Origin of the sequence: Bacillus sp. AFS023182 (assembly GCF_002560575.1) — a bacterium.
Lineage (GTDB): Bacteria > Bacillota > Bacilli > Bacillales > Bacillaceae_G > Bacillus_A > Bacillus_A arachidis.
This window is the reverse complement of record NZ_NTRO01000015.1, coordinates 1-57,671: the sequence shown is the minus strand read 5'-3', so window position 1 is coordinate 57,671 and position 57,671 is coordinate 1. Positions and strand designations below refer to the sequence as shown.

General features: G+C 35.2%; 51 protein-coding genes and 3 pseudogenes (1 of these 54 running past the window's edge). 14 read left to right on the top strand and 40 right to left on the bottom strand.

Going from position 1 to position 57,671, the window contains the following annotated elements:
• From CN288_RS07815 to nagE, 7 genes are all read right to left on the bottom strand, one after another.
• Nucleotides 1-889 carry the 5' portion of a diglucosyl diacylglycerol synthase gene (locus CN288_RS07815; protein WP_098302071.1) on the bottom strand. The gene continues 278 nt to the left of window position 1, outside the view, so 889 of the gene's 1,167 nt are visible here — the first part of the coding sequence; its start codon is at nucleotides 887-889; its stop codon lies off the left edge, out of view.
• 411 nt (nucleotides 890-1,300) lie between these two features.
• The gene (gene pflA, locus CN288_RS07810; RefSeq protein WP_098302070.1) at nucleotides 1,301-2,032 is read right to left on the bottom strand and encodes a pyruvate formate-lyase-activating protein; all 732 of its coding nucleotides are present in this window, start codon (nucleotides 2,030-2,032) and stop codon (nucleotides 1,301-1,303) included.
• Nucleotides 2,033-2,098: 66 nt separating this feature from the next.
• Entirely contained in the window at nucleotides 2,099-4,348 is a 2,250-nt protein-coding gene (pflB, locus tag CN288_RS07805) for a formate C-acetyltransferase (protein ID WP_098302069.1), read from the bottom strand.
• Between the two features lie 447 nt (nucleotides 4,349-4,795).
• Complete coding sequence (locus CN288_RS07795; protein WP_026592515.1) at nucleotides 4,796-6,340, bottom strand: glycosyltransferase family 2 protein; 1,545 nt, start codon at nucleotides 6,338-6,340, stop codon at nucleotides 4,796-4,798.
• Nucleotides 6,333-7,298 (bottom strand): NAD-dependent epimerase/dehydratase family protein, encoded by a 966-nt coding sequence (locus CN288_RS07790; RefSeq protein WP_026592514.1) that lies wholly within the window; start codon nucleotides 7,296-7,298, stop codon nucleotides 6,333-6,335. The genes CN288_RS07795 and CN288_RS07790 overlap by 8 nt, the downstream gene beginning before the upstream one ends.
• 57 nt (nucleotides 7,299-7,355) lie before the next feature.
• Nucleotides 7,356-8,585, bottom strand: a complete 1,230-nt coding sequence (locus CN288_RS07785) for a serine hydrolase domain-containing protein (RefSeq protein ID WP_098302068.1) — start codon at nucleotides 8,583-8,585, stop codon at nucleotides 7,356-7,358.
• 257 nt (nucleotides 8,586-8,842) lie between these two features.
• Nucleotides 8,843-10,336: an N-acetylglucosamine-specific PTS transporter subunit IIBC gene (gene nagE / locus CN288_RS07780; RefSeq protein ID WP_026592508.1), complete on the bottom strand. Its 1,494-nt coding sequence runs from the start codon at nucleotides 10,334-10,336 to the stop codon at nucleotides 8,843-8,845.
• Between the two features lie 471 nt (nucleotides 10,337-10,807).
• On the opposite strand from nagE, the gene glsA reads away from it, so the two are divergent.
• Together glsA and CN288_RS07770 are read left to right on the top strand one after the other, a co-directional pair.
• Nucleotides 10,808-11,737, top strand: a complete 930-nt coding sequence (glsA, locus tag CN288_RS07775; RefSeq protein ID WP_098302067.1) for a glutaminase A — start codon at nucleotides 10,808-10,810, stop codon at nucleotides 11,735-11,737.
• 115 nt (nucleotides 11,738-11,852) lie between these two features.
• On the top strand, nucleotides 11,853-12,194 hold the full coding sequence (locus tag CN288_RS07770; RefSeq protein WP_026592506.1) for a DUF3969 family protein: 342 nt from the start codon (nucleotides 11,853-11,855) through the stop codon (nucleotides 12,192-12,194).
• Nucleotides 12,195-12,214: 20 nt separating this feature from the next.
• Here the strand turns inward: CN288_RS07770 and CN288_RS28670 are convergent, their stop codons facing one another.
• On the bottom strand, nucleotides 12,215-12,373 hold the full coding sequence (locus CN288_RS28670; protein ID WP_000532411.1) for a hypothetical protein: 159 nt from the start codon (nucleotides 12,371-12,373) through the stop codon (nucleotides 12,215-12,217).
• 117 nt (nucleotides 12,374-12,490) lie between these two features.
• Nucleotides 12,491-12,903: pseudogene (locus CN288_RS07760) on the bottom strand (manganese efflux pump); the annotation flags it as partial.
• A gap of 79 nt (nucleotides 12,904-12,982) precedes the next feature.
• On the opposite strand from CN288_RS07760, the pseudogene CN288_RS29465 reads away from it, so the two are divergent.
• Together CN288_RS29465 and CN288_RS07755 are read left to right on the top strand one after the other, a co-directional pair.
• A pseudogene (locus CN288_RS29465) lies at nucleotides 12,983-13,060 on the top strand (DNA-binding protein); the annotation flags it as partial.
• A gap of 326 nt (nucleotides 13,061-13,386) precedes the next feature.
• Nucleotides 13,387-13,590, top strand: a complete 204-nt coding sequence (locus CN288_RS07755) for a hypothetical protein (RefSeq protein ID WP_090693626.1) — start codon at nucleotides 13,387-13,389, stop codon at nucleotides 13,588-13,590.
• Nucleotides 13,591-13,877: 287 nt separating this feature from the next.
• Here CN288_RS07755 and CN288_RS07750 read toward each other — a convergent pair whose 3' ends face one another.
• Nucleotides 13,878-15,299: an amino acid permease gene (locus tag CN288_RS07750; RefSeq protein WP_098302066.1), complete on the bottom strand. Its 1,422-nt coding sequence runs from the start codon at nucleotides 15,297-15,299 to the stop codon at nucleotides 13,878-13,880.
• A gap of 432 nt (nucleotides 15,300-15,731) precedes the next feature.
• The gene (locus tag CN288_RS07745) at nucleotides 15,732-15,986 is read right to left on the bottom strand and encodes a biotin/lipoyl-containing protein (protein ID WP_026592503.1); all 255 of its coding nucleotides are present in this window, start codon (nucleotides 15,984-15,986) and stop codon (nucleotides 15,732-15,734) included.
• 286 nt (nucleotides 15,987-16,272) lie between these two features.
• Between CN288_RS07745 and CN288_RS07740 the strand changes: the two genes are divergently transcribed.
• Nucleotides 16,273-17,679, top strand: coding sequence for a sigma-54 interaction domain-containing protein (locus CN288_RS07740; RefSeq protein WP_098302065.1), 1,407 nt, complete (start codon nucleotides 16,273-16,275; stop codon nucleotides 17,677-17,679).
• A gap of 163 nt (nucleotides 17,680-17,842) precedes the next feature.
• On the opposite strand, the gene truA is transcribed toward CN288_RS07740, so the two are convergent.
• Nucleotides 17,843-18,580, bottom strand: a complete 738-nt coding sequence (truA, locus tag CN288_RS07735; RefSeq protein WP_090693613.1) for a tRNA pseudouridine(38-40) synthase TruA — start codon at nucleotides 18,578-18,580, stop codon at nucleotides 17,843-17,845.
• Between the two features lie 508 nt (nucleotides 18,581-19,088).
• Between truA and CN288_RS07725 the strand changes: the two genes are divergently transcribed.
• Nucleotides 19,089-20,537: a L,D-transpeptidase family protein gene (locus CN288_RS07725; protein ID WP_098302064.1), complete on the top strand. Its 1,449-nt coding sequence runs from the start codon at nucleotides 19,089-19,091 to the stop codon at nucleotides 20,535-20,537.
• 98 nt (nucleotides 20,538-20,635) lie between these two features.
• On the opposite strand, the gene CN288_RS07720 is transcribed toward CN288_RS07725, so the two are convergent.
• The 9 genes from CN288_RS07720 to CN288_RS07680 form a co-directional block, all read right to left on the bottom strand.
• Nucleotides 20,636-22,117 carry a WD40/YVTN/BNR-like repeat-containing protein gene (locus CN288_RS07720; RefSeq protein ID WP_098302063.1) on the bottom strand — a complete coding sequence of 494 codons (1,482 nt, stop codon included), beginning with the start codon at nucleotides 22,115-22,117 and terminating at the stop codon, nucleotides 20,636-20,638.
• A gap of 322 nt (nucleotides 22,118-22,439) precedes the next feature.
• Nucleotides 22,440-23,825: a 23S rRNA (uracil(1939)-C(5))-methyltransferase RlmD gene (gene rlmD, locus CN288_RS07715; RefSeq protein ID WP_098302062.1), complete on the bottom strand. Its 1,386-nt coding sequence runs from the start codon at nucleotides 23,823-23,825 to the stop codon at nucleotides 22,440-22,442.
• Between the two features lie 10 nt (nucleotides 23,826-23,835).
• Complete coding sequence (locus tag CN288_RS07710; protein WP_026592497.1) at nucleotides 23,836-24,699, bottom strand: DNA-3-methyladenine glycosylase family protein; 864 nt, start codon at nucleotides 24,697-24,699, stop codon at nucleotides 23,836-23,838.
• 59 nt (nucleotides 24,700-24,758) lie between these two features.
• Entirely contained in the window at nucleotides 24,759-25,541 is a 783-nt protein-coding gene (pdaA, locus tag CN288_RS07705; protein ID WP_090693602.1) for a delta-lactam-biosynthetic de-N-acetylase, read from the bottom strand.
• Nucleotides 25,542-25,671: 130 nt separating this feature from the next.
• Nucleotides 25,672-27,195 (bottom strand): class I fumarate hydratase, encoded by a 1,524-nt coding sequence (gene fumA / locus CN288_RS07700; RefSeq protein ID WP_035415155.1) that lies wholly within the window; start codon nucleotides 27,193-27,195, stop codon nucleotides 25,672-25,674.
• Between the two features lie 110 nt (nucleotides 27,196-27,305).
• Nucleotides 27,306-28,562, bottom strand: coding sequence for an ATP-binding protein (locus tag CN288_RS07695; protein ID WP_098302061.1), 1,257 nt, complete (start codon nucleotides 28,560-28,562; stop codon nucleotides 27,306-27,308).
• A 14-nt stretch (nucleotides 28,563-28,576) separates the two neighbouring features.
• Nucleotides 28,577-29,458, bottom strand: a complete 882-nt coding sequence (locus tag CN288_RS07690; RefSeq protein ID WP_026592493.1) for a tetratricopeptide repeat protein — start codon at nucleotides 29,456-29,458, stop codon at nucleotides 28,577-28,579.
• Nucleotides 29,439-29,891, bottom strand: coding sequence for a hypothetical protein (locus CN288_RS07685; RefSeq protein ID WP_090693596.1), 453 nt, complete (start codon nucleotides 29,889-29,891; stop codon nucleotides 29,439-29,441). Before CN288_RS07685 ends, CN288_RS07690 begins: the two co-directional genes overlap by 20 nt.
• A gap of 187 nt (nucleotides 29,892-30,078) precedes the next feature.
• On the bottom strand, nucleotides 30,079-30,261 hold the full coding sequence (locus tag CN288_RS07680; protein WP_026592491.1) for an SE1561 family protein: 183 nt from the start codon (nucleotides 30,259-30,261) through the stop codon (nucleotides 30,079-30,081).
• A 237-nt stretch (nucleotides 30,262-30,498) separates the two neighbouring features.
• On the opposite strand from CN288_RS07680, the gene yfkAB reads away from it, so the two are divergent.
• The gene (yfkAB, locus tag CN288_RS07675) at nucleotides 30,499-31,626 is read left to right on the top strand and encodes a radical SAM/CxCxxxxC motif protein YfkAB (RefSeq protein WP_098302060.1); all 1,128 of its coding nucleotides are present in this window, start codon (nucleotides 30,499-30,501) and stop codon (nucleotides 31,624-31,626) included.
• 37 nt (nucleotides 31,627-31,663) lie between these two features.
• Here the strand turns inward: yfkAB and CN288_RS07670 are convergent, their stop codons facing one another.
• Both CN288_RS07670 and cax read right to left on the bottom strand, forming a co-directional pair.
• The gene (locus tag CN288_RS07670) at nucleotides 31,664-32,461 is read right to left on the bottom strand and encodes a YfkD famly protein (RefSeq protein ID WP_026592489.1); all 798 of its coding nucleotides are present in this window, start codon (nucleotides 32,459-32,461) and stop codon (nucleotides 31,664-31,666) included.
• A 97-nt stretch (nucleotides 32,462-32,558) separates the two neighbouring features.
• The gene (gene cax, locus CN288_RS07665; RefSeq protein ID WP_026592488.1) at nucleotides 32,559-33,614 is read right to left on the bottom strand and encodes a calcium/proton exchanger; all 1,056 of its coding nucleotides are present in this window, start codon (nucleotides 33,612-33,614) and stop codon (nucleotides 32,559-32,561) included.
• 187 nt (nucleotides 33,615-33,801) lie between these two features.
• On the opposite strand from cax, the gene CN288_RS07655 reads away from it, so the two are divergent.
• From CN288_RS07655 to CN288_RS07645, 3 genes and pseudogenes are all read left to right on the top strand, one after another.
• Nucleotides 33,802-34,218 carry a pyridoxamine 5'-phosphate oxidase family protein gene (locus CN288_RS07655; RefSeq protein ID WP_026592487.1) on the top strand — a complete coding sequence of 139 codons (417 nt, stop codon included), beginning with the start codon at nucleotides 33,802-33,804 and terminating at the stop codon, nucleotides 34,216-34,218.
• Between the two features lie 154 nt (nucleotides 34,219-34,372).
• Complete coding sequence (locus CN288_RS07650) at nucleotides 34,373-34,519, top strand: BH0509 family protein (RefSeq protein ID WP_026592486.1); 147 nt, start codon at nucleotides 34,373-34,375, stop codon at nucleotides 34,517-34,519.
• Between the two features lie 40 nt (nucleotides 34,520-34,559).
• A pseudogene (locus CN288_RS07645) lies at nucleotides 34,560-34,842 on the top strand (hypothetical protein).
• Nucleotides 34,843-34,849: 7 nt separating this feature from the next.
• Here CN288_RS07645 and CN288_RS07640 read toward each other — a convergent pair.
• Nucleotides 34,850-35,446 carry a DedA family protein gene (locus CN288_RS07640; protein WP_098302059.1) on the bottom strand — a complete coding sequence of 199 codons (597 nt, stop codon included), beginning with the start codon at nucleotides 35,444-35,446 and terminating at the stop codon, nucleotides 34,850-34,852.
• Between the two features lie 149 nt (nucleotides 35,447-35,595).
• A complete protein-coding gene (locus CN288_RS07635) occupies nucleotides 35,596-35,862 on the bottom strand; it encodes a hypothetical protein (protein WP_098302058.1) in 267 nt (88 codons plus the stop codon).
• Between the two features lie 139 nt (nucleotides 35,863-36,001).
• Between CN288_RS07635 and CN288_RS07630 the strand changes: the two genes are divergently transcribed.
• On the top strand, nucleotides 36,002-38,800 hold the full coding sequence (locus CN288_RS07630) for a GTP-binding protein (RefSeq protein WP_098302057.1): 2,799 nt from the start codon (nucleotides 36,002-36,004) through the stop codon (nucleotides 38,798-38,800).
• 48 nt (nucleotides 38,801-38,848) lie between these two features.
• On the opposite strand, the gene CN288_RS07625 is transcribed toward CN288_RS07630, so the two are convergent.
• The 4 genes from CN288_RS07625 to CN288_RS07610 form a co-directional block, all read right to left on the bottom strand.
• On the bottom strand, nucleotides 38,849-39,310 hold the full coding sequence (locus tag CN288_RS07625; protein WP_051588586.1) for a hypothetical protein: 462 nt from the start codon (nucleotides 39,308-39,310) through the stop codon (nucleotides 38,849-38,851).
• A 14-nt stretch (nucleotides 39,311-39,324) separates the two neighbouring features.
• Nucleotides 39,325-39,858: a signal peptidase I gene (lepB, locus tag CN288_RS07620; RefSeq protein ID WP_098302056.1), complete on the bottom strand. Its 534-nt coding sequence runs from the start codon at nucleotides 39,856-39,858 to the stop codon at nucleotides 39,325-39,327.
• A 170-nt stretch (nucleotides 39,859-40,028) separates the two neighbouring features.
• Complete coding sequence (locus CN288_RS07615; RefSeq protein ID WP_026592481.1) at nucleotides 40,029-40,709, bottom strand: lysoplasmalogenase; 681 nt, start codon at nucleotides 40,707-40,709, stop codon at nucleotides 40,029-40,031.
• A 130-nt stretch (nucleotides 40,710-40,839) separates the two neighbouring features.
• Nucleotides 40,840-41,790: a DMT family transporter gene (locus CN288_RS07610; RefSeq protein ID WP_090693574.1), complete on the bottom strand. Its 951-nt coding sequence runs from the start codon at nucleotides 41,788-41,790 to the stop codon at nucleotides 40,840-40,842.
• Between the two features lie 274 nt (nucleotides 41,791-42,064).
• On the opposite strand from CN288_RS07610, the gene CN288_RS07605 reads away from it, so the two are divergent.
• Nucleotides 42,065-43,990 (top strand): heavy metal translocating P-type ATPase, encoded by a 1,926-nt coding sequence (locus tag CN288_RS07605; protein WP_098302055.1) that lies wholly within the window; start codon nucleotides 42,065-42,067, stop codon nucleotides 43,988-43,990.
• A 208-nt stretch (nucleotides 43,991-44,198) separates the two neighbouring features.
• Here the strand turns inward: CN288_RS07605 and CN288_RS07600 are convergent, their stop codons facing one another.
• Genes CN288_RS07600 through CN288_RS07590 form a run of 3 tightly spaced genes read right to left on the bottom strand, consistent with a single transcriptional unit; the run spans nucleotide 44,199 to nucleotide 46,051 of the window.
• On the bottom strand, nucleotides 44,199-45,068 hold the full coding sequence (locus tag CN288_RS07600) for a YihY/virulence factor BrkB family protein (RefSeq protein ID WP_026592478.1): 870 nt from the start codon (nucleotides 45,066-45,068) through the stop codon (nucleotides 44,199-44,201).
• A gap of 6 nt (nucleotides 45,069-45,074) precedes the next feature.
• The gene (locus tag CN288_RS07595; RefSeq protein WP_026592477.1) at nucleotides 45,075-45,533 is read right to left on the bottom strand and encodes a DUF4075 domain-containing protein; all 459 of its coding nucleotides are present in this window, start codon (nucleotides 45,531-45,533) and stop codon (nucleotides 45,075-45,077) included.
• Between the two features lie 53 nt (nucleotides 45,534-45,586).
• The gene (locus CN288_RS07590) at nucleotides 45,587-46,051 is read right to left on the bottom strand and encodes a low molecular weight protein-tyrosine-phosphatase (protein ID WP_026592476.1); all 465 of its coding nucleotides are present in this window, start codon (nucleotides 46,049-46,051) and stop codon (nucleotides 45,587-45,589) included.
• 170 nt (nucleotides 46,052-46,221) lie between these two features.
• Between CN288_RS07590 and CN288_RS07585 the strand changes: the two genes are divergently transcribed.
• Both CN288_RS07585 and CN288_RS07580 read left to right on the top strand, forming a co-directional pair.
• A complete protein-coding gene (locus CN288_RS07585; RefSeq protein ID WP_026592475.1) occupies nucleotides 46,222-46,446 on the top strand; it encodes a DUF1128 domain-containing protein in 225 nt (74 codons plus the stop codon).
• A 177-nt stretch (nucleotides 46,447-46,623) separates the two neighbouring features.
• Complete coding sequence (locus CN288_RS07580) at nucleotides 46,624-49,290, top strand: cation-translocating P-type ATPase (protein ID WP_098302054.1); 2,667 nt, start codon at nucleotides 46,624-46,626, stop codon at nucleotides 49,288-49,290.
• Between the two features lie 33 nt (nucleotides 49,291-49,323).
• Here the strand turns inward: CN288_RS07580 and CN288_RS07575 are convergent, their stop codons facing one another.
• The 8 genes from CN288_RS07575 to CN288_RS07540 form a co-directional block, all read right to left on the bottom strand.
• Nucleotides 49,324-50,406: a toxic anion resistance protein gene (locus tag CN288_RS07575; RefSeq protein ID WP_026592473.1), complete on the bottom strand. Its 1,083-nt coding sequence runs from the start codon at nucleotides 50,404-50,406 to the stop codon at nucleotides 49,324-49,326.
• Between the two features lie 18 nt (nucleotides 50,407-50,424).
• Nucleotides 50,425-52,056 (bottom strand): YceG family protein, encoded by a 1,632-nt coding sequence (locus CN288_RS07570; RefSeq protein ID WP_098302053.1) that lies wholly within the window; start codon nucleotides 52,054-52,056, stop codon nucleotides 50,425-50,427.
• A 116-nt stretch (nucleotides 52,057-52,172) separates the two neighbouring features.
• Nucleotides 52,173-52,961, bottom strand: coding sequence for a TerC family protein (locus CN288_RS07565; protein WP_026592471.1), 789 nt, complete (start codon nucleotides 52,959-52,961; stop codon nucleotides 52,173-52,175).
• Between the two features lie 72 nt (nucleotides 52,962-53,033).
• On the bottom strand, nucleotides 53,034-53,612 hold the full coding sequence (locus tag CN288_RS07560) for a TerD family protein (RefSeq protein ID WP_026592470.1): 579 nt from the start codon (nucleotides 53,610-53,612) through the stop codon (nucleotides 53,034-53,036).
• A gap of 79 nt (nucleotides 53,613-53,691) precedes the next feature.
• Complete coding sequence (locus CN288_RS07555; RefSeq protein ID WP_026592469.1) at nucleotides 53,692-54,276, bottom strand: TerD family protein; 585 nt, start codon at nucleotides 54,274-54,276, stop codon at nucleotides 53,692-53,694.
• Nucleotides 54,277-54,299: 23 nt separating this feature from the next.
• A complete protein-coding gene (locus CN288_RS07550) occupies nucleotides 54,300-54,896 on the bottom strand; it encodes a TerD family protein (RefSeq protein ID WP_098302052.1) in 597 nt (198 codons plus the stop codon).
• Between the two features lie 128 nt (nucleotides 54,897-55,024).
• Nucleotides 55,025-55,903 (bottom strand): ROK family protein, encoded by an 879-nt coding sequence (locus CN288_RS07545; RefSeq protein ID WP_098302051.1) that lies wholly within the window; start codon nucleotides 55,901-55,903, stop codon nucleotides 55,025-55,027.
• A gap of 70 nt (nucleotides 55,904-55,973) precedes the next feature.
• Nucleotides 55,974-57,671, bottom strand: a 1,698-nt coding sequence (locus CN288_RS07540; protein WP_176527655.1) for an SH3 domain-containing protein, incomplete at its 5' end; no start/stop codon positions are given.

Genomic DNA, 57,671 nt, shown 5'->3' with positions numbered 1-57,671 from the left:
TGACAGGTACTTGTAAAGCTGCTGCTTCACTTAACGTAATGCCTCCTGGTTTTGTAATCATACAAGAGGTAATACGGAATAGCTCATCTATATTCTCTACATAGCCAAATACTTTTAATGCCTCAGGATTTTGTTCCTTAATTCCTAGTAACTCTTGTTTTAAAGTTTCATTTTTCCCACAAACAACAGCTACTTGAAGATTAGGGACTGTCATAAATGATTGACATAATTCTTTTACATTTCCTAATACACCGTGAGCACCTGCTACAATAAGTAAAATCTTTTTCTCACGAGATAACTGATATTTACTATATAGGATTTCTGGGTTAATGGTTAACTCAAAGTTTTTACGAATTGGAATCCCAGTTTCTACGATTTGCTCTGAAGGTACACCAATTTCAACCATTACTTTTTTCACCTGATCTGTCGCTACAAAATAACGATCTACTTCACGATGAATCCATATTTTGTGTAAACAAAAATCCGTTAACACATTATAAACAGGAATTGAAAAACCTGTTTGTTTTTTCAATTCTGGCACTGCAATAATTGGAAATGTATTAATAACGATGTCTGGTTTTTCTGCATGTAATAATACTTTTAAACGTTTTCTTCCAAAATTTGCATACCACGATGCAATCTTCTTATCATAAATCTTTTCTACACCATAATAAAATAAGCGATATAGCTCTTTTCCTATTGTATAGCTTTTTAAGTATAAATATTTTGTAATATCTGTTATGACCGGATGTGACTCTCCGAATAGATCACACACAATCACATCTTCAATTCCTTTTTGACGAAATGTTTGTGCTAATGTTTTTGCTACTTGCACATGACCATTACCGTAATGTGCAGTTAATATTAAAACCTTGGGGTTTTTTATCAAACAAATCCACTCCTAGCTTTTTCGCTTTCCCATATTGCATATACGACAATAGGAAAAACATTTTCCTAAAAAAAATTACATGTTTGGATTCCAACACTTTCATGTTAGCTATGTACCTGTCGTGGATATGCAAAGCATATAAGATTGACCCCTTAATCCTATCTGTGCTCATATCTTTATATTATACTTTCCTATAAGTGCTTTCGCAATAACTTACAAATGATCATATTTCATGATACTCGCCCTGCTACTTCTTAATTCTTGGTACTATTTGGTTTTCCCTTTACAATTATGTAAATTTATCCTCTTATTTCTTTACAAAAATATGGATATTCTACTTTCAGTATACTCTTTTCTTCAGATATACTCTAGATTTTATTAAAAGAAAGCAAAAAGTCTAATCCAAATGGATTAGACTGCTTGTAAAATATTTTTTGCATTTTGAACACTTTTTTCTGTTGGAGGTTCTACCCCTTCAAGAGGATACTTATGTCCAAGCGCTTCCCATTTATATACACCAAGTTTGTGATATGGTAAGACTTCTACTTTCTTTACGTTAGAAAGGCTTTGAATGAAATTAGATAATCTCTGCAAATCTTCTTCACTATCAGTAACACCTGGAACTAATACGTGTCTTACCCAAATTGGTTTTTGTTTATCAGATAAATAACGAGCAAATTGTATAATGTGTTCATTCGTTTTACCAGTTAATTTACGGTGCTTTTTAGGATCGATATGTTTTAAATCTAATAATACTAAATCTGTATAGTCCATTAAAATATCTAATTTCCTTTGGAATTCTGGCTCTTCAGAGTAGCAACCACCCGAAGAATCAATTGTCGTATGAATGCCGATCTCTTTACATTTCTTAAACAGTTCAATCAAAAAGTCTAACTGTAATAGCGGCTCACCGCCACTTACAGTAATACCACCGCCGGAAGCTTCCATAAAAGGAATGTAACATGTAACATCCTGCATCACTTCTTCGACTGTTATTTCTTTCCCTTTACCAATTTCCCACGTGTCCGCATTATGACAATATTGACAACGTAGTAAACACCCTTGCGTAAAGATGATATAACGAATCCCTGGGCCGTCAACAGTTCCACAAGACTCAACAGAATGAATTCTTCCTTTTACCATGTTACTTCCTCCTCTATTAAAACAGCTCCCCTCCGCCCTACGAAAAACAGAGGGAAACTTTTTTACTTACATGCTTTCATGCATTGTACGGTTAATTACATCAATTTGTTGTTCACGAGTTAATTTAATGAAGTTAACAGCGTAACCAGATACACGAATTGTTAATTGTGGATATTTTTCAGGATGTTCCATTGCATCCATTAATGTTTCACGGTTAAATACGTTAATATTTAAGTGATGTCCTTCTTTTACTGCATATCCATCTAACATAGATACTAAGTTGCGAACTTGTACATCTTCTTCTTTACCAAGTGCTTTTGGAATAATTGAGAATGTATTAGAAATACCATCTTGTGCATCTTCATATGGTAATTTCGCAACAGATAATAATGATGCTAGTGCACCTTTTGTATCACGTCCGTGCATTGGGTTTGCACCTGGTGCGAATGGTTCGCCAGCGCGGCGGCCATCTGGTGTGTTACCAGTTTTCTTACCGTATACAACGTTAGATGTGATTGTTAAGATTGACATTGTATGAACAGAGTTACGATATGTTTTATGTTTACGAAGCTTGTTCATAAATATTTTTACAAGGCTTACTGCCATTTCATCTACAAGGTCATCGTTATTACCGTATTTAGGGAAATCGCCTTCGATTTCAAAATCAACAGCAATACCATTTTCATCACGAATTGGTTTTACTTTCGCATATTTAATTGCACTTAAAGAGTCAGCTACTACAGATAATCCTGCGATACCTGTTGCCATTGTACGAAGAACTTCTGTATCATGAAGTGCCATTTCGATACGCTCATAGCTGTATTTATCATGCATGTAATGAATTACATTTAAAGTATTTAAGTAAAGCCCTGCTAACCATTCCATTGTCACATCGAATTTACGCATAACTTCTTCATAATCTAATACTTCAGAAGTAATTGGTGCATATTCAGGTCCAACTTGTGCTTTTGTTTTTTCGTCTTTACCACCGTTGATCGCATATAATAATGCTTTCGCTAAGTTTGCACGTGCTCCGAAGAATTGCATTTGTTTACCAATTCTCATTGCAGATACACAGCAAGCAATACCGTAGTCATCACCATATTCTGGACGCATAATGTCATCATTTTCATATTGAATTGCAGATGTTTTGATAGACATTTTCGCACAGTAGTTTTTAAAGCCCTCTGGTAATTGTTTAGACCAAAGAACTGTTAAGTTTGGTTCTGGAGCTGGTCCTAAGTTGTCTAATGTATGCAAGAAGCGGAATGAGTTTTTCGTTACTAATGGACGACCATCAAGTGAAATACCACCGATAGATTCTGTTACCCAAGTTGGATCACCAGAGAATAATTCATTATAATCAGGTGTTCTTGCGAATTTCACAAGACGTAATTTCATAATGAAGTGGTCAACAATTTCTTGTACTTCTTCTTCTGTTAATGTACCGTTTGCTAAATCTCTTTCAACATAGATATCTAAGAAAGTAGATGTACGGCCAAGACTCATTGCTGCACCGTTTTGCTCTTTAATTGCTGCAAGGTAACCAAAATATAACCATTGGAATGCTTCTTGTGTATTTGTTGCTGGTTTAGAAATATCAAAACCATGAGAAGCTGCCATTTGTTTTAATTCTTGAAGGGCACGAATTTGCTCAGATAACTCCTCGCGTAAACGAATTGTCTCTTCGCTCATTACACTGCTTGTTAAGTTTAAATCTGCTTTTTTCATTTCGATTAAACGATCAATACCGTATAATGCAACACGGCGATAGTCACCAATAATACGACCACGGCCATATGCATCTGGAAGACCTGTAATAACGCCTGATTTACGAGCTGCTCTCATTTCTGGAGTATAAGCATCGAATACACCTTGGTTATGCGTTTTACGATAGTCTCTGAAAATACGGCTTAGTTCTTTGTCCATTTCATATCCGTAAGCTTCACAAGATAGTTCTGCCATACGAACACCACCGAATGGTTGTAATGAACGTTTGAATGGTTTGTCAGTTTGGAAACCAACTACTTTTTCAATATCTTTATTTAAATATCCTGGACCATGTGATGTAATAGTAGAAACAATTTCTGTATCCATGTCAAGGACGCCGCCATTGTCACGTTCTTGTTTCGTTAACTCCATTACTTGATCCCAAAGTTGTTTCGTCGCTTCTGTTGCTTCAGTTAAGAAGGAATCATCACCTTCATAAACGTTTATGTTATTTAAAATGAAGTCGCGAACATCAATCTCTGCTCTCCACTTTTCACCTTTAAAGTTTTCCCATGCATTTTTTACATTTTCTAATACTTCAGTCATCCTAATCTCCTCCATTTTTTGATTAGTACAGGACTAAGATTTTTTATATAACAGCTTACACATTTAGAATACTACTTTTTTTAAAAAGCGAACGGAATACTTGTGACACATTTGTGAAACATTGAGCATATTACTATGTACACAGTGTTAAGTACGATTTAAACTCTTTTAAATTAAGTCTTTCCTTAACTGTATTTTTTTGGTACTCTTATAAACGAATCCTATTCTGTAGTATAAAGAATCATACCCGTTTTAAACTGTAATATCCTTACCTCCTATTCTGTTATAGTTTTTTTAAAACAGAATAGAAAAAAGTGTACCTGTTTGGTACACTTTTTTTCGTAATAAATATGCATTACTTTTAATGCCTAATTTACAATAATAACAACATCAAGATGGAAAAGACTCTCTCCTACAATTTTTCTACCCGAAAAAGATGTCCCCAAATTATAGTACCTTTCTGTTTCTTCCTCCATCATGAAATCCTCCTCTAATACCTTTTACCTCCACCAATTGATCTATCCCTTCTATATGATCACCTATGATTCGTAATACAGCTGGAGGATGTCCTATTGATGAGAAATGTTGATTGGGACGAATACGATTCATTCCATCTACATCTATGCGGCTTACACATGAAATCTCAAAACCAGAGAGAATTACTTTTATTTGTGCTACACATGGGGATAATAAAGAATCATATCCAATACCTTCTAAACACTTACGACTAAATGCATTCGGAACAGCAATAAGAGAACCCACACCTAAATCCTTTCGATTACATGCAAGATTTATTGCATATTTAAATGCTGTTACAAGATGAAGTGGAATTCGTAAATCTAAATAATGATTTAAATCATTTAATGTAACATCTTTTCCATCTGCAATTGCTTTAGCAAAGGGATATAAATCACGTGCCGGGATAATAAAATCTCCATCTATAAATAGAACAATATCGCCCTTAGCAAAATATGCTCCCATCGAACGACCTACATCATTCCCAAGCGCCTCTTCATACACAATTGTCTTTGCACCATTTTTTCTAGCAATGTTTGCCGTCTCATCTGAAGATCCATTGACAACAACAATAATCTCTAATGGCTCAATTTTACGCACTTCCTCTATAACCTTACCTATCGTACTTTCCTCATTTTGTACAGGAATAACAATAGATAACTGTTTTCCTTTATATAATTTCGATTGTACTCCCCATCCCTGATAAAACTTTGCAAACTCTAAAGTATGATAAATGCTCTCTCTTCGTCTTTTCCCATCACAATACCCACCACGTTTATCTCGTGTTTCCATCCACTCTGCTATTGCCTCTATATGATCACCTATCATTCTTTGTTCTGAATGAGAAAGATTTGTTCCGTACGCATCATGCTCAACTGGCCGAAACTTATTTGGGGTAATTACATCTATTTGATGATGACGGCTAATCCTCCATTTGTTCTGCAATAAACGAACATGGGCTACAATCGGATTTACAAAAGCATCATACCCTATGCTCTGTGCTACCTCTCTTGTAAATGCATGAGGAACCGATAAAATGGAATCAATTTTTAAATCTTCCCTCTCCAACATTGCATTCAAGATTTGACGCCATACAGTAATAGAGTGTGGCCTTTGTTTTTTTGAAAATAATGCATCAAAATTATTTAACACCACATCTGCTTGATCATACAAAATTGGATTGAGAAATAATTGTAATTGGGAAGTTTTTATCACAAAATCCCCATCTAAAAATAATAAGACATCGCCCTTTGCACATTTCGCACCAATCGCACGTCCAACATCATTTCCAAGCGCTTCTTTATATACAAGAACTGTACACCCTAGGTTTTCAGCTATTTTATCCGTACCATCTGTACACCCATTCGCTACTACAATAATTTCTAATGGTTGTAAAAGTTGGACAGAATGAATAACATCAGTAATACTATCAATTTCATTATGAACCGGAATAATAACAGATAGTGATTTAGCCATGATATCCCTCACGAAACCACTCAATGGTTTTCTCCAATCCTTGTTCCCATGACACACTAGGTTGGAATTGTAATACTTCTTTTAATTTTGTTACATCCGGTTTTCTATTCGGGATCTCCTCAAAGCCATGTGGATATACTTTTTCAAATGGAACATGCAAGATTTTTGAAGAAGAATTCGTGAATCTTTGAACATCTTGTGCTACTTCCTGTATACTTTTTTCATTTTCGGATCCGATATTAATGATTTCTCCATTTACTTTCTCATCCATTGCACAAATTGTTGCTTCTACCGCATCACTTACATACGTAAAACAGCGTGTCTGCTTTCCGTCCCCATAAACAAGAATATCCTCACCTTGCAATGCCGCACGAACAAATCGTGGAATTACTCCAGCATATGGGCCATCCTTTGCTCTTGGACCATAAATATTAAAATAGCGAACGATTGTGACAGGGAGCCCTTGTAACGCATACCCTAAACACAGCGTTTCTTCTAATGTTTTACAAAGTGCATAACTCCAACGTATTTTTGATGTTGAACCATATAAGCGATCACCTTCTTCTAAAAAAGGTGGTTGTCCTTTTCCGTATACTTCAGAAGTAGATGCAAAAATAACTTTCTTTTTTCCTTTTAATGCAGCTTGTAAAATATTACGCGTTCCATCAAAATTCGTTTCAATCAATTCTATACTTTTTTCCATTGTCGCTTTCACACCTAAAATGGCTGCTAAATGAAATACAACATCATGTTGACCTACCAATTCATAAATTTCACTTTTAGCTAAAATGCTAATTGGAATAATTGGAATAGACTTCATTAGCTCTATATGATATTTATTTTTTCCTTTATAAAAATTATCAACTATTGTTACTTGATGCCCTCTTTTAAGAAGTTCTTCTGCTAAATGAGATCCAATAAACCCTGCTCCACCTGTAATTAAACAACGCTTACTCATAAATTCACCTTCTTTCTCAATTTACATGAAAAAAAGACCATCTCAAAAGATAGTCTTTTACACTTCAATATGCTGTAACATCGTATAAATATCATTATTCAAAGAGCCAAATGATTTAATGTTATTTTGAATATTAGATAATAAAATAACATATACATTGCCACTTCTACTAAATCCATTTAAACAATTCCACCCTGGCATTACACCGTGATTAGAGTAGCTTCCAGGGTTTACATACCATCCAAATCCATAATCTTTTTTAAATGTTGTAAACATTTGATCATAGCTCTCTTTGGATATTAGCTTACCAGAAAATAGTGCTTCATTAAATAAATATAAATCATTTGCACTCGTATATATATCGCCATTCCCATATAATTGTGACATGCTAGGAATAGGAGGTACTGTCATATTATTATTTACAACCTTATAACCCGTAGAAGGATACTTTGTTTTCTCTAATTCAGTACCAAAGCCTGAATTTTTCATGCCCACAACATCAAAAATATGTTGTTTAATGTATTCTTCTAACGGCTGCCCACTAACTTTCTCAACGATGTAACCAAGTATTGAATAGTTTGAATCCGAATACTTCCATTTTTCACCTGGGTTAAACAAACGTTTTTGCTGTCCAATTCGCTTCAACAATTCCTCATGAGAAATATCATCTGTCCCTGTCTCATATTCAGGAATTCCAGATGTGTGTGTCAATAGATGAACCAGCTTGATTTCTCCACCTCTTGGAAAATCAGGAATATATTTCGCTACCGTATCCTCTGGTTGAATTTTCTTTTGATCTTTCAGCTGCATAATTGCTGTTGCTACAAATGCTTTTGAAATCGAACCGATGTAAAATGTTGTTTCTGCATTATTTGGTATATTTTTCTCTCGATTTGCCAGCCCATACCCTTTATTCAGGAGTACTTTTCCATTTTTTACAACAACTGCTGTTCCACTAAAACCTTTGCTCTTTAAATACTCATCTAACTCAGCATTCTCATTAATTTCTTGTGGGGGGCCTTCGGCTGATTGTTCCGCCGCCTTAGCTTGCTCCGGCACTTTTGGAAGCTGTTCTGGCTGTTTTTGTACCGTTTCTTTCTTTACTTCTGTAGTTGCTTTTGAGGCATTCTCTTTCTTACTATGTGAAGTGATTTTTGTATACCCTAAATATACAAGTGAAAACAATACAAAGAAAATGGCTGTTCTTTTTATATATGTAATCGGTCCACGTCCACGTCTACGTCTACGACGAGCCACCATACTGACACTATCCTTTTCTTCATTCATGGTTGCTTTCCCCTTATTTACCAATAATTTAATCAATTTATAAAAATATGCTCCCTAGTTTTCTCTAACTAATGGAAATTTCATTTTATATCATCCTTACTTTATCATGTGCCGAACGTATTACCAACCAATATGTACAAAAAAGAAAAAGAATATTTTCAAAGGTAAGATTCCGGATAAACTTCTCATAAAAAAAGAGGATGTCCTCAAAAAAATCAATTTTACCGATCTTTTTGAACATCCTCTTTCACAATCATTTATACGTGTTTTTTCATATCATCAGCTACAGACTCAACGTTTGTACCTACGATAACCTGTACGCTTGTATTACTTAACTTCATAACACCTTTTGCACCGGCACGTTTTAATGCTGGTTCATTTACTAAGTTTGCATCTTTTACTTGTAGGCGTAAACGAGTCGCACAGTTATCAATGACTGTTAAATTGTCTTTTCCACCTAAAGCTGCTACGTAAGTTTCACCAATCGATCCTGCAACTGGTGCATCATCTTCTGCCACTAACTCTTCATCGTCTTCACGACCTGGAGTTTTCAAATTAAATTTCTTGATTAGGAAATAGAATACCACGAAGTAAATTACTGCATAAATTAAACCAATTCCCGCTAATAATAACGGTTTTGTTGCAATACCTAAGTTTAAGAAATAATCAATCGCACCGGCGCTAAATGAGAAACCATCATGAATGCCAAGTGTTGTTGTAACAAATAAAGAAATGCCCGTTAATATAGCATGGATACCATATAATACTGGTGATAAGAACATGAATGAAAATTCAATTGGTTCTGTAATACCAGTTAAGAATGAAGTTAATGCAAGTCCACCTAACATACCTGTAACCATTTTACGTTTTTCCGGTTTCGCAGCTGCAATCATTGCAAAACATGCTGCTGGTAAACCAAACATCATGATTGGGAAGAAACCAGTCATAAACATACCTGCTGATGGATCTTGCGCAAAGAAACGTGCAATATCACCATGAACAACATCACCTGCTGCATTTGTAAAGTCACCAAGTACAAACCAGAAATATGTGTTCATTACGTGGTGTAAACCAATTGGAATCAATAGACGGTTTAATAAACCGAATAGTCCAGCGCCAATCGCACCTAAGTTTACAATACCGTGTGCTACCGCATCAATACCACTTTGAATTGTTGGCCAAATTTGACCGAATACTAATCCTAAAAGAAGCATGACAACAGAAGTAATAATTGGTACAAAACGTTTTCCCGCAAAGAACCCTAACCATTCTGGCAATTTAATTTTATGGAATTTGTTATATAATAACCCGGCAACAACCCCAGCAATAATACCGCCAAGTATAGCCATATTTATCTTCGGCGTTAAAGTCGCTGCTTTTGAAACTTTTGTCATTGTATCCGCTAACTTACTTGGATCAACTGTTCCTAATAAATCTTGAACACTTTTTAATTTATCATTTAATTCTGCTGTTGAATAACCAATACTTAAAGTATTCGTTGTATTCTTCATAACTAGATAACCAATCGCACCTGCAAGACCTGCGGCACCACTACCATCAACAGACAAACCGATTGCAACACCAATTGCAAAAATAAGTGCTAAGTTATCAAAGATTGCTGCACCGGCCTGTGCCATAACAGGAATATCAAATACGTCTGGTTGACCTAAACGAAGCAACAGTCCTGCTGCTGGCAGTACTGCGATTGGAAGCATTAACGCTTTACCAATACGTTGTAAAAACTGCAACATTGTAATTCCCCCTATTCAATTTATGAAATCGTTATCATTAATAAGTATGATTTAGAAAACGCTTTCTATTACATAATCATGATAACATATAGTTGTATAGATGTGTAGTTTTTATTTTTGAGCTTTTTATAGATATCTTTTCTATTTCCAAACTGTTATATAAAAGGAAACTTCTCCGTTCTAATAACGAATATGATTAAAAACTAGGTAGCCGGAACCTATGTATCTGTATCTATTTTGATTGTTTAATATATAAGCCGTTGCTATGTAGAACAAATGATGACCTGCACTCGTTCTCAGAGGCTCTAACTGCTTCTCTACCACCTAAAAAGAAAGATTTTATTCCTGTTTTGCAATTTTTATTTAAAATGGAAGTTTCATTTTATCATTCCACTTTTTCATGTTATTATTTATTTCCAAGTCTATAGGGAACAGTAAACTTAGTGAAAAAGGAACAGGAGCGTTGGTATTATGCAGTGTATCGAGACAAATAACTTACAACAACTGTTAGATCAAGTAAAACCATATACAAAAAAAGGTAAACTTGCTACTTATATCCCCGAACTAGGAAATGCAAATCCAGATGATTTAGGGATTGCTATCTACCATAGAGAGACAGAATATATCCATGCTGGTAACTCACAAACACTCTTCACCCTTCAAAGTATTTCAAAAGTAATCACACTTGCACTTGCTCTTCTAGATCGTGGTGAAGAATATGTATTCTCTAAAGTTGGGATGGAACCCACTGGGGACCCATTTAATTCTATTATTAAGCTAGAAACAACTAGCCCTTCTAAACCCCTTAATCCAATGATTAACGCGGGTGCATTAGCTATTACAAGTATGCTTACAGGAGATAGTAACGAAGAAAAGATGGAACGGATTCTCCGCTTTGTACGTGATATTACAGATAATCCTACAATTAATTACTCTTCAAAAGTAGCCATCTCTGAACTAGAAACAGCTTACTTAAATCGTTCTCTTTGCTACTACATGAAGCAAAACGGCATCATTGATGGTAATATCGAAGAATTAATGGATTTATATACACGTCAATGTGCTATCCAGGTAAACTGTATTGATTTAGCACGTATTGGTTTAATCTTCGCAATGGATGGCTACGATCCATATAAGAAAAAACAAATTATTCCAAAACATATAACAAAGATTTGCAAAACATTTATGGTAACATGTGGCATGTATAACGAATCTGGTGAATTTGCAATTCGCGTTGGCATTCCTGCAAAAAGTGGTGTAGCTGGTGGTATTTTCGGCTGCGTAAAAGGCGAAATGGGAATCGGTATTTTTGGACCGGCTTTAGATGCAAATGGAAATAGTATCGCTGGTTTTAAAATTCTTGAGCTTCTTTCCGCTCAAGAAGGCTGGAGTATTTTTTAAATACGAAGTTATCCTGTTCGCTTTTGGCAGGATAACTTTTTTTATTATGCATATTTCTTCCCCCCTCCCGAATAATATAGTACAACCTAACGCTATTCGGTGGAGGTGTAAAAAAATGAAACTTATTTTTCAAATGGAGGACCAGCCTGTCCTAGAAAAAACCATTCTTCTTTTTATACTCAGTATTGTAGAAAGCTTAAAATTAAAAGTTGTTTCCCCCGATGAAGCTTATCGATACATATTCAATTTAGAAGTATTAGAATTACTAATGGATCGAAATATTGATGATCAAGTGCTAGAGCTTATTCATTTTGGAATGGGGCTTGAAGACATTCATCATGTCCTCCCGGAAGAACTTGAACCAAGTATTGAGGAATTAAAATGGCGTTGTATCCAAGTTCTAGGGGAATATGGCATGTATGAAGAATCAAAGCAATTAATTGAGGACATACGCTAAAAAGCACCTATATAGGTGCTTTAATGTTTTTTCAAACTATTTTTGTACGTTTCAATATTAACTGGTAATTCTTCCTCTTCTAACGTATGCTCATTTACATCCTTATGAATAAATGCCCCTTTAGGCGGCTGATGATCATGACCTTTTTTCTTATGATCAAATGCTTTACCACGTCCCATACTTATCCCCCTTTCTTTAAAAGAAATCAATGTTAGTATGAAGAAAAACATATCGATATATGCAGTATTTTGTTGTATTTCCGAGGAAATATGCGAATATTGTTTTCCAATCTCCTCTCACATCAATTGATCAATTCCGATAAGAATGAGTAAAATGCCAGCAATAATCGTTCCCCATTTTCCTAAGTATTCCGCTAAAAACCTCTTTCCTACATATGAAAAACCACTAATACAAGCGAAGCTAAAAACTCCAGAAACAATTGCAGTCCACCAAAGATTCAAATTTGTTATTCCTGCATCAAATCCTCCTGCAATATTATTAATTGATAATGCGTCCCTAATACAAGTGCTTCGGAAAGGCTAATTGTTTTAGAACCATCGAAATCAGCATTCTCCGGATTACCCAGTACCCTCATAAACATATTCCCTTTCTTCTTATGCGTATCATCTTGTTTATTTAATACTGGCTGACATAAGGCAAATACTCCAATTACACTAAGTACAATTGCTCCAATTAGATTTGCATTGAACTACCCCCACCTACCGTTACACGCTTGAGGTAAGGGTCTTCTCGCTAAATATGATAAAATCTGAAATGAATAATGCAATCCAATTGGCTATTTAGACGATGCAATTGCATTGAATTTAGCAAAAGAAAAATTAGCTGATATAAAGAAGAAAACTTAGATGGCTTTATTGAAGACAAAAGGGCTATTCCAAAATTTCTAGTTTCACTAGTATTTGAAATAGTTCTTTTCTAAAAAAAATCGTACAAACATCAAAGTTTGTACGATTCCACGACAGGTACTTTTTATATTACACGATGAATCTTATCTTTTTCTGATGAAAACCTTAATTTTTCTTATTTTTGTGTATGACGCCATTCGTATTTAAAAACAGTAATAACTTTCGTAAACTCAACTAACTGGCTAATTTTTAAATTAGGATATTGCAAAAAAATGGTAATTTTTGTGTTATAATAAGGATATTAAATAATAGAGAGGGCTGAGTACATGATGAAAGATAAACGACTAAAGCGCCTATATTATCTATATCTTTTCCCTGCAATCCTATGCATAATGTTTTTTCTCAATAGCGACATGAATAGCCTTCCGTACGCTAAATTAATAGGTACAATTAGCGGCTGTATCGCAGCGATTATGCTTGCTGCTTTTTGGACGGTGAAACTAAAAATAAAAAGAGAGCAATCCTCTTAGCCAAGATGTATTTTTCAGAAAAAAACGAGCTATCTATTAGATTAGGGCTCGTTTTTTCTTTTGATTTTATCCTACCATTCTCTACATATATGACCTCGTATAACGCAATTACTCGCATACGTAAAGTAAAACGTTAATTAGTGAGGACTTTACTGATTATGAGCCCTCACTAATCAAGCTTTTACCGGTAGTTCATCCTCCGCCTACCTACTTTTCCTTCGCTGAATTTGGAGGTGGGCGTGTTACTGCCAGCGAATAGCAGGATAAAAATCATACCTAAATATTCATCATAAACTTTGTGCCCCTGTTGTGTTGGCCTTTTCGATATGTTCCATTTTACTCTTCTTATTTTTTGTAACACGGTAAAACAGTAAACAAACAAACATAAATGGAATCCCGCAATACAATGCCATGCGTTGTTCCGGAATAAACGCCATACCAACAATTACCGTTATATTTAATACCAAAGCAAGAAGAGGGACAAGCGGATACAATGGAGTTTTAAATTTCAGATCCTTAATATCCCCACCTTGCTTTAAGTATGTTCTTCTAAACAAGAAATTAGATAAAGCGATAGATGCCCAAACCAATATTGCACCGAATCCTGCAATGGAAAGAAGCCATAAATAAACTGTATCCTCTGCATATATACCACATAATAAAGAGAGACAACCAACAATAGTACTTGCAATCAATGCATAAATTGGAACACCATTTTTAGATAACTTACCAAAAATCGGACTAATCATCCCTTGATTAGACATAGACCATAACATACGAGAAGTTGCATATAATCCAGAATTCGCCACTGATAGTACCGCTGTAATAATAACGAAATTTATAATATCTGCCGCATAAGGGATACCAATTTTATCAAATACAACTACGAATGGACTTTCTATCACTCCAGCTTGTTGCCAAGGGAATAGCCCAGCAAGTATAAAAATGGAAAGTACAAAGAAAACAAGGATACGCCAAACTGTATTATTAATAGCTTTCGGAATGGTTTTCTCTGGATTTTCGCTCTCTCCAGCCGCAATACCAACTAGTTCTGTTCCCTGAAAGGAAAAATTAACTGCAATCATTGTAACTAAAATAGCTGTCAGCCCATTTGGAAATAGTCCTCCGTAATCAGTAAAACTAGAAAACATTGGTGCTGGCTCATTCCCTTTCATATCAAGGAAACCAAACATAGCTGCCCCGCCTAAAATAATAAATGCAATAATCGTAATAACTTTAATGCTCGCAAACCAAAACTCGACCTCTGCAAAACTTCTTGAAGATAATGCATTAATAGCAAAAAGTAGAACAGCAAAAACTATGCACCAAATCCAAGAAGATACATCTGGAAACCAACGTTTCATTAAGATACTAACTGCAATCAACTCAATCCCTATCGTAGCCGACCAGTTTAACCATGACATCCATCCCACTACGTAACCTACTGCAGGTGAAATCTGCTTTGTAGCATATGTTTGATAAGACCCTGCATCAGGCATGGCAACTGCTAGCTCTCCAAGACAGAGCATCGTTAAATACATAACAAATCCTCCAACAAGATAAGCTACAATCGCTCCTCCAGGTCCCGCCTCATGAATTGTATAACCTGATCCTAAGAAAAGTCCGGTACCAATAACTCCCCCAAGTGCAATCATAAATATGTGTCGACTTTTCAGCTCTCGTTTTAACTCCTGGTTTTGACTTGCCATATAAATCCCCCTTTTTGTTTGCAAATCCTCATAAATGTAAACGCTTTAAAAATAAGTTAAAAAAGAAAGTTAAACTATAAAAAGATAATAGCTTGTATTTTTATTAAAGATTCACAATAGGAGGGAGATCTTTCGAAAGTCAATCTCCCAATCCAAGAAAATAAGGTGAAACTTCCATCAGTGTGGCTTTTGTCTCCATTCTCACTGATGGTTAGTTGAATGAATCGGGCTTTTATGGGCAGTTGTCCCCACCTATCTTCCCTGTTGCTCTCTAAATCTTGAGGTGGTGGTCTTACTGCCCGTTAATGTGGGATAAACCATAACACGATAACCCACCCTTAACCTTTCCTATGACTTAATTGGCATTAGCATAAATAAACATGATTATTTAAAAGCACGCTAGAAAACGGTACATACTCCATACAGTTTATATTAATCACTACCTGTTATTAACAGGTCATCCCTTACTGTTATTAATCGTGTTTTATCAGTGATAACTTGTCCCTCTTCCACTTCTAGCAATTCAATATATCCACTAATTCCCACTTTAATTTCTACTTTCTGTTTATCTATCGTTTCAATTAATGCTAATTTCTCCCACTCATATACATAAGAGCTTTCAGTAATAAATAATTTTTCTACTTTCCCATAGCAAGGACTGTACACGTCTTCTATAACTGCCTTCATTTTGTAACCTCCTCTTTTTTATTAAGAAAAGTTATACACCCTATAAAGTTTTCAACTCACCTCTAGTCTTTAAATTTAGAGCTTTCACTTACTATGAATGCAAAATGCATACCAACTTCAATTCCCCCTGTAAAATTAGAAATGCTTGCAAAAAAACTTAATAAGCGCAAAATTTTTTCTATCATTTTTAATCAAAAAAGCGCAAAAAGTTTTGCGCTTTTAAGTGAATTTTAATAAAATTAAAAAAAGTCAGTCTTCATAGGGTATAACAAGGAGAAGATGATACATGCATACAGAAGAAATCAATTTCAAAAAATTAATTGAAATGAATATGCTATATGAAACTTTGCTAAATGAACTTGATATTGGAATTCATATTATTAATGAAGAAAGTAAAACAATAATCTACAATCGTAAAATGATGGAAATTGAATCCATGGATCCTAAAGATATATTACATAAAAATCCTTTAGAGGTATTTGTATTTGAGGAAAACCGAAGTAGTACACTCATAGAGGCACTAAAACTAGGAAAAACAAAAAGAAACATAAAACAAACTTATTTTAATAATAAAGGAAAAGAGATTACAACAATTAATGATACCTTCCCTATAATAGAAAATGGAAAAATCAAAGGTGCGATTGAAATTTCAAAAGACATTACTCAATTAAAGCAAACGATTAAAACAAGTCTTCCTCGAAAACAAAATACTAAATTTACCTTTAATCATATAATAGGTAATTCTAGGGCGACCCAATCTATTATTACAGAAGCAAAAAAAGTAACACGTACATCGTCCTCCATACTTATCGTGGGAGAAACGGGAACTGGTAAAGAATTGTTTGCACAAAGCATTCATAATGAAAGTCACCGTTCCGCAAAGCCTTTTATTTCACAAAACTGCGCTGCTATACCAGAAACCCTAATGGAAAGCCTATTATTTGGAACGAACAAAGGGGCTTTTACAGGTGCAATAGATAAACCTGGTTTATTTGAAGAAGCGAATGGTGGGACTTTGTTATTAGACGAAATCAACTCATTAAATCCAGCTCTTCAAGCAAAATTATTGCGTGCTATCCAAGATAAAACAATACGAAGAGTTGGAGGCGCACAAGAAAAAGAAGTGGATGTCCGAATCATAGCAACCATTAATGAAGACCCTATTGAAGCCATAACACATAATCGATTAAGGAAAGACCTATATTATCGGTTAGGCGTTGTGACTTTATTTTTACCACCTTTAAGAGAGCGAAAAGAAGATATCTCCATTCTTGTTCATCACTTTATTGAAAAGTATAATATCCAATTTGACTTAAAAGTAAAAGGGATCGATTCTAGTGTAAAAGAATGTTTTTATAACTACGAATGGCCTGGTAATGTAAGGGAGTTAGAACATATGATTGAAGGCTCTATGAACTTAATAGAAGATGAAGAAATCATTACAACGTTCCATATACCTACACGCTTTTATGAACTAACTAAAAGAGAATATGACTTCCAACTACCGTTAACTATTCGGAATACAGATGATATCCCGAAACCTTTAAAGCACACAATAAAAGAAATGGAAAAAGAATACATCAATCAAATTCTTAAAGAAAATAAAGGTAATATCTCACAAACCGCAAAATTTTTAGGGATGAGTAGACAAAACTTGCAATATCGACTTAAAAAATTTAATTTAAACCGTTGAAAAATCTATACATTATCTTGATTTCTTTTTCATTTCTATTAGTACAATCAAAAGAGGAAGAATTATCAACTCTTCCCCTTTTGATTGATAGTTATATCAACTACACAATAATCCCCACATATCTCAAGTGTATAGGAACTAGTGAATTTACACATCCAGTTGCCTAAAAATCTACCTTCTCCAAATACAATCCACTTGCATCCGCGAGACAATTAATTTGGTTTCGTTGTTTTTCTTTTAAAATTTGTGGTATTACTTCAGAGTCTAACTGCCCTAATCCCACTTCGATTAACGCCCCAACAATCTTTCTTACCATATTATGAAGAAATCCATTTCCGCTCACTCTAATTTGAATAAAACCTTCACTTTCCACAATATCAAGCATATATACTTCTCGTACCATAGACTTTTTCTTAGATTTAGCGTTTGAAAAAGCTGTAAAATCATGTGAACCAATTAAGTATTGAGCTGCCTTTTTCATACTTTCAATATTTAACTTTTTCTGAACGTGCATGCTGTATTTACGCATAAAGGGATTCGTATGTTCTTCATTCCAAATCTTATATACATAAGTCTTTGCTTTCGAATTGTAACGAGCATGGAAACGTTCAGAGACTAACTCCACATCCTTAATACTAATATCATTTGATAAGTATTGATTTAAATACTTTTTAATTTTCGGTTCTGCTAATTTTTCATCGACCTTGAAATTCGCTATTTGATTCAAAGCGTGTACACCGGCATCTGTCCTGCTACATCCGATGATTTCTATTTCATGTCCGACCATTTCTGATAATACACTTTCGATTTTCCCTTGAATCGTATTATCATTATTTCCAAGACGTTGCCAGCCTTTATAGCGGCCGCCGTCATATTGAATTGTTAATTTATAGTTGTTCATTGTTTTCTGCTATTAAAAACATAGACATTTGCCTATTCATGTTTTTATTAACAGACTCACCACCTTTCTTTTTCCGTTACATAAAACAAAAATTGTAAGCATTCTATGATATTTTTCGTAATCTTCTTCCCATAGTAACACAAGAGAGCCCATTTAGTGTCTACTTCTGCCAATAGACTATACATGTTAAACCAATCATTTACAATCCAGTTCACGTACGCCATCCATGTTCCTGCAGGAAATTCTGCAACTCTTCTTCAGGCTGTATATTTTTCTTCCACTCTTCGCACTCCTTTAGAAACTTCTCTATCTACTGGTTATTAACACGTTCATTCTATTGACACAAATCCAAATTTAACTGACTCAACACTGTAAAATTTGGTAAAAAAATAGTGAAAATTTAAGAATAATAAGGTAAACTAATCAATGGTTTTAGATACAAAAACATTAGTTTAAAGTCCGTTGTCGTTGATACTGGGGCTATATTAGGTATGTGGAGGAAATATTTATGAATAACAACACAATAAATGAATCAGTTGAAGAAGTTGATAGAAAACGAGCACACTCAAGCAAACGTTTTAAAAATTGGAAGCTTATCACAGCGGGTGGCGGCGTTATAATTGCACTTCTAATTGGGGGAATGAGTTATTATCAGGCAACTCGTTTCAATTCACAGGTTACGATTAATGATACAAAGGTCGGCGGTCTGACTGCTGATCAGGCAATGCAGAAATTAAAAACATCTGGATTAGAAAATAAAGTCTATGTCGGCCAACAACAAATTTTAGATGAAGAAGATACACAAACTGAACTTACGGAAAAAGATTTGCCTCAAGTTAAAAAACTATTAAAAAGCCAGTGGACGTTTTTCCCTTCCTCAAAGGAAAAAAATTATTCATTGCTACCAGAAAAGGCGGATCAGTACCGAAGTGAAACAATGAAAAAACTTGTAGAAGAAAAGCTCATCTCTATGAATAAAGGTTTAAAAGCGCCTCAAGATGCTATGGCGAAGCTCGAACAGGGAAAAGTTGTTATCTCAAAAAGCATTGATGGAAAACAGTATGATGTTGCTAATCTATTAAAGGATTACGACAAGCAGAAGTATAAAAGTGAAATCCATCTGAAACCTGTATACATACAGCCTATTAAAGAAAACAATCCGATTATAAAAAAGGAAGAGAAAGCACTACAGAATCTTCTCCAACAAACCATTGATTATAAGGTACAGAATGAAGTTTACTCTTTAAAAGCTAAAGATCTAATTAAAAATGCCTCTATGTCAAAAGATATGAAGGCTACAATCGACTCGAGCGACATTAAGAACAAGATTACTGAAATTAACAATTCTCAATCGACATTAAATAAAGACTTCACATTTAAAACCCATTCTGGTTCAGTTATATCAGTAAAAGGACAAGGCTATGGCTGGGCAATAAATGTTGAAAAAGAAACAAAACGAATCCAAGAAGCCTTCGAAAAAGGGGAAAAATCGCTTTCTGTTTCTAACATTTACGGAAATGGTTGGAATAACGAAGGCATCGGTTATGAAACAACAGCGAATAATGGCATTGGAGACACGTATGCGGAAGTGTCGATTGCGGAACAACAAATTTGGATTTACAAAGATGGAAAATTGGCAGTTTCAACGAATGTAGTAACAGGTAAACATAGCACGAGTGAAGATACATCACCAGGTGTGTGGTATATCCTCTATAAACGATCACCGTACACACTCAAAGGTAGCGCAGTAGGTAAACCTGATTATTCCGTTAAGGTAGATTACTGGGCTCCGTTCACAAATAGCGGACAAGGGTTCCATGATGCCGGCTGGCGGACAAACTGGGCCAATAATGCCTATTTAACTGGAGGTTCAGGCGGATGTGTTAACCTTCATCCTAGTGTTGCGAAAACTGTGTATGATAATCTCAGCACTTATGAACCGGTTATCGTGTACTAGCATATCAAGTATTTTCTTTATAAAAACAAAGAAGCAGGAAATCCCAAGTGATTTTCTGCTTCTTTGTTTTTATTATTTATTTAACTTTAGTACTAACTCTAACTTTTTTTAACCTCCTCTATAAATTCCCACGTCTCTCCTTGATCTTTTGACTGATAAAGTGCACTACTATCGCCATTGTAGTCTCCATCTGCCCCTTGTCCAACTAACATATTAAAGACTCCATCTTTCTCATAAGGCATACCAGGAGAATCAAAAGGACTTATGATAGACTGTGTATGTTCCAATTTCACTTCATGCGGGGGATAATTTACCTGTTTGAAAGATAAGCCCCCATCATCTGTACGATATAACTCTCCCTCATTACCAGAAGGTCTAATTGCTCCTAAAAACCCAAGTTTATCATTTAGAAAGGTTACTCCTGATACACTACCAATCCCTCTATTAAATGGGTCCGTATTGATAACCTCCCATGTTTTACCTCCATCACTAGTCTTGCTTAGTGAATAAAAAGCACTCCCTAATGCTTTTTCTGTCATATTTAGTTTATAACCAACTTCTTTTGATAGGAAAAACTGCTCCTTTTCATTCGTTGAATCTTGTCTCTTCTCTTTAAACTTATCTTTATTTGGAGGAGTCTTTGATTTACTCCAACTTGCGTCACATATTAAATTATATCTAGCAGGTACTAGCTCTTTCTCTTTTCCAGGAACAAATATAGATACAGTATATCCAATGATTTCAGAAGCTGCTTCTTTAAGATTTTGCTCCTTACCATCCTCAGTAATATTAATAATTCCCTCTGTATTGTATCCCCAATTCCTTTTCCCATAATAGATCAACCCATACTTACTTTCATTCCACTTACTAACCGTTCGCTTAACTGGAATAGCCTTAACCGTTTTAATTAGAGGTTCTACTAGTTTATCCTCATCATAATCGGGATTTGCATACCCATCTCGTATTACAGTAATATCTTCTGATTTCTTCTTATTATAAGATATTAAATAAGTTTCCTCTTTCCCATCAGCATTTTTCCCATAAACAAATGTATCAAACGCTGTGATTGTTCCATCTGAACGAAATGTAAGATCAAAATCAGTTGCCATATATAATTTCTTTGGCAAAGTATATTTTTTATTTATATCTTCAAAAATACCTTCTACTCCATATTCATATATATTATTATGTTTAAATTTAACTGATCTTTCATGTTTTAACTTTTCTATAAACCATGCCAGTTTGCCATCATAATTTATTGCACTTTTATAAATCTTCACACCATAAAATGATGTGATTACAACAATAATGATAATAGAAATGTATTTCCATGCAGTTGAATTAATTAATTTTTTAGATTCATATTCTCTATCTTTTATCACTCTCATTGTAGTAAATGTAGTTATAGCTACAAAAAACACTACACATAATAATAAAATATAAATATTATAATTCATTCTTCCATACTTACAGTACAAAGCTAACTCATAGCAAAAAATCCAGTATCCGATTATTAATATTGGGTTTGTTAATAATAATATAAGTATCCTTTTTGCATTTTGCCTAAATATAAAAATCACTCCTAATTAAATTAATTATATTCATCTTTATTGAGTATACTTCGTTTCACCCAATATTTGTATAATTATCCCACTATTTACTTACATGCGAATTAAAAGTGATCGGAATTGATATAGCAATAAACAAGCACTCCATCATACAAAGATTAGTGCTAATCTCTTAATTCCAATTTTTATTTAAAATTATTTTGATAAACCTAAAATAAACAATTCATTTTTAAAATCAAATCACTATCGGTTTACTTATGAAGCGGTTTAGGGTAATTCATCATAAAAATTAGGCCTTATCGATTTTTCGATAAGGCCTATCACTGTCACATCTTTACTTTACTTTTCTAACAAGCTTCACTACATTCTCTACATGCGCTGTATGCGGGAACATATCAACCGGTTGTACATATTCCACTTCATAACTCTTCATTAATGCTTTCACATCACGCGCTAATGATGAAGGGTTGCAAGAAACATAAACAACTTGCTTTGGTTGTACTTTTAAAATTGTTTCGAGTAACTTATCGTCACAACCTGTACGAGGCGGATCAACAACGATTACATCTGGACGCCAGCCTTCTTTCACCCATTTTGGCAGCCATTCTTCTGCTTTACCAGCTTCGTACTTCGTATTTATAAATCCGTGGCGCTTCGCATTTTTTCTTGCATCTGCAATCGCTTCTGGAATCACATCCATACCGCGAACTTCATCGGCATCATTTGCAAGCCATAGTCCAATAGTACCAACACCGCAATAGGCATCAACGATTTTTTCTGTACCTGTTAACGCAGCTGCTTTTTTTGCTTCATTGTAAAGAACAACCGTCTGTTCTGGGTTCAGCTGGAAGAATGCACGTGCTGATAATTCAAATGATAAATCACCAAGTGTCTCTTGAATAACTTCTTTCCCAGCTAAGCGGAATGTTTTATCACCAAAGATAACTGATGTTTTACGCCAGTTCACGTTTTGCATAATCGATTTAACAGTTGGCATCTGTTTTTGTACTTCTGCGATAAATTGCTCTTTATTTGGTAACTCTTCTTTTGTTGTAATGAGTGTAACCTGTACTTCTCCTGTTTGGACCGCAGTACGTGTCACAATTGTACGTACTAAACCTTTTTGTTTTTTCTCATTGTAAATAGAAACATTTAGTTTTTCTAATATACGTTTTACAACCTTTGTCGCTTCATTTGTTGCCTTATGTTGAATCATACAATGGGAAATATCAATTAATTGATGTGAATTTTGCTTATATAATCCTGTAATAACTTTTTCGTCTTTACGCCCTACTTGTAATTGGCTTTTATTACGATAATGCCATGGATTTCCCATACCAAGTGTTGGACGAATATCAACTTCCAAGCTTCCGTTCATATACTTTTCAAACGCTTGTACAACAATATCACGTTTTTGATTTAACTGTTCTTGATAATCTAAATGCTGCAGTTGACAGCCGCCGCATTCATCATATACCGGGCATGGTGGCTTTACGCGATGCTGCGATGCTTTACGAATTTTTTTCACTTTTGCTTCAGCGAAGCCACGCTTAATTTTCGTTGCTTCCGCAACAACTTCCTCTCCTGGTAATGCCCCTGGAATGAAAACAACTTGTCTCTTAAAATAACCAACGCCTTCTCCGTTAATCCCAAGACGCTTAATTGTCACAGGAAACGTTTGACCAACTTCCAACTTACTCTCATGTTGCTTTTGCATTATTGTTACACCTCTACTCTATACTTTTCCATAAATATAACGCTGCATAACTGCAGTATGGATCACATTCTTGTTTTACTTTTTCTAACAGCGCATCATCCGGTTTATTCTCTAGTTGAAATAACCCTTGAAGTGCACGCTGAATCCCGATATCTGCTTTCGGAAACATATTTTTCCGACCAAGTCCAAATAATAAAAAGTTTTGTACTGTCCATGCACCAATACCTCGCACTGGTAACAATTGTGCTGAAACTTCTTCATCTGTTTGTTTTTCTAGTTCCACTAAATCCAGCTTTCCTTCCACGATACGTTTTGCTAGTCCTATCATATATTCGGCCTTTCTTTGACTAAACTTCTGATTTCTGAGCTCTTCTATTGAAATATTTACCACTCTTTCTGGTGTTGGAAAAAAGAAAACGCTATTCTTCTCTGTTCCATACTGTTTTACAAATTGTTCTGTAAGTGCAGTAGCAAATTTCAAATGTACTTGTTGATGAATAATACAACGAAGAAGACACGCAAAATAATCGAACTCTAAAATAAGTGGTGTATAGGCATATGTTTCAAAAAGTGGACGTAATGATGTGTTTCTAAAATGAGTTTGTATATCTTGAAAAGATTCATTCCATTGAAAAATCGAATAGACGCGTTTCATAACTTTCTCTTGTTCACCAGTCTGGCTTGAAACCCAAAATTGTGGATTTTGAAGCGTACCAATCCCTTGTACCCGAACAACAATCTGTTCTTCATCTATGGAAAGTGGAACATAAACAATCTTTTCTTCTAACTGAACAACATTTAGCGGATCAAAAGATAAACGCCTTAATACTTCTTGAAAATGATACGGATACTTTAACGTAACATGTTCGCTCCACATACGTTTCCCCATCCTTTTTACACATCATTATAGCATGAGAAAACCGTAAGCATACATGCTTACGGCTGATTGCTTTTTACTAAATCATCTAGGCTTTTAAAATGATACCCTTTCTCGCGCAAATCATCAATGATTTTTGCAAGCGCCTCTGCATTATCTTTTGATATCGCATGAAGTAATAAAATAGATCCTGGATGAATCATCGTCATGACATTATTATGAGCGTATTGCCATCCTCTTTGCTGATCTACTTTCCAATCAAGAAATGCAAGGGACCAAAATACGTTATAATATCCCATTTCTTTCGCAAGTGCTAACGTTCTTTCACTAAACACCCCTCGCGGAGGACGTACATATTTTACTTCTTTTTGTCCAGTTACTTTTTTAATTTCTTCCGTTACACTCGTCAATTCTTCACGAAGTTTTGCATCATTTACCGCTGTAAAATCTGGATGACTCCAAGAATGATTTCCAATAATATGCCCTTCATTTTTCATCCTTAATAATAAATCTTTTTGCGTTTTTATATAATGCCCTGTCACAAAAAAGGTCGCTGGTACTTTCTTCTCTTTCAGTACATCTAAGATTTTCCCTGTATACCCATTTTCATATCCATTATCAAATGTTAAATAAATATCTTTCTTCTTCGTATCGCCTAAGTAAAAACCACCATTTTTTTGTAGTAATTCTGTATATAATTTCCCTGCATCTGGCGCCGTTTCATTTTTAGGTCGCGGAATTCCCCAGTTATGTGGTGTATTTGTATAAGCAAATGCTGAAACCGGAACAAGTGCCATCATAAGTGAAAAAATGAGACCTATATATAACCATTTATATTTCATAAATAGTCTCCTTTCCATATATAATCGTACCTGTAGTTTCTGTGCTCAATACTTGTTTCATGCTGAACATGTTTTTCCATATATACCAACAAAAAATGCATCTCAAATTATTTGAGATGCATTTTTCCTATTATTTAAATACCGGTTCTTTAAAGCTTGCTAATTTTTCAAGTGATGTTTTATCTACATCTGCATGTAGACTGTTTCCATGAGAATCCATTGTTACAACAGCTTTAAAACCATCAATACGTAAATGCCACATCGCTTCTGGAATACCAAATTGTAAGAAGTCAACATCTTTCACTTCTTTAATACATTCTGCATAATACTGCGCAGCACCACCGATTGCATTTAAATATACGCCGCCATGTTCAGCTAGTGCTGCTAATGTTTTCGCTCCCATACCGCCTTTACCGATGACAGCCCGAATACCAAATTTCTTCATAATGTCCCCTTGATATGGTTCTTCACGAATACTTGTTGTGGGGCCTGCCGCTTTAATTTCCCAATTTTCATTTTCATCCTTCACTACAACTGGTCCGCAATGATAAATGATTTGTCCATTTAAGTCTACTGGACAATCGTTATCCATTAAATGCTTGTGGATTGCATCACGACCTGTGTACATCATGCCATTAATTGTTACAACATCACCAACGCGAAGTTCACGAATTTGCTCTTCTGTAATTGGCGCCTGCAGTACAATTTCGCGTTGTTCACTTTTGTCTTGTTCCTCTTCTTGCTGAAGCGTATTTTCACCTTCTTGATATAACCAATCGATAATCTCACCCGTTTCAGGATGAATTGTTATACCAAGACGACGATATGCCCAGCAATTATATGCAACAGATACATAGAAACTCGCCGGCAGACGATTGTATACACCAACTTTACAACCAAGTAAAGTTGTTTCACCGCCAAATCCCATCGTACCAATACCAAGCTTGTTCGCATTCTCTAATACGTATTCTTCAAGCTTTTGTAATTCTGGAATTGGATTCACATCATCTAATGTACGAAATAGTTGATTTTTTGCCAATTCATAACCTGACGTACGGTCTCCCCCGATACCAACGCCGATTACTCCTGCACTACACCCTTGTCCTTGTGCTTGATATACCGCATGAAGAAGACATTTACGAATCCCTTCTAAATCACGGCCAGCTCGTCCAAGTCCTTCTAATTCACAAGGTAAGCTGTACTGAATATTTTTATTCTCACAGCCACCTCCTTTTAAAATTAAACGAGCATCAATATAATCTTTCTCCCACTGCTCAAACTTAATGACAGGCGTACCTGGTCCTAAGTTGTTACCACTATTGTCCCCGAAAAGAGAATCAACAGAGTTTGGACGAAGTTTTCCGTCCTTTGTCGCCCGCTCAAGTGCACTGTAAATTGCTTCTTTCATTTGTAATTGATTTACGCCAACTGGTGTATAGATTTTGAAAGTTGGCATTCCTGTATCTTGGCAAATTGGCGAGATGTTTTCATCTGCCATTTTAATGTTATTTGTAATCGTGCCAAGTGCCATTGCAGAACGAGTCCCTGCATTTTCTCGTTCCTTTGCTTGTTGAATAGCACGACGAACATCTTTCGGTAAATTCGTCGATGTTTCAACAATCAGTTGATACATACTTTCTTGAAGCTTTTCCATTGTTACTTCCCCCTCAATTGTGAACGCTACCAAAACGCTTTAAAATCTTTCATCAATTGATTATACTCTTTTTTTCTTATTCCTTCTATTTCAATAGCGTCTGAACGGGATTATATTTTTTTATATCTTTTTAAATATGCTTGTACATCATCGTATGCGCCGCTCTCATTTGCATATTTAATATAATTTTTAATCGTACGAAACCACTCCAACGTAGACGGCTTCGTTTCTGCTATAGCATCGGTTATGTCCTTCATTGTAACCGCTCGCTCCACACCCGTTGTCATAATTTCTCCTAAAACATTTTCTACGGCCAGCTCTACTACATTTTCAATGTCAGCACCCGAATACAGTTCTGTTTCTTTAGCTAACATATCGTAATCTATTGTTGAAATCGGTTTTCCTGCCAACTTAATTTGAAAAATACTGCTCCGTGCTTCTAAATCAGGTGGGGAAACGAAAATCATTTTATCAAAGCGCCCCGGTCTTTTAAATGCAGGATCAATGTCCCAAGGCATATTAGTCGCACCAATTAACAATAGTTTGTCTGTATTCGTATCAATACCTTCAATCTCTGTTAACAATTGATCTATAACTGTTCTTAGTGTCGGATTTCCCGACGCTTTGCTCCGATTAAATCCAAGTGCATCCATTTCATCTAAAAATAAAATACATGGCTTTTGGGAACGAGCATATCGAAAAATTTCCCGTACATTTTGTTCACTCACTCCAATATACGGATCAAGAATATCGGTAATGCTCATCGTTGCAAAATGTGCTCTGCACTCCCCTGCAGTTGCCTTGGCAATATATGTTTTTCCGCAGCCAGGAGGACCGTATAATAAAATGCCGCCGCCAACTTTTTTCTTAAAACGCTCAAATAATCCTGGTGAAGTAAACGGTTTGATAATTTTCATTTGAATCGCTTTTTTCACATCATGCAAACCGCCGACATCCTCAAATGTAATCTGCTCTTGTTCCCGGTTTTGCTTGCTTCTTCCGCCTTGAAGCACGTTCATCGAAACCACATTTTCTTCCATATTTTCATTTGCATAGACTGCATGTAGCTGTTTTTCCTTTTCTGGATCTTGCTCTATTACGTGATCCTCATTGTTTTCACACTGGCTTTCCTCTTCTGTTACATATATTGTTTCTTTCGGACTTGTAAGCACTTGTGATAAAGCTTCCAGTTCAGCCGCGACTTTATTCTTCCATTCTTGATTACCATACTGAAGAGCTTTCGATAAAGCTTGCAGCGCATTTGCTATATCTCCCTGTTCTTTGTACTCGACTCCAATTAAATACCAAATTGATCCATTTTCTTCATCTTGTGCTAGCACTTGCTTTAATACATCTATTTTATTCACCGTATTCTCTCCCTTCATGATTTTTTTATTTTTTTATACAATTTGTACATCGGTGTAGATAGCCAGCTCCATATACAAATGATGAGATAAAATAAAATAGCAAAACTAGCCATATTTCCCCAGTCTAATGCAGAGAATAAACCTAATGTTCCAAAAGATATTGCCCAAAAGATAAGCGGACCACCCACTTTATTCACAAGAACATTCGGAAAGAAAATCGGATGAATCAGTTCTTCTGCTTCTTCTAAGATTTCAAGTAATTCTTTATTATTAGGTGCCAACAAAAACGCTTGTCGGTAATATTTGTATGCTTCCCTATACCTCTTCCTTGTTGCTGCATGGATTCCTAACTGTACTAAAAAGTGAACTTCGTTAGTTGATCCATAATAATTATCTTTTAAGGATTCCTCTATTTCTTGTTTCGTTCCTGTTGCAAGTAATAAAACAAATTGATAATGAAGAACGGTAGGATGATTGGGGTTAATTTCTACTGCCTTTTGCATGAGTTGCTTAGCTTTTTCAATATAACCTGTTTTTAATAAAATAAATGCATATTTCGCCATTGCTTGCGCATGGGAAGGATCTGAATACAGAACGCTCAAAAAGCTTTGCTCCGCTTTTTCAAGTTCATTCGTATATGTATATATATGTCCAAGTGTATAATACACTTCTTCTGGCTCAAAACCATGCTGCAACGCTGATATGCAAAGCTCTTTTGCTTCATCATATTGTTCTGAATCTGCATAGCAGCATCCTAAACTGTACAATGCTTCAGCATGCTGTGGATTATAAGAAAGCAGTGTTTCTAATTTCTGCTGTGCTGTTTCAATATGACCAATCCCGTAATAATGCAGTGCCTCTTGTAACAACATCGTTTCACTCTGTGAAGTTGACATACAGCATCTCCCCTCCTACCAACAATGCCGTTTGGGCCATGATCCCAACTATTCCAATGATTAAACCTATCCACCGTAATGACTCCGTACTTTCATTTACTAAATTATGAATTCGAAACCGTTCCCGCAGCGCATATATATACACACCTGTTACAACTGCAGCAGCTATTCGAGAAGCAATCTTTAGCACATATATATCACCAATTAGAGCGGCACAGATGAACATTGCTAATAAAGTCATTATTCCTATCATAAGAAGTATGTATATTTTCTTTTTGGGCTCTTTTAACCAAATCGCATTGCAAGTTCCTAAAATCATAATCGGAATAATCCCAAAAATAAGTCCGATTATGAAAAAATTATAAATATTGTACGTTTTTGTTTCTCTTGCTTTTTTTCCTTGTAATACAGGCTTCACCAAATGATATTCCATATAATTCCTCCTCCCTACCTTCATATTATAAACTATATTTTCTGTCTATTCACACTGTAAAGTAGCAAACTGAAACAGGCTTTCTTGAAGATTATCCCAAAAGATTGTTTGTAGCGCTCTTTTAGGATAGTTTGGCCATATAAAAAGCGGCTACCAAGACAGGATTGGCAGCCGCTTTAAAAATATATTATTGATCTTTTTTAAATTGCTCACATTTTAATTCTAACTCATCTAGCATTGAAAGAAGACGATCTACATCTTCTAATTCCACTTCTTCCGGTTCAATTGTATCAATCACTTCGATGAACATATTTAAACGTTCTTTTAAATATACTAGTTGTGAATCTTTATCTTGAATTGCTTTTCCCACGAAGGCACTCTCCTTTTTATTCGAGTTACTTTTATTATACCGCAAAAATGAGCATCACGAACATGAATTTTTAGCAAATTTATCATACCTTTTATCTTGAAGCAATTACTACTCCCTACCACATTTTATAGATAGAGAAATCTTTGTTACAAAAAGTTTCACTTTATAAATAGCCTATATTCTTCTATTATAGAGAATGGACAAATTGTTATTTCAATAGTCAAAGGAGTATTTCATATGAGTATATCACAAACAATGAAGCCGATTACTCCTTCTTACGATCCATGGGAAGCGTATATGGACCTTGAAGAGTACGGCAAATTACTATTAACAAACGTTGAGTTTACAACGACAACGTTATGCAATATGCGCTGCGAGCATTGTGCTGTTGGTTATACATTACAGCCGAAAGATCCAAATCCGCTTCCGATGGAACTTTTATTAAAACGATTAGATGAGATTCCTCATTTACGTTCTTTAAGTATTACTGGCGGAGAACCAATGCTCTCAAAAAAATCCGTCGACAACTATGTAACACCACTCTTAAAATATGCCCATGAACGAGGCATTCGCACTCAAATTAATTCAAACCTAACTATAGATTTAGCCCGCTATGAACAAATTGTTCCGTATCTAGACGTGCTACATATTTCACATAACTGGGGAACAATTGATGATTTCGTTGAGGGTGGCTTTGCAATGATGGAGCGCAAACCTACTTATGAACAGCGCGCAAAACTATTTGAACGGATGATTACAAATAGTAAAGCTTTATCAGAAGCTGGTGTTCTCGTATCAGCAGAAACCATGCTAAACAAACGTACATTACCACATATTGAACACATTCACCGCCAAATTGTAGAAGAAATGGGTTGTAAGCGTCATGAGGTACATCCGATGTACCCAAGTGATTTTGCTAGCAACCTTGAAATTTTAACAAAAGATGAAATTCGCAGTGCAATTGAGCACTTATTAGAGATTCGTGATGAAAATGTGTGGATGTTATTTGGTACGTTACCATTTTACGCATGCAGTAATGATGAACGTGATTTAGTTACATTAAAAAAACTACACGAAAGTAAAAACGTAACTGTACGTAATGATCCAGATGGACGTTCTCGCCTAAATGTAAATATTTTTGATGGTAACATTATCGTAACAGACTTTGGTGATATTCCACTGCTTGGCAACATTCAAACAAATACATTGCAAGAAGCATATGACAAATGGTGCAACTCGAAAACAGCGAAATCATTAAGCTGTCACTGTCCTGCTGTAAAATGCCTTGGACCAAATATTCTTGTAAAAAACAGCTATTATCCAACTGAGGACTTCTTAACAAAAGAATCGAATATCACACTGTAACAAAAAACGTCAGCATATTTAGCTGACGTTTTTTATGTTATCGCGGATAAGGTGATGAAATAAATTTAAAGGATACATAATCTTGTACAGGAATAGATGCTCCAATTCCTTGGGAAGTAATATTTTTAATTACAAGCCTCTTTTGATTCCCTTTTAAAACAAGATATACTTCTCCAAATGTAACTTTTCCTTTTTCATTTACCGCTGGTGTATATGCATATAAATACCCAAGTTGTTTCGGGCTGATATTATATATACGTTCATTCCCAGTACCATAACCAATTGTTGTTTTAAAAGACAGGGGTAGCTGTACTTTCTCCATCGCCTTTAAAAGAATCATCTTTTTCACATCATCTGCATCTTTAATATAAGCTGTTAAACCACCTTCTATCGTTTTTTGTGATTCTTGTTTGTACCGAAGCGGATACAACCTCTCCACACCGCGGTTATCATACACATTACGATTTACTTGCTTATATTCCCAATTTATCGTTGTATCTGTTGATTCATAATTCAACGGCCATTGACCTAAATAAATTTTCGCCCTATATCCGACTGCAAGAGGCGCATTTGAAATCGAAGTTTCGTTAAACATCCGAATTAAATCTGGGTTTTCTATTCGAGTCGTTGACGTTTTCAGTAGTTCTTTCGCAAATTCACTTGGCTGCAAACGCGGTAAATCTTGCGTTGCATTCGGATACGTATTGTCTTTTGAAATGTTCAAAACAGATGACGGCATCTTTACGTTGATTGTTGTCTTTGCAAAACTACTATAAGGAAATAATAAAATAAACGAGACCATAGTTGAAAAACATATGCTGCACACTCGTTTCATCTGCTTTACCCCTTCCTAATTTAAAAGTGTATAAACCATTTAAATAGCAATTAACTATCCCTATTGTTTTCCCTCCATGACATTGTTATCCCATTTTTTATAACAAGTAAAAGCCAATTCCCATAATGAAATAGGCAGCTAATAATGTTCCTCCCTCAAACCAGTTCGTATCTCCGTCATTTGAAATTGCAATTGTTAAAAATACCGCCGTAATCATGGACACAAGTTCCGGCATTGTAAATACAAGGGGCATCTTCACTGTAAAAAACATCGAAAGTATGATGAGAACAGGGGCAACAAACATAGCAACCTGCAATGTTGAGCCGACTGCAATTTCAACTGCAATATTCACTTTATTTTTATAAGCCATAATAATTGCAGAGGCATGCTCTGCGGCATTACCAACGATCGCAACAATGATAACCCCGATAAATAGTTCCGACCATCCAAATGATTTCGCTACCGTTTCAAATGTATGAACAAGCGCCTCAGATACGTAAGCAACAGCCGCTGTTGCAATCGCTAAAATAAGTAGCGCTTTTCTCTTTGACCATTCAGGTTCCTCCTCATGTTCTACTTCATCACTTTTATGCTGATATACACCGCGATGTGTAACCAGTTTGAAAAATAGTGCCGCTAAATACATGACAATCATGATGATTGAAACCCCAATGCTTAATTGATATGTCTTCTCTATACCCATCTTCATTGAAAAAACTTCTGGAATAACAAATGCTACAACAACTGCAAATATTAGAAGAGCAGAGTTATGTCTTGCATCGTACACATTGAAACTTTGTCTTTTATACTTAAGCCCTCCTACAAAAAAGGAAAGACCTCCAACTAATAATAAGTTTCCAAGAACAGAACCAGTTAATGAAGCAAGTACAACTTCAGTTAACCCTGCTTGCAATGCAAAAATTGAAATAATAAGTTCAACCGCATTCCCGAAGGTTGCATTTAATAACCCACCAATTCTTGGCCCAGAAACAATAGCTAAACTTTCTGTCGCTCTTCCCATAAAAGCAGCGAGAGCAATAATTGTAATGCAATATACAGCAAACATGATTGTTTGTGGCCAATGTAGCGTATTTCCAAGAATCGAAAGCGGCACTCCAACCAGTGCAAGTATTAAGAAAATTTTATTAAACATATTTTCCATCCTTCCATCGTATGTATTTCTCTCCACTACTATTATTATTCTTCTCCTAACTTGTCCCATTTCATCACAAATACGTTTAAAAAGTGGGATTGAAGAAAAAAGTATAAAAGATCGTAAAAAATTTTAAGGGCAAGTTTTTACAAGGTGAAATTACGGATAACTGAAAGGAGCATCAAAAATGCATTTAAAAGAAAAAATTGCAACTATTATTCAAGGACAAAGAACAGGTGTATTAGCTACCGTTCGTGAGAATAAGCCACATAGCTGTTTTATGATGTTTTTTCATGAAGATTTTGTATTATACGCACCAACAGATCGTAATTCAAAAAAGGTAGCAGATATTGAACAAAATTCAAACGTGCACGTACTACTTGGAAGAGAAGGAAAGAAATGGGATGAAGATTATATTGAAGTAGAAGGCATCGCTTCAATTGAAGAAGATCAAACATTAAAAAATAAATTTTGGAGCAACAACTTAAAACGCTGGTTACTCGGTCCCGAAGATCCTAACTATATACTTATAAAAATCAATCCCAATACAATTTACTACATTGATAGTGCTGGTACGACTCAGCCAGAGTTTTTACGACTGTAATCCAAAAACAAGCCCCTTCAAAAGGGCTTGTTTTGTCGAAAAGTTCTCATCAAAAAAAACACAAAAAAGGTGGAACATTCTAAAGATTCTGTTATATAATAGTATCAACTTAAATAAACTGTATTAAAACAGAATGGGAGGAGAAATAACAATGATGAAAAGAGAAGAACGGAAGAATATGATCGAGTTTATTGAAAAGAAAAAAGGAATGGAGCGTGAAGAACTTTTATTTATGACAGATGATGAAGTTGAACATATTTATAATGTAACGTACTTTTTATATGAAGAAATTGCAGAATAATAGATGAAAGGCCNNGGCCTTTCATCTATTATTCTCAGCAATCGCTGCAGCACTTGTGTTCATTTTCGGGAAAGTTGGATTGGAAGAGATCGATACCAATGTAGCGGCAACTACCCGTTCCATCATCACGGCACTATTCATGATAGGTGTAATTATGATACAAAGAAAGTTTCAAAATATTAGTGACGTTCTATTAAATAAAAAAGCACCAGCTATTTTATTCTCTCTCCTTAAAAACAGGAAATGTTTCACAAGTTGCTCCTGTAGATAAATTAAGTGTTATATGTATTACATCAGATGTTTTCTTCATTGCTTTCAGCTAAAAAACCGCTAAATAGCGGTTTTTTTTCTTCTTATGTAGACCCATACAATAAGTATGACTATTACTGAGATAATTAAAATCAACATTCCATAATGATGCAGGCTATATTCAACAAAACGCCACTTCTCTCCAAGTTTCCATCCAAGCCCAATAAAAACGCTAATCCAAATGAAAGCACCACCGTATGCGTATAAGCAAAATCTCCATAACGTTAAATTAGACATACCAGCAAAATACGCAGTTAAATGACGAACTCCTGGTATAAAGTATCCGATCATTAATAAAAAGGGGCCATATTTTTCAAATAAAACATGCGTTTTATCAATTTGCTGTTCTTTAATTCCTATCTTTGGACCATACTTTCTTAATACAGGTAGTCCAAGTTTTAACCCAAGTATGTAACTTAAAGTAATTCCAAGTACCGAACCAGCCATTCCACTTAGAAAAGCAGCTGTCCCTGACATAGTTCCTTTCGAAATATTATAACCAACAAACGTCAGCAAAAACTCATCTGGTATCGGTAGACCAACTATTCCGCCTGCAAGAGCTATAATAATTCCTAAATATCCATAATGTGCGATTAACTCACCAATATGCTGTTCCATTCGGATGACACATCCTATGCACGATCGTTATTCCATATTGTGCCCTCTCTATCCTTTAAGCAAACATGGTATACATATTCACTATACATCGTTTTTATAATGAACTCTACTCCTATTCATCTGATCTGTAATGAAACTTTTCACTGCTTTTAATCTTCACTTTTCAGAACCTTGAGATGTGGATACATATTGTCCATACAAAGCGGAATAACGTAAAACTTCCATAAATATTTTTTCTTCATCCTCCACTTATATAAAACCCTCACCTCTCTTCCTTGCTTCTCACTGAATCTTGAAGTTGGAGTCTTACTGCCCGTAAATAGTGGGATAAATCTATACTTTGCCTCATAATTATAAGAAAATCCGCCTTCACAAGCAGGTTTTTTGTTACAATAAAGAAAAGTTACATTTAGCATCGGTTTGACTCTCAAGAAAAATGATATAAGTAGGAAAAAATATAATTTAAAACAATAATATGCATCTTCTATCCATGTAGAGTACTATGCACCCTTTTACATAATAATCATTTTTCTAAATCATACAGGGGGAAAAAACATGACCATAGAAAAACAATTGATTCAAAAGGTATATTACGAAACATTCTTAACTGAACAGGGTTCTGTTCAAGCTCCTCAAACGCTCGGGGAAGCATATGTAAATGAAGCTGAAAATGAATTTTCCAATATCGCTAATATTCGTTTCGCACAAGGAGAAGTTTACTATCATCATAAAGATTTTGAAACAGCTATCTTCAAGTGGGAGAAAGTAAACAATGACCTCTCTCTATGGGCAAAAAAAAATATAGCAGATGCTTATTTTGAATTAGGATTGCTTTCAATCGCAGAAGAAATCTATACATCAATTCAAACGGACGATATAACACTGACAATGGAAGTGTCATTACAACTTCTTTCTCTGTACATTGAACAAAATCGTTTAGGACTTGCCTTTAAGGTCATTAGTGAAGCAGTTGCATTCCAACCAGACTATCCAAATATTACTGCCATTGCCCGCTCCTTTTATGAAAAACAGCAGGATTGGAACAACGCTATTGATCTTGCTATTCACGAAGGAATTCGAACAAAATCATTACATTGGTTTGAAATTTTAACAAGTTATGTGAACCAAGGATTCACAAAACAAATGAAACCAAAATATTTTTATGAGGCACTAAAAGTTTTATATACAATCGATTCAGACCAATTTAAGCAACTTATCTCATCATTTTGGAAAATCTATCAAGATGAGTCAACCAACTTAGTATGGATTCAAACAATCAATCACCTATTTTTACATATCGAGGTAGATTCTTACGACTCATGGGATGAAATCGTTACTCTTTATCAAGAAACATACTGTGAATTAATTACAGGAAAATACTTGATGCATGAACTACAGGAACTTATTCCAGACTTGTTAACGAATTGGTTTAGCTTAACAAAAGCAGAACATTCTCTATTTGTTTCCGCTGCGACATTAGCATGGAATGAGATTTCACCTAAGAGCCTTGATACATTACTTGTAAAAAGCGCTGAAACGCTACTTTCTAGCTCAACAATATATAACACAGTTGAACTAGAAAAGACTGCAAATCTTTTTGAAACTATTGTTGTATGGGCAGAAAAGAATGATGTAGACTTAGGTCATTCTTACACATGGCTTGTTCGAGAACTTTCCGATATAAACGTACAACAAATTCTCGTTACGGGTACGAATGATGATAGTAAATCAGCCTTTATCAATTCTATATTAGGGGAAAGGATACTAAAAAATACTCCTAGAGCTGCTATCGCTTTTAAGGATAATGCACAGACAGAAATTACGGAACTCACAGATTTAACAATAAGAAATACTTCTAATTTAGATGAATTTTATGAGATGATAGCTGTCCCTCCAAAATCAGAATCTGAACAGAAATGTATTGAATTTAAACTACCAAGTAGATTTTTACGGAAAAACAAATTCTCATTTATCGTTACACCAGGTTTTGATGGAAATGACAATAAAGAAACTACAAATCTTGAATACTTACATGTATCCGATAATCTATTATATATTCTTAATGTCTCCTCACCTTTACTTGATGAAGAAATCAATACACTATTGTACATACGTGAACAAATACCGACTTTACAAGTTCATTTTGTTTTAAATACAATCGATACAATTCTTACTGATGAAACAGCAAATAAAACGCTAACTGAAACTGAGTCTAAAATACGTGTACATTTCCCAAATGCACGAGTATTCCCTTACTCATCTTTAGATGAGAACAACGGGCAACTAAGTGATTTAACAGAATCTATTACTTCAAGCTTTACGAATAGAGATATAAAAACAGAGCGCATAGAAAAACTATTATGGTTTATTCAAAAGACCATTACATATCTCTTAAATGAACGCGTACAATTAGAAAATACATTAGTAAAGTCAATCCGTTGGAACAAACACATTTTAGTGAAACTAAATGGCTTTATTAATAACCTGACTGCTATTGAAAAAGATAAGACTCGTTCTATCACAGACTCATATCGTTTAACAAAAGATGAAATTATACATGATCTTCATAATCAAATTCCTGAATTATTGCAGAGCTGTTCTGATTTAATTCAGGAAGATAGTGACTTTAAACAAGTTCATGAAGAACTAAATGCAGCAATGAATGAAAGAATCCAAAAGCATTTACAACAAATGATATTACCTAAGTTTACGCATTCTATTCAGGAATGGATTGAAAAAGCACATAATGAATTTATTCAAAGTCAATCTTATTTAGATGGAATGAGTGAAACATTTAATAACTTATACGAAGAAGAGCGAATGAAACTGCCGTGTGATTTTCAATTACTTGATGATTGGCGCCGAGATGTTGCAAGAATGACAAACCGAATCAACGTTGGTGACGTAAATATTTTACTACGCTTTACACCAACACAATTTCTATTAAAAAGTGCTGGGAAATTATTCGGTAACATGCAGAAGAATCAATCTATGCTCTATAACAAATATAAAAATTATATTGAGACCGAAGACTATACAGAGGTAACAACAACTATTTCTGAACAGTTCTTCCTTCAATTTGAATTATTCGAAAGTGCATTAGAACGTGATATTATGATGTTCTTTAAAGAACCTCTTCGTATCTTAAAACAAACTGTAGAAGCAGCACATTTAGAGATAGAGCAGGACGAAAGTACATTAACAAAACTAAGAACAAACCCAGAAACGTATCAAGATCCTTTAACACTATTTAAATTACAGTTATTACAATACAAATTCATGTTAAATAAAAATAGTAACAATGACTCAACTTCCTCATCAAGATTAATAATTGACGAAACACCAATAGTTTAAACAAAATGCATGCCATTAAGACGAGTTACAAGCAAAAAACCAAGCAACTTAATCATTGCTTGGTTTTTTCCCTCTCTTCTCTTTCACACACATATCCCAAATAACATCATCAACCTTCGCATCAATTCTCACACGCTTAATGAAGTTCTTTCTCTCTGCTTCATTATGAATTAACTTATGAACATATCGGCGCTTACTTAATAACTTCCTACATGCTTCATTATAATTTAAAACTTCCTGGCAGCTCTTATTCTCATGTAAAACTTTAAACCATGTATACTGTTTCAGTTTTTCTATATGCCGCTGTATCCTTTTCTTTTTCCGTTCTTCTCGCTCAGCTAATCTTTCTAACGCTCCCTCTACTACTTCATCTAACATAAAGTCCCCAGCTACTTTTACAATACTGACTGTTCCTCTAACAATTCCTTTCCCTGCATCAGCACATAGTTCACCTAATGCAATTGCTCCGCGACTAACTCCTACTAGAATATGTCCGATAATATCCTCCATATTGTCCCTTCTTTCTAGTTTATAATTTTCATATGATCAAACGGATAATAAATTGCTTTTAGCGTTCCAAGCACTTCTGTTTTATCGATAAGTCCTAAGCCATTACGACTATCTTTACTTACTAACCGATTATCACCCATAACAAAAATCTTATCCTTTGGAATTGTAATAGGACCAAAGTCTTCAGTTAAATTAATAAGAAGTTGTTTCGCATGCCCTCTATTCTTATCCAGGTAAGGTTCACTTTTCACTTGATGATTTACATATAATTGATCATTCTTCATCTCAATTACATCTCCAGGTAACCCAATAATTCTCTTCACATAAAAATTATCAGTCTTTACTACAATTATATCTTCACGCTCATACGTCTCAAATCTCTTTGCTAACTTATTAATAATTACTTTATCCCCATCTTGCAATGTTGGCCTCATAGATGCTCCCTGCACAGTTGTTGGAAAAAACACAAAAATCTTCACTAAAAAAACCAACAAACACGCAATAGCTAGTATTTCAAAAAGCTCACGAAAGCGATTTTTCTTTTTCATTTATTTCCCCTTTCTCTCTTGTCCTTCTATTATAGAACTCATTTGTAAATAAATTCTATATTATCTGTCAATTGTTTGTATTATTTATCGTACATTAACAAGTGGTAATAGCAAACTCAATGTCCAGTATGAATAAAAAAGAACCGCCCTCACAAGCGGTTCTTCATTTCCTATATTTCAGCATAAATAATACACATCTGTGCAGCAACATACGTTACCCAGATCCAAAGTGGATCATACTTTACTTTGCGACCACCAATATCCGTTATACCAATAATAAAATCAGAAATCACAAATAACAATCCACCAACTGCCGGAATCCACCACATTCCGTTGTGTGCATAGTATAATGCAAAGGCAAAGCACGCCATTCCCCCAACCCATAAACCATATACGAGCGCACCAATTGTAAATAGCCTATCTTGTTTTTGATTCCGAATAAAAAAGAACCAGCCAATTATTAAAAATAAACCGTATGCTGCTACCCCAATCCAGAATCCGCTCCATGAAATACCTGTTTGCAAAAATGCTGTTACATAAAAACAATGCGCAATTGCAAAGGCAACCATACCGCCGATTAACCGATGCCCAAATGGAATGAGCCCCGCCATAAATAAATCACCAAGCGTAGATAAAGTCATACCAATTGCAGCCCACTGACGATACTCTACAGATGGATCTTGTAACCAAATCCAGATTGCACCACCTGTTAAAGAAAAACTAAGGATAAGACGGATGAACAACGGTAATGGCTCATTTTTCATAGTTTGCTTTGTCTTTTTCATGGCAAAAAGCGCACCAACAATAAATAAAATAATCTGTCCAATTAATAATATGTAAATTTCATTCATAACATATACTCCTTAATGAATAGATAATAATGTTTCTTCGTGATATAACTTGCTTTTTCCTGTTTTTATCTTACCAAATAAAAAAAAAAAAGAAGAACACTTCTTTTTTAAAAGGAATAATTCGTTTCCTTTAAGCTACTTTTTTCTCTTGTTCCGTTTTTTTCACATTTGGTGTTCGATTTACTACGATAATACCAGCTGCTACACATGCTAATCCAAATAAAACGAATGAATGGATTGCTTCTCCTAAAATCAGGCTAGATAACATGACACCAAATACCGGTATAAAGAACATATACATCGATACTTTTCCAACCTTGTTATATTTCATAACTGTATTCCAAATACAGAAACCTGCCGCTGATAAGAAGGATAAGTACAGTAACATAAATAGTGCTTTCGTATTAAATACAAAAGGCATAAATCCAACTTGAAAAATACCAATACATAATAATCCGATAGATCCAAAAATCATCTGGTACGCTGTCATATACCCAACATCTAATGTTTTACTTCCTTCTTTCGCTAATATATTTCCATATGAATACATCATCGCGGCCACCAAAAGTAATAATTCACCAATTCCAAAATGAAACGCCATACTCCCATCACTTGGAACATTCACAAGAATCACACCACAGAAACCGATAGATACACCGATCACTTTGCGAATATTTAATGAATCGTCTTTATACAAAAAATGTGCGAGTATGATTTGGAAAAAAGATGATGTCCCAGAAATAATAGCACCTTCAATTCCTGAACTGTAACTCATACCAATATAAAAACACACATATTGTAGGAATGTTTGAAACAAACCAATTTGCACTAATTGCTTTCCTGTTTCTTTTTTGAAGTGCATATCTTTTCCTATTGCTTTAAAAAAGAATAAGAGCATTACACCTGATAAGAAGAAGCGATAGCCAGCAAATAAGATTTGCTCGCCAACTTCATGTGGCTGAATTCCAAGTTCAACATAACTTAATTTAATAAAAGGAAATGCGCTTCCCCATAGAAATGTCGCTGCTAGTGCTGCAACAAATACACCAATCGGATGAGTAAAAAATTTCTCTGTTTTCACTTGCTGTCTTCCTTTCCGACCTTTTTATGAACAAGATTCATATATACCAAAGGAAGAGCAAAAAAACAAGTTTTTCAATTTTTCATATACGTAAAAACATATCCTCAAGTAGCAACATATGATATGATATAATATGTAATAATTACAAGATAATAACTGATAAAATTTTTCAATAGAAATGCTGCTATCCTTACGGATGGCAGCTTTCGTCGTTTTATAGGGGTTTCGATTTTGATTCTTTTTCTCAATAAGAAATTGGAAGGAGCGAGTAATAATGAACTCAGAAGTAAAAACATTACCATCAAAAAATAATATGTCTAGCCCATCTTGGAGTCAGTCATTTCAAAAACATTATGAACTAATCTTTGCAATCCTATCGGGGATTTTCATTTTATCCGGCTGGTTACTCACAAAAAACGAAGCAACAACTGCTGGAGTAGTTTTTTATATCCTCGCCTATATAATTGGTGGATATGCAAAAGCCAAAGAAGGCATCCAAGATACGATCGAAGAAAAGGAATTGAATGTGGAAATGTTAATGCTCTTCGCTGCCATCGGTGCCGCTATTATCGGCTACTGGGCAGAGGGTGCAATCTTAATATTTATCTTTGCACTAAGCGGCGCAATGGAATCTTATACGTTAAGTAAAAGCCAAAAGGAAATTTCAGCATTGCTGGATTTACAGCCTGAAGAAGCTTTACGTATTTCACATGGAACAGAAGAACGCATTCCGGTAGGTCAGTTAGAAATTGATGACATCATTTTAATTAAACCAGGTGAACGCGTACCTGCGGATGGTACAATTCATAGCGGTGAAACGAATATCGATGAAGCAGCTATCACTGGGGAACCTATCCCGAATGAGAAAAGATTGGGTGATGAAGTATTCGCTGGAACCGTAAACTTACGTGGAGCCATTGAAGTTAAAATTACAAAACGCAGTGATCAAACACTGTTCCAAAAAATCATTCGTCTCGTTCAAAATGCGCAAAGTGAAAAGTCACCATCACAACTTTTTATTGAAAGATTTGAAGGAACATATGTAAAAGGTGTACTTATTATTGTTGCTCTAATGTTGTTTGTTCCTCACTTTATACTAGACTGGAGCTGGAACGAAACATTTTATCGCGCTATGATTTTACTCGTTGTTGCTTCTCCTTGTGCACTCGTTGCTTCGATTACACCAGCAATATTATCTGCCATCTCTAACGGTGCGCGAAGCGGTATTTTATTTAAAGGTGGTATCCATCTAGAACGTCTTGCCTCAGTGAAAGCAATTGCCTTTGATAAAACAGGAACATTAACACAAGGAAAGCCAACTGTAACAGATGTTTACGTACGTGATGAAATATCAGAAAAACAGGTGTTGTATATTACAGCCTCTATCGAAAGTCACTCCACACACCCGCTTGCAGAAGCTATCGTCAAGTACGCAAAACATGCATACGACATTACATTAACGAAACCAGAAAGTGTAGAAGATGTCACTGGATTCGGCTTAAAAGGAATTTTAGAAAATACAGCTTATAAAATTGGAAAGGCCGATTTTATTGGTGAAGAAGCGAAAGTATTTCATAATGGTATCGCTAATACACTTGAACAAGAAGGAAAAACTGTTGTCTATATCAGTGATGAAGAAGGAATTCTTGGGATTATCGCTTTAAAAGATACGTTACGCCAAGAAACAATTGCTGCCATTCGCGATTTACAAAGCATTGGTGTCGAAGCCATCATGATTACTGGTGATAATGAACAGACAGCTAAAGCAATTGCAAATGAAAGCAACATCAAAGAATACTACGCATCATGCTTGCCGGAAACAAAAGTAGAAACAGTGAAACAACTAAAAGAAAAATACGGAACAGTAGCAATGGTGGGCGACGGTATTAACGATGCTCCTGCACTCGCTACAGCAAGTATTGGCGTTGCTATGGGTGAGGGGACAGACGTTGCCTTAGAAACAGCAGATGTTGTTTTAATGAAAAATGAACTCTCTCGTCTTGCACAGGCCATTCGTTTATCAAAACGAATGAATCGTATTGTGAAACAAAACATTATCTTTTCTTTAACAGTAATTGCAATGCTTATTTGTTCTAACTTTTTACAATTTTTAGCACTTCCATTTGGTGTTATCGGCCATGAGGGAAGTACAATCCTTGTTATACTAAATGGATTACGATTATTAAAAGGAAATAACTAACGGGTTCCCAAAGGGAACCCGTTTTTTAATATCTAGTTTCAGCAGCTTGCACTTTTAATGGTAGCCATTATGCCCATTCGCACTGCTGCTCGTTTTATGTTTTGGATGCGAACTACTATTTTTTTTACCTTGGTTTTTATTATTGTGATTTTTTTTATTGTTGCTCATATCAAATCCCCCCTGTTCCTTTTTATTATGGAACAGAACGCTATTTTCCATCACGGGAATTATTGTCACTTGCTCGATAAGAATACAAGAGACCGTTAATTTCACCACCAAGTAAAATAACCCAGGCCGTTAAATAGAACCATAACATTAAAATGATAATACCACCGAGACCACCATATGTATTTGCATAATTTGCAAATTTGTCTACGTAATAAGCAAATGAGTACGATACCACAATCCATCCAATTGTTGCAAATAATGCTCCTGATACAACCTCTTTTCTCTTTAACTTTCGGTCAGGCGCAAATGTATATAAGAAACTAAATAAGGCAAATAACACTAAAAAGCTGGCTACTAATCGTGTAATACTCCATACAAAAGAAAAGCTTTCTGACAAACCGAGCGCTTTAAAAACAGCTGCTCCAATTACCTGTCCAAAAACAGGGACAATTAACGCAAAGACAATCATAAAAATTATTGCTAGTGTAAGTACAATAGATAACGCTCTCGTTGTAATGTAAGAGCGTGTTTCTTTTACGTCATAAGCACGATTAAAAGCATTCATCACTGCATTTACACCATTTGATGCAAACCATAGCATAGATAATAAACCAAATGATAACAGACCACCATTTTGTTTGTTTACAACGCTATCAACGTTCACTTCAATTAAATTCATTGCATCTTCTGGCACATAATTCTCTAATAAACTGAGCACATCCTCTGTATGAATGGGAATAAATCCAAGAAGCGTAATTAAAAAAACAAGCCCAGGAAAAATAGCAAGCAAGAAGAAATAAGCGAGCTGTGCTGCTAAGCCCGCTACATCATCTCGCATCGTTCGGTCGTATAAATCCTTCCCAAACGAAAAGACACGATTTCCCCTTGCTTTCTCTAGAAATTTTTTCATATGTCTCTAAACACTTTGCTTCTCTTCTTTATCTTGCTTCAACTCAATATATGCTTCTGTTTTTTTTTCCTCAGCAATCACTGGTTCTTCTCCCGTTACCTCTTCTAATGTTGGAGAAATTGTTTGAATTTCAATTGTTTCTGTTTTTCCTTCTGGCTCAGCTTTTTTCTTACTAAAAATTTCTTTCGTTTCTTTTAGTGTTTCAACAACAGCTGGTGTTAATTTTTTAATTTCCGCTACCTTCGCCTTTACTACATTAAAATCTGCAAGTTCGCGCCCTTTATCTGTAACAGTTTGCACCTTTTCTTTTATCTTTGCATTCTCGCCAATTTCAATCATTTTTGATTTTGCTTTTTCTGCTGTATTTTTTACTTTCTCGCGATTTTCTTTCTTAAGCATGGAAACAGCTACACCTGCTGCTACCCCAATTGCAATATTTCGAGCTATCTTATTCTTCTTTGCCATATTCCTTCACCCTTCCGTTTCTTATGTTAGAAAGTATTTCTTTCTAAGCTTTCTCAGATTCCTTGCTCATTTCGAATGAATGCTAACAATTTTGTACACCCTTCTGTTACAAGGTCATATACTTCTTGAAAGTTCCCTGTAAAATAAGGGTCAGGAACATCTGTCCAGCCACCTTCTGGAACAAAATCGGACAGTCTACCAATATAGCCTCCAGCTTTACCTAAACTTTCTAAATCCGCTATATTCTTGTTGTCCATGGCAATAATATAATCAAACTTTGTTAAATCTTCTTTTTCTACTTGACGTGCTTTAATTCCTTCAAAAGAAACTTCATTTTCTTTTAAAATTTTTTGTGTTCCTTCATGAGGTCGATGACCAATATGCCAATCGCCTGTCCCAGCGGAATCAATTTGAATTTTATCTTCTAATCCCTCTTGCACGACAAGATCACGAAAAATTGCTTCTGCCATCGGAGAACGACAAATGTTCCCAAGACAAACAAACAATACTTGAATCATATTTGTTTCTTCCTTTCTTGCGCATTTCTTATATATACGTATAGTATAAACAACCAATTATTAATTATAAAGGAAATCCCTACTAATTTAATTGGATTGAAAAGTTACATTAACGAAAATGATAAAAAATGTTAAGATATCCTTATGTTATTTCAAAGGGGGACACTTCGGTGGATTTATCCGTAAAATCGCAAGAAAATGTTGAATATATGGTAGAAGCCATTAAGGAAAAGTTACGCATGGTAAATGCAGGAGCAATGCGCGCTGAAAGCTTTAATGCAGAAATGTACGAAGATCTACGTGACATTTATGATCATGTAATGAAGCGTGAAACATTTAGCATTAGTGAAATGCAAGCTATTACAGAAGAATTAGGTACATTAATCAAAAAATAAAGAGGAGTCCCTTATACAAAGGGACTTTTTTATTTCCAACAAATTCATGACATCCTTTCGCTTTCCAACATTTATTTTCCAAATACTGTACAATAAAAATAGAACCTCATCATAGACTCCACATCTAATACTCGCCACATTACCATTGCCAGCTGTGTTTACCGGAGGTGTTTATCTATGAGCAATTGGTACAGTAAAACGAAAGATCACACAATACTTGAACTTGAAACAAATGAACAGCATGGTTTAACAGAAGATATGGTACAAATTCGGTTAAAAAAATATGGTCGAAATGAACTCACCACCAAACAAAGACGGACTTTATGGCAACGTATTTTCGCCCAAATTAATGATGTTCTCGTCTATGTTCTTTTAATTGCCGCTCTTATCTCTGCCTTTGTAGGTGAATGGGCCGATGCTAGCATTATTGCTCTTGTTGTTGTTTTAAACGCTGTAATTGGCGTCATTCAAGAATCGAAAGCAGAACAAGCTTTAGAAGCATTAAAAAAGATGGCAACACCAAAGGCAATTGTTAAGCGTGATGGTGAACAAAAAGAAATTCCATCAGAAGATGTTGTTCCAGGGGATATTGTTATGCTTGATGCAGGGCGCTATATTCCTTGTGACTTACGACTTATTGAAACTGCAAATTTAAAAATTGAAGAATCAGCGTTAACAGGTGAGTCCGTTCCTGTTGATAAAGATTCACTTTATCATCCTTCTCTTCAAAATGGAGAGCAGGTACCACTAGGTGATCAAAAAAATATGGCATTTATGTCAACACTCGTTACTTATGGCCGAGGCGTTGGTGTTGCTGTTGAAACAGGAATGAACTCACAGATTGGAAAAATTGCAACTCTCTTACATGAAGCCGATGATGATGCAACACCACTTCAAAAAAGCTTAGCACAAGTCGGAAAATATTTAGGTTTTGTAGCAGTTGCAATTTGTATCATTATGTTCCTCATTGGATATTTCCAAGGTCGAGATACGTTAGAAATGTTTATGACTGCTATTAGCTTAGCTGTAGCTGCGATTCCAGAAGGATTACCAGCAATAGTTTCCATCGTTCTCGCAATTGGTGTACAGCGTATGATTAAACAAAACGTTATCATTCGCAAACTTCCAGCCGTAGAAGCACTGGGTTCTGTTACGATTATTTGTTCAGATAAAACTGGTACATTAACACAAAATAAAATGACAGTGACTCACTTCTATAGTGACCGTACATATGACAAATTAGAAAAGTTAGACGTAAACAATGATGCTCAACGCTTATTATTAGAAAATATGATGTTATGTAACGACGCATCTTATACAGCTGACTCACAGACTGGTGATCCAACAGAAATTGCCCTTCTTGTTGCCGGTAGCAACTTTGACTTTCAAAAAGCTGCTGTAGAAGCTCAACATAGACGTGTGAACGAATTATCATTTGACTCCGAACGCAAAATGATGTCAACACTACATGAATATGGTGAAAACTATTACAGTATGACAAAAGGAGCAATTGATAAACTCTTACCTCGCTGTACCCATATCTTTATAAATGGTAGAGCAGAAATCTTAATCGAGGCAGAAAAAGAACAAATATTAGCAGCTGCCCAAATGATGTCTCAAAAAGCTTTGCGTGTACTATCTTTCGCTTTCAAACAGTATGATACACAAAACGTTAACACCGATCACATGGAAGAAAATCTTATATTTATAGGGCTTGTTGGTATGATAGATCCACCTCGAACAGAAGTAAAAACATCTATTGCAGAATGTAAGAGCGCGGGGATTCGTACTATTATGATTACAGGTGATCATAAAGATACCGCTTTTGCCATTGCAAAAGAACTTGGTATTGCTGAAAAAGAATCCGAAGTTATGATTGGAACAGAATTAGATCGTATTTCAGACGAAAAACTAGCAAATGAAATGGATCATTTAAATGTTTTTGCGCGTGTTTCTCCTGAACATAAAGTGAAAATTGTAGGAGCATTACGTGCAAAAGGAAATATTGTTTCGATGACTGGGGATGGTGTCAATGATGCACCATCTTTGAAACAAGCAGATATTGGAGTTGCAATGGGGATTACCGGAACAGATGTGGCTAAAGGAGCAGCTGACATGGTTTTAACAGACGATAACTTCTCATCTATTGTAAAAGCGGTTGAAGAAGGCAGAAACATTTATCGCAACATAAAAAAATCAATTCTGTTCTTACTTTCTTGCAACTTTGGAGAAATTATTGCACTATTTTTAGCTATTTTACTCGGCTGGGCTACACCACTTCGTCCTATTCATATTTTATGGGTAAATTTGATCACAGATACACTCCCAGCTCTATCGCTAGGTGTTGATCCAGAAGACCCAGATGTGATGAAAGACAAGCCACGTGGTGCAAAAGAAAGCTTGTTTAAAGGTAGTGTTTCTTTTCTTATTCTAAACGGGATTGTAATAGGACTCATCACTTTAATCGCCTTTATCTTTGGAGCAAAGCTCTATACAGGAGATACAAATATCTTCCCACTGTTCCCGTCGCAAATTGATGATGATGCTTTATTACACGCTCAAACGATGGCGTTTGTTGTACTCAGTTTTTCACAGCTCGTTCATTCATTCAACTTACGATCAAATACGAAATCAATCTTTTCAATTGGAATATTCACAAATAAATACTTAGTTTTCTCCCTACTTATCGGTGTACTTATGCAAATATGTATTATCTCAATACCGCCAATTGCCAACATATTTGGGGTACATGCCTTAACATTAAAAGATTGGGGATTTGTTATAGTACTAAGTATTATTCCACTTGTTGTAAATGAGATTATAAAAGTGTTTAAAAGAAATTAAAAGGCAATGAGGAATCTCCTCATTGCCTTTTAGTTACCCTTGTAATTCTTTTTTAATATTCTCTGTTAGTTCTGCCATACGTTTACGACTTTCTTCACGTTCACGTTTGTTTTGCTCTTCAATTTGCTGCGTTTCTTGCATACCTCTTGAAATAATATTCCATGTTTCTTCAAGTGTTTCCATTTTAATACTAGAAGAGCCAGAAAGTCTTGCTACCTCTACACTTTGCGTTGCGATATTTTGTGCGTTTTTCTTAAGTAACTCATTTGTACGACGATCAAGCTCAGCCATAGAATCAGCAACAAGCTTTTGACGTTTTGCATTCACAGCTTGAATAATTCCATTTTTAAAGATAGGAATCGTTGTAATAAACGCTGTATTAATTTTACCGATTAATTTGTTATTACCACGCTGTATCATACGAATTTGTGGTGCTGTTAATAATGCAACCATACGAGCCTTTTCTAGGTCATCAATGCGTTGCTCTAAAATTTCAACAGAGTTTCTCAAAGATTCTAATTCAATACCTGCCAATTGATCATTATTACGAACACGTTCCTCATACATTGGAACTAATTCTGTATTTAGACGTTCTAGTAACATTTCTCCCGCTACTACATATTTCTCTAAGTCTAAATAATATTTTAAGTTTTGTTCATATAAGCCATCTAACGTACCAATTGATTTTTTCATTTCATCTTGGTATTTCGTAATTTCCACGTACACTTTGTCCATTTCACGGCCCATCGTTTGATACTTACTAAAGATTTGTTCAATCATTTTATCTGCTTTTTTAAACATACGAGAGAAAAATCCGCTTTTCTCTTCCGCGAAATCTTTACTATCAAATCTGTCCATAATTTTACCAAGTTGCTTTAATAATTCACCAGAATCCTCTATCTTGGATAAGGACATCGTATGTAAAATCTGATCTGCAAAACGTGAAATCTCCATAGAAGGCTCTTTACCAAGTTCGATTAATTCTAACTGGTCTTTAATATCAACAGCATTATAAATACGCTGAACCTCGGCATCTTGTCTTAGCTGCAAACGAACATCTTGCGCAGTTTGCTCATTCAATTCTGTTTTCGAATCTAGTACAACTGGATTATTCATATGTGTTTCTCCCTTTCCTTATAAAAATGGACGAAATAGTCCTTTAATTGTTTGTGATAAATTTTTATAGGCTGACGGACCCTGAAATTCAAGATCAAAATTCACTTCCTCGAGCCAATGTGAATCAAATGCTGCTCCTTCAATATATGGTTCAATATCATTTCTTCCTGTTGGATTAAAGTGTAGTACATCAATTCCAATTTGATTTAAAAATAATAATAAAACAGCATCAGAACGATTTAATTCCCCACTCTTTTCATTATTAAATATAACAATTTTTGGAACTTCTTGCGAATAATCAAATTTCTCAAGTAACTCTAAAATATGTGGTGGAATTTGGGAAAGTTGTGCAAAAACATACAAAGCTACCTCTTGTTTTGTTTCTTTCCCAACTGGTTTACAAAGTTCACTTTCGCATGTGTGAATAATCGCTTCTGCAATTCCATGTTGCAAGCCTTCTGGCAAGCGTTTATGCGGCCACCAATGACTATTCATAATTAAATCTGGATGAAGGTTCCCCCCGCGGCCTAATGCATCACGATAATGAAATTGAAAATTTGCTTTTTGTTCTTTTGTAAATGGGAATGTATTAATTAATAAACTATTATCAAATGATGTCACAGCCTTCAGTCGCTGAAAATATTCTTTATCGTTTTTGGAAACACCTGACACTTTCGCAAATAAAGATGGAATATAAATATGTTTATTTTCTACAAAGAACGTAGGACGAACAAATGCCTTTTCTTTCGTAATTAAAAAGAGTTCATCGTATGTTGTTTTCAGCGTGCGTGCTACGGGTGTGTACGTACGGAATTGCCACGGTTTATATAATAAGGAATTGTCATGATGAAGTACTTGTTCAATTTCTTTAGACGCTTGATAAGCTACTGTTGCAACTCGCTCCCGGCGTCTATCTGGAAATGGTTCTAATGAAATACGACCTGGATGTGAAATAACAAAGGTCTTCTCTTCATTATCAATGCTTTCAAAGCCATCTTTTCCTTCCGGATGATAATATAACACATCACACCCGAGCATAATAAGGAAATATAAGAAATATATACGACTCTCCTTCGCATCCCCATACCAAATGATGCGAGGCATTTGTTTCTTATAATTAATTGTCGAAAACCATTGTGCTACATAATTTTCGCTTAATTTAATTATATCAATTAAGAAACGACGAAAACCTTCTGTTTTTAAAGATTGATTATGTTGTTTCTCATACAAGGTTAATATAGCAATAAATGTTGTATGTATATAGTGTTGTAAATCAGGATTATCAACTTTAGGCAACAACTGTTTTCCTGATAAATGCGCAACAAGACGATTTACTGTAAGACCATTCGCAGCTTCCTGATGCAGTGTGAATACTTCTTGAATATGACGGAGCTTCTCAGAATCGATCACTTTATTTAAATTTTGTTCGTGTAGTACAGTAATTCCTTTTGCTTCACTATAATCAAATAATTCATTAAAATATTCATCTACATCGTTGGGGACACCAAGAATACGACAAGCTATATAGCTAAATTTCATCTCATTCTCTGTTAATTCATACTGCGGGCGCTTTTCTAAAATCGTTTCAAATTGTTTTAAATCCGCTTCGTCTTTTAATGCATGTGGATGAAGTGTAAAACGCGAAAACACGACAGTTCACCTCCAAAAAACATTTACTTTTTAAGAATTAATATCTTATCTCTTTATTATAAACTATTTTAGGTTATAAAAAATGGGCGCTCGTATAATGAGCAAACCCATTTCAATTATTTATCTTCTTTCTTAGTAGCTGCAATCTCTTCTCTGGCTTGTCCTTGTCGCATATAATGCAAAATAAATGTTACGCCAAATGCGATAACTAAAATCATAAAGAATAACCAGTGTGGCACTTCAATGTGAATAACAGATAACAACATCTTCGCTGCAATAATTAAAATTAAAATATATGCCGTTGATTCAAGCTCTGGAATACGTTCTAGTAATCTTAAGAATACACCTGCAATACCACGCATCATTAAAATACCAAGCATTCCACCTAATAGTAGAATCCAAACTTCATTGGAAACACCAAATGCTGCAAGAACGCTATCTACTGAAAATGCAATATCCATTAGCTCAACCATTACAACTGTTCCCCAGAATACGCCAAACATTCTAAAGAGAATACCGTTTTGGTTCAAGCCATGCTCTTCTTCTTCTTCATCATTTTCTTTTCGTTTATCAATGAAGTATTTAACAGAAAGCCATGCAAGGTACAATGCTCCTAATACTTTTACCCACCATAATTTAATTAAGAACATACCGATTCCAATCGCAATAAAACGGAATACATATGCACCGATTAACCCATAAAATAATGCCTTTTTACGCTTTTCTTCTGGTAAATGTTTTACCATTACGGCTAACACAAGAGCGTTATCGGCAGATAATAATCCTTCAAGTACAACAAGTGTACCAATTAATCCCCAAGATACAGGATCTTGTAATACTTTAATCCACATGTCCAAGTCAAAAAATTGGGCATACGTATCAAGGATTCCCTGTAAAATACTCATCTTACTGTTTTCCCCTATTCTTTGCTAGATTTATAGAAAGGTCAAAAAAAGGAAACGAAGTTCGTTTCCTTCTTATGCATCCAAGCCATACGCTCTTACAAGCGCACCTAATCCACCTTGGAATCCACTTCCTACTGCATTAAACTTCCACTGTCCATTATGACGGTATAACTCACAAAAGACAACTGCTGTTTCAATTGAGAAATCTTCCCCTAAATCAAAACGAAGAACTTCTTCATTCGTCTCTTCATTTGCTAAACGAACAAATGCATTTGCAACTTGTCCAAAGTTTTGATTACGCCCTTCTGCATCATAAATCGTAACTGTAATTGCAATTTTGTGCACATCTGCTGGAACTTTAGTTAAATCCACAACAAGTTGCTCATCGTCGCCGTCGCCTTCACCCGTGCGGTTATCACCTGTATGTAAAACCGATTCACATGGAGATTGTAAGTTGTTATAGAAAATGAAATTTGTTTCTTTCGTACATTTTCCATTTGCATCTAATAAAAAGGCAGATGCATCTAAATCATAATCGGATCCACCATCATATGATTTAATATCCCAGCCAAGACCGATAACTGCTTTTGTAAGACCTGGACTTGTCTTACCTAGATCAATTTTCTGTCCTTTTTGTAATTGAATAACCATATATATTCACCTCTTATGCTATGATTCTAAAAATATATACATGAGTGAAGCACATGTCCACTCATGTATATCTGTCTTATTACTCTACATCTAAACCAAAGTTATTACATAAAGCACCTAATCCACCTTGGAATCCACTTCCAATTGCATTAAACTTCCATTCACCAGCATGACGATATAATTCACCGACAACTACTGCTGTTTCAATTGAGAAGTCCTCACCAAGATCATAACGAATTAGCTCTGCGCCATTTTCTTCATCTATAATACGTACGAAAGAATTAGATACTTGTCCAAAGTTTTGGCTGCGACTTTCTCCATCATAAATTGTAATTGTGAAACAAATACGCTCAATATGTGCTGGAACATTCTTCAAGTCCACCTTAATTGTTTCATCATCGCCTTCACCTTCACCAGTACGATTATCTCCTAAATGCTCTACAGAACCGTTTGCACCCTTTGGATTATTATAGAAAACAAAATCTTCTGGACCTGATACTTTACCGTTTGCACCTACTAAGAAAATACTTACATCTAAATCAAAATCATTTTGCCCATCATAACGATTTGTATCCCAACCAAGGCCTACAAGAGCTTTAGAAAGACCTGGATTTGTTTTTGTTAAATCTACCTTCTGTCCTTTTTTTAACGAGATCGATGCCATATATTATTCCTCCTTAAATTGTATTACTGATAACGCGATACAATTTCACTTAAATTTTTATCTTGTGTACCTTCTCCAACTGCAGAAAACTTCCACTCACTGCCTTGACGATACATTTCACCTGCAACTAACGTTGTTTTCCCGCCGTAATTTTCCGATAAATTATAACGTGCTAATTCTTCACGTGTTTGTGGATCTTGAATACGAATATATGCATTTTGAATCATTCCAAAGTCTTGACGACGATTCACACAATCATAAATATTTACAACAAATACTAAACGATTAATACGGCTCGGAACTTTATGTAATTCTACGAAAATCGTTTCGTCATCACCAGCACCTTCACCAGTTAAATTATCACCTGAATGAATAACGCTTCCACAAGCAGATAGCTTATTCCCAAAGTAAACAAGATCACTTTTATTTAAAAAACGATCCTTTTCTAACATAATAACAGATGCATCACAATCGACGCTTGGTTTGCTTCCAAATAACGAAGATAGAAATCCACCCGATTGTCCAATTGGATCCCATCCTAAGCCGACCTGTAATTTTGCTACTCTTGGTTGTCCCTTCGTTAAATCAATCTTCTGTCCTTTTTCTAAAATAATAGGCATGAAGTTTCTTCCTTTCTACAAGGTATTTTCCAAATGGGAAAATATTGTATTCTTCTCTTATATTGTAGCACTATTTGTCAATTGAAAAAAAGAATAAATTTTCAATTATACGAAAACATTTACGTCACTTATTCATGACGATGTAATAAGTGGTAAATTGCTCCAATCATTCCGGCATGATTGCGATTTTGTGCCAGACTAATTTCACATGTATTATAAAATTCTGGCTGCAAATACTTTCTTACCTCTTCTTTCACTTCCTCTAAAAAATTAGTACCTCTCGCTGTGATACCGCCACCAATAATAATTGTTTGCGGGTTAAAAATATAGGCAAGATTGCTAATTCCAATTGCCAAATGTTTCAAGAACACTTGAACTGCTTGTATAACCTCTGTATCCTTTTTATCGTATAACTCAAAAATTGTTTTTCCATTCCAATTACCCTCACCTTTATATTGCTTCACAAGATGAACTAACCCTGAAATAGATGCGATTTCTTCAAAGCGTTTCCCTTCAACTAACATGTTTCCCCATTCACCAGCACTAAACGAATGTCCTCGATATAATTCCTCTTTGATAACAATAGCCCCACCAAGTCCCGTTCCAAGAGTAAGCATAATACAATTTTCCTTTTGTCTCCCCACTCCTTGCCATGTCTCTCCTAATGCTGCACAATTCACATCATTCTCAATTGAGGCGGGGACCGTTAACGTAGTTTGCAATCTATCAATAATAGGAATTCCGGCATAGCGTGGAATATGATCCACGCCGCCAGTTATCATTCCTTTATGAATATCAACTATTCCTGCTGTACTAATACCAATTCCAGAAATGGCATGTTGATTCATTAGCTCTTGAGACAAGCAAATTAGCTTTTGAACAATTTGTTCACCGCCTAAATGCGACTCTGTAGAAACCGTTTGGTGCTCTAGTAATGTTCCTATTTCTGAAACAATTCCATACTTAATTTCTGTGCCACCAATATCAAATGCAATATATTGTTTCATTCTGTCACTTCCTCTAACATTATGACTTTTATTCCCTTGCATTGAAATGATGAAATCTTAAGGTCTATGTTTAATAAGAGTTTATAAGATTTACTGATTCTGCTTTTACATAAACACTGCTATAGGCTTTATTATCTGAAACAATTTCATAGTAAGTTCCTTGTGCAGTATGAACCGTATTTTTAATAGCTACCATAATATTGCGAGATGTCGATCCAGTTTGTCCGCTTCCTAAGTTTTTGAACACTTCAGAACCTGCTTTCAATGTTCCAAGACGATATTTATTTAAATCTTTGCTACCATTCATTGAATCTATTCTATACATAAGCGATGCAATTTGTTGTCCCCAATTCTCATCACTCGCATACATGACATTCATACCTTGTGCCTTATCTCCTAAGTTTCCACCGTTATACGTGTTTCCACTTGGCGTCAAGTAATGCTTGTCAATATATGCTGCACAAAAATCAATGCCTTCTTCCCATGTTTTAAATGCCGTTGCTCCGTTATACGGATCCGAATCTACTGCTCTAAATCCAAATAAATTTTTCTTTTCTTGTGCAATGCGACTCGTACCCCAACCAGATTCTAAAATTGCATGTGATACCAAGTATCCTGCATTCATCTTATATTTCTCTGCCGCACTTACAAAATACTTGCCTAATCCAATCAGAGGACTATTAGCATTAGATTCGCGTAAGAAATTATCAATTTCTTCACCTGTATACGTAGAAGTTACACGTAACGGTACATATTCAAAGTATTGATAGCTATCTTGTCCACCGATTTTTGTTTTATCGAATGCCTCATAGCGTTCGCCTTCTTTTAAATGCTTTGGCGCATTTCCAATTTGATACGTTGCATATTTACCAGTAGAAGAATTATACACATAATGATACAATTTTCCATTTTTTGCTGAATAATACGAAGTTGCTGCCCCTGTCATTTTCGGATGTAATGTTACATCATCTATATTCACATATCCTGTCAATCCATCAATTTTCACATGAATACGATTACCTACTGCTTTTATAAACTCTAAGTCTGCTCCACCTTTTACATATGTAACTTTCTTCCCTGTTGCAATATCATAAATATTAATGACACCATTTGCTCGAACAAACCCTTGCTTCATATTCACAATTTTGCCACCGCTTGTAATGTAAGCATCTTCTTTCATATTTTTCATAATTTGCTCAGCTTCTACTTCATTTGGCTTTTGGATCTTTTGAGATGAAGTAACAATTTCATACGAAGAAGAACCTTGTGTCATTTTTAAGAATTGTAATGAAACATAACCTTCTCCTCCACTAAAACGAACTTTTGCCCAGCCATTCTCTTTAGCAACAATAGTAACGGTCTCGCCATTTTTCAAATGACCAATGATTGTGGTTCCTGTAGATGGACCTTTACGAACATTTAATAAAGAAGCATTTACAACTGCTCGTTCCTCTATAACTTGTCCAGGATCAGTTGGGTTTGTAGGATTCATTCCAATTTGAACAAACTCTAGTGATATGTACCCTTCTCTTCCTTTGTAATTAATCTTCGCCCATCCATTTGCTTTTCCTAGGATTGTTACTTTCTCACCATTTTTCAAGCTTCCAAGGATTGCACTGCTTGTATTCGCTTGGCTTCTTACTCGCAGACTTGTTGCGTTAATTGTTCCACTTTCTTGAGCACCATTTGTAATGTTTCCTGGCTTCTCTTCTTGTTTCTCTGATTCTAGCTTTACAAATTCTAATGAGATGTACCCTTCTCTTCCTTT

Bases quoted from the DNA above. Each gene is read 5' to 3' on its own strand.
- pflA (WP_098302070.1), bottom strand. From the start codon at position 2,032: ATGGTAAAAGGAAGAATTCATTCTGTTGAGTCTTGTGGAACTGTTGAC.
- pflB (WP_098302069.1), bottom strand. From the start codon at position 4,348: ATGACTGAAGTATTAGAAAATGTAAAAAATGCATGGGAAAACTTTAAA.
- CN288_RS07795 (WP_026592515.1), bottom strand. From the start codon at position 6,340: ATGGCTAAATCACTATCTGTTATTATTCCGGTTCATAATGAAATTGAT.
- CN288_RS07790 (WP_026592514.1), bottom strand. From the start codon at position 7,298: ATGAGTAAGCGTTGTTTAATTACAGGTGGAGCAGGGTTTATTGGATCT.
- CN288_RS07785 (WP_098302068.1), bottom strand. From the start codon at position 8,585: ATGAATGAAGAAAAGGATAGTGTCAGTATGGTGGCTCGTCGTAGACGT.
- nagE (WP_026592508.1), bottom strand. From the start codon at position 10,336: ATGTTGCAGTTTTTACAACGTATTGGTAAAGCGTTAATGCTTCCAATC.
- glsA (WP_098302067.1), top strand. From the start codon at position 10,808: ATGCAGTGTATCGAGACAAATAACTTACAACAACTGTTAGATCAAGTA.
- CN288_RS07770 (WP_026592506.1), top strand. From the start codon at position 11,853: ATGAAACTTATTTTTCAAATGGAGGACCAGCCTGTCCTAGAAAAAACC.
- CN288_RS28670 (WP_000532411.1), bottom strand. From the start codon at position 12,373: ATGGGACGTGGTAAAGCATTTGATCATAAGAAAAAAGGTCATGATCAT.
- CN288_RS07755 (WP_090693626.1), top strand. From the start codon at position 13,387: ATGATGAAAGATAAACGACTAAAGCGCCTATATTATCTATATCTTTTC.
- CN288_RS07750 (WP_098302066.1), bottom strand. From the start codon at position 15,299: ATGGCAAGTCAAAACCAGGAGTTAAAACGAGAGCTGAAAAGTCGACAC.
- CN288_RS07745 (WP_026592503.1), bottom strand. From the start codon at position 15,986: ATGAAGGCAGTTATAGAAGACGTGTACAGTCCTTGCTATGGGAAAGTA.
- CN288_RS07740 (WP_098302065.1), top strand. From the start codon at position 16,273: ATGCATACAGAAGAAATCAATTTCAAAAAATTAATTGAAATGAATATG.
- truA (WP_090693613.1), bottom strand. From the start codon at position 18,580: ATGAACAACTATAAATTAACAATTCAATATGACGGCGGCCGCTATAAA.
- CN288_RS07725 (WP_098302064.1), top strand. From the start codon at position 19,089: ATGAATAACAACACAATAAATGAATCAGTTGAAGAAGTTGATAGAAAA.
- CN288_RS07710 (WP_026592497.1), bottom strand. From the start codon at position 24,699: ATGTGGAGCGAACATGTTACGTTAAAGTATCCGTATCATTTTCAAGAA.
- pdaA (WP_090693602.1), bottom strand. From the start codon at position 25,541: ATGAAATATAAATGGTTATATATAGGTCTCATTTTTTCACTTATGATG.
- fumA (WP_035415155.1), bottom strand. From the start codon at position 27,195: ATGGAAAAGCTTCAAGAAAGTATGTATCAACTGATTGTTGAAACATCG.
- CN288_RS07690 (WP_026592493.1), bottom strand. From the start codon at position 29,458: ATGTCAACTTCACAGAGTGAAACGATGTTGTTACAAGAGGCACTGCAT.
- CN288_RS07685 (WP_090693596.1), bottom strand. From the start codon at position 29,891: ATGGAATATCATTTGGTGAAGCCTGTATTACAAGGAAAAAAAGCAAGA.
- yfkAB (WP_098302060.1), top strand. From the start codon at position 30,499: ATGAGTATATCACAAACAATGAAGCCGATTACTCCTTCTTACGATCCA.
- CN288_RS07670 (WP_026592489.1), bottom strand. From the start codon at position 32,461: ATGAAACGAGTGTGCAGCATATGTTTTTCAACTATGGTCTCGTTTATT.
- cax (WP_026592488.1), bottom strand. From the start codon at position 33,614: ATGTTTAATAAAATTTTCTTAATACTTGCACTGGTTGGAGTGCCGCTT.
- CN288_RS07655 (WP_026592487.1), top strand. From the start codon at position 33,802: ATGCATTTAAAAGAAAAAATTGCAACTATTATTCAAGGACAAAGAACA.
- CN288_RS07650 (WP_026592486.1), top strand. From the start codon at position 34,373: ATGAAAAGAGAAGAACGGAAGAATATGATCGAGTTTATTGAAAAGAAA.
- CN288_RS07640 (WP_098302059.1), bottom strand. From the start codon at position 35,446: ATGGAACAGCATATTGGTGAGTTAATCGCACATTATGGATATTTAGGA.
- CN288_RS07635 (WP_098302058.1), bottom strand. From the start codon at position 35,862: ATGCTAAATGTAACTTTTCTTTATTGTAACAAAAAACCTGCTTGTGAA.
- CN288_RS07630 (WP_098302057.1), top strand. From the start codon at position 36,002: ATGACCATAGAAAAACAATTGATTCAAAAGGTATATTACGAAACATTC.
- CN288_RS07625 (WP_051588586.1), bottom strand. From the start codon at position 39,310: ATGGAGGATATTATCGGACATATTCTAGTAGGAGTTAGTCGCGGAGCA.
- lepB (WP_098302056.1), bottom strand. From the start codon at position 39,858: ATGAAAAAGAAAAATCGCTTTCGTGAGCTTTTTGAAATACTAGCTATT.
- CN288_RS07615 (WP_026592481.1), bottom strand. From the start codon at position 40,709: ATGAATGAAATTTACATATTATTAATTGGACAGATTATTTTATTTATT.
- CN288_RS07605 (WP_098302055.1), top strand. From the start codon at position 42,065: ATGAACTCAGAAGTAAAAACATTACCATCAAAAAATAATATGTCTAGC.
- CN288_RS07600 (WP_026592478.1), bottom strand. From the start codon at position 45,068: ATGAAAAAATTTCTAGAGAAAGCAAGGGGAAATCGTGTCTTTTCGTTT.
- CN288_RS07595 (WP_026592477.1), bottom strand. From the start codon at position 45,533: ATGGCAAAGAAGAATAAGATAGCTCGAAATATTGCAATTGGGGTAGCA.
- CN288_RS07590 (WP_026592476.1), bottom strand. From the start codon at position 46,051: ATGATTCAAGTATTGTTTGTTTGTCTTGGGAACATTTGTCGTTCTCCG.
- CN288_RS07580 (WP_098302054.1), top strand. From the start codon at position 46,624: ATGAGCAATTGGTACAGTAAAACGAAAGATCACACAATACTTGAACTT.
- CN288_RS07575 (WP_026592473.1), bottom strand. From the start codon at position 50,406: ATGAATAATCCAGTTGTACTAGATTCGAAAACAGAATTGAATGAGCAA.
- CN288_RS07565 (WP_026592471.1), bottom strand. From the start codon at position 52,961: ATGAGTATTTTACAGGGAATCCTTGATACGTATGCCCAATTTTTTGAC.
- CN288_RS07560 (WP_026592470.1), bottom strand. From the start codon at position 53,612: ATGGTTATTCAATTACAAAAAGGACAGAAAATTGATCTAGGTAAGACA.
- CN288_RS07555 (WP_026592469.1), bottom strand. From the start codon at position 54,276: ATGGCATCGATCTCGTTAAAAAAAGGACAGAAGGTAGATTTAACAAAA.
- CN288_RS07550 (WP_098302052.1), bottom strand. From the start codon at position 54,896: ATGCCTATTATTTTAGAAAAAGGACAGAAGATTGATTTAACGAAGGGA.
- CN288_RS07545 (WP_098302051.1), bottom strand. From the start codon at position 55,903: ATGAAACAATATATTGCATTTGATATTGGTGGCACAGAAATTAAGTAT.